Source organism: Novosphingobium sp. 32-60-15 (genome assembly GCF_002280675.1).
Lineage (GTDB): Bacteria > Pseudomonadota > Alphaproteobacteria > Sphingomonadales > Sphingomonadaceae > Novosphingobium.
The window spans coordinates 1-54227 of sequence record NZ_NCEN01000018.1 but is presented as its reverse complement, the minus strand read 5'-3'; the positions used below and the strand labels follow the sequence as shown (position 1 = coordinate 54227).

Genomic DNA, 54227 nt, shown 5'->3' with positions numbered 1-54227 from the left:
ATTTTGGTCTGGGGATGGGCAGGCGCAAAGCTGACATGGCGGGATGAACAGAACGCCTGCGCTTTTGCTGTCAGATCCTTTTTACCTGCGCCGAGATAGCAATTGGCCAGAGTCTCGATCACCAGTTCGTGGCTGCGCAAATCACCCTTGTAAGCGTCATAAACCGTGGGTTTGACCGGTTCAATGCGGCGCTGGTAAGTTGCCGTAAAAGCATTGGACTGCGTACCATCGGACAATTCGAGCAGGAGTTCCTTCAGAACGCAATCTTCATAATGAACGCTTGGCGCAGGCTTCACCGGTGCCGGTTGTTTTGGCTGGTTAGGGGCTGGCGCGCTGTTGGTTGCAGGTTTCGCCGGGCAAGCGGCCACCACCTTTTCCGGTTCGCGGACGTTGCTGATCACCCAGTCTTTTGCGCGCTTGGCCGCTGCTTCAAGAGCGCTGAACATGCCCATTGCATCAAGCCCCGGCAATACGGTGGCCGCGCTCGGCAAGCCAGCCTTCGAGCCACATCAACTTGTTGGGCGCAGTGACATCGGGGATTGTCATCGCTTCGGCCACCTGGGCATGGTCACGAATGTCGCGCCAGTTGCCGCCGGACAGGAACATCAGCAGGGCATAAAGCGCAAAATCGGTCTCGACGCGCATCCCGACCGTGCGACCATCCTGAACGACTGCGTGAAGATCATGCTTGCGCTGCCCGGCGGGAAGCGTTGTCCACGCCGGAAGTTCGGCGGACAGCCAATTGAATATGCGTTGTTCCAGATCATCGAAACAATCGGATTGCATGGCAGAAACAATCGACGGTGAGATCGTGATCATCGGCGTTTTCTCGTGGCCATGCGCCAATACGATCCTGCGGGTTTCGTATCTGCTGAACTGTGGTAATCACCAGTAATGCCGTACTACGCGAAATTATGTGCGGGCCGTCACAGGGCCAAGCTCTGCCGTTAAATCACAAGACCTTCGACCAGCGGAAAATTCTCCGTGGCATGAAAAAAGGGCGTGCGCGTCAATGCGCGCACCGCCCCTGAACTATCCACCATGAATGCTTTGCAGTGTCGGGCGAAGATCAGCCCGACAGCCGCATCCGGTCGCGTAGCACGTCTATCGCGATGCGTTCGATCTCTTCGGCAGGGCGTTCTGCCACCAGCAAAAGCCCCAGCGAGCGTTGTTTTTGGGCGATGAGGTCGATAGCTTGCAATTTGTCCATGTGGCGCATGGCGATATCCATGTCTGTGCACAGCGATGCGCCAAGCGCTTCGACCTCTTCGGCTAGCTCTTCAAGCACGATAGCAATCTGGCGGTGCGTTGCTTGCGCCATAGGGCGTCTCCCTTCTGGCCGTTCAGGCAGCTTCGGCGACTTCGGCCCCGTCGGACAATGCAGCAAGGTTGAGCACCATCACCATGCGGTCTTCGATGGCGGCAAGGCCTTCGAGGAACGGCACAACCGTATCGCCAGCCGATGTTGGTGGCGGTGGCTGCAATGCATCGCTGGCAAGGGTGACGATATCGCTGACCGAATCCACGATCCAGCCGCTGATCTGTGCACCTTGCTGGGTCACGATGATGGCGTGGCGCGGGGTCGGTTCGGTTGCGCGCCAGCCAAGACGGGCCGCCAGATCGATCACCGGCAGAACCGTGCCGCGCAAATTGACGACGCCCGCAACGTAGCTGGGGACGCGCGGCAAACGCGTGGTGGGCGACCATGCGCGGATTTCGCGGATCGCCATGATGTCGAGCCCGAAGACCTGGCCTTCGACTTCAAACGTAATGAGTTCGCGCAGCATGCTGGAAGCTCCTGAAAGACGGGGGGACATCAGTGGGAAACCCGGCGGACGGCTGCCACCAGTTTCTCGGGGTCGAACGGCTTGACGATCCAGCCGGTGGCACCGGCTGCACGCGCACGCGCTTTCTTTTCGTCCGAACTTTCGGTGGTCAGCACAAGGATCGGGCGGTCGCGATGGCGGCTGCCCTCGCGCAAACGCTCAATCAAGCCAAAGCCGTCAAGGCGCGGCATGTTAATGTCGGTAATCACCACATCAACCTCGTTCATCGCCAGCCAATCGAGCGCGGCAATGCCGTCCTCTGCTTGCGATACGTCGAAGCCATGCCCGGCAAGGGCGTGGTTGAGAAGAGCCCGCATGGACGGGCTGTCGTCTACGGTGAGAATTCTGGTGGATTTGCTCATAGTGGAACTCACTTTTCCGATCAGAACAGTTCGACGTCGCCGCGGGTGACGACAGGACTTGGGGTGGGTTTAACAGGGGGCGCGAACCGGTCTTCCACTGTGCGGAGGCGGACCTGGCCCGTTGCCGGACGGAAATCGACGCGGCGGGCCTGGGTGCCGCCGAGATCTTCGCGCACCAGCATAATGCCTTCGCGCCTCAGGAATTCGCGGGCGAAGTCGGCATTCATCGAGCCGATCTTCATCATATTGCGATTAACATTGGCCCCACCGTAAAGGTGTGCTCGCAAATGAAACTTGCGCGCGCCTTTCGAGAGCATTTCGTTGACCAGCAATTCCATCAGATAGACGCCGTAATGTTCGTCAATCTTGGCACCGGGGGTGTTTGCCGGCGGTTCTGACAACAGAAAATGATTCATCCCGCCAACGCGCGTTTCAGGATCATACAGGCACGTGGCTACGCACGATCCCAGCACGGTGGAATATTCAATCGCCTGACCGGCACTGGCCAGCGCCTGGCCTTGCATCACGGTCACGCGCTCAATCGGGGGTGCTGCGGATATGGGTTGATGATAACTCATATCAGGCCGCCTTGCTGAACAAGTGGCGGGCAATTGATCCCAGCGGCGCAACGACATTGGCCGCGCCCAGATTGATCGCAGCGCGCGGCATGCCGAACACGGTGCAGGTGGCCTCGTCCTGGGCGATGGTGTGCGCGCCCTTGCGTGCCATCGCCAACAGGCCTTGCGCGCCATCGGCACCCATGCCCGTCAGCAAGATGCCAACCGCGCGCGCGCCAACCACTTCGGCAACCGAGGCAAACAGAACATCAACGCTTGGTTGATGGCCCGAAACGGGGTCACCGGGCCGCAGCTTGCAATGGAATGTGCTTGATCCGCCAACAGACAAGTGCCGCTCATCGCCCGGTGCCAGATAGACGTGGCCCTGCTTCAACGGCAGATCGGGTTCGGCGATAAGGACTTTTGGCGGGCATGACTGGTCAAGCGTACGTGCAACGGCGGGGGCAAAACGCGCGTTGATGTGCTGGACGATCACGGTTGGCGGGCAATCGGCGGGAAAGCTGCCGAGCACGGTTTGCAAGGCTTCAACCCCGCCGGTGGATGAACCGATGGCGATCAGGGCGGGGCGTTCGATCAGTGATCCGCGCGCTTCCTGCACCACTTTGCGCACGGCTGGTGCGCGCGTGGTGAATTCCACTTTCGATGCCTCGCGGATCATCTTGGCAAGGCGCCCTGCGTCTTCCAGACCAACGCCGCCGCCTGATTTGGCATAGCAATCGACCGCGCCAAGCGCGAGCGCGCGGGCCGACATTTCATTGCCTTCCTGCGTGGATCCTGAAACGATGATGACCGGGGTGGGGCGCAATTCCATGATCTTGGCCAGGAAATCGAGGCCGTTCATACCGGGCATTTCAATGTCGAGCGTGACCACGTCCGGGTCCAGCTCGCGGATCATCTGGCGGCCTTCTGCGGCATTGGCGGCAGCTGCGACTACCTCGATGTCCGGCTCTTTGCTGAGCCGGTTCATCAGAATCGCGCGCATGGTAGGCGAATCCTCGACGATGACGACGCGAATGCTCATGCAGACCTCTTGCGATAAATGGTGGGGCCCATGGTCGACAGATGTTCCATCGCCGGACCGGTCACTCGTTCGGAATGGCCGATGTAAAGCCAGCCGCCGGGGACGAGTTTTTCCGCAAAACGCGCGACAAGGCGCTCTTTTGTCGGATTGTCGAAATAGATCATGACGTTGCGGCAGAAGATGACATCGAACTGGCCCTGCATCGGCCAATCGCCCAGCAGGTTCAGCGTACGGAACCGGGCGATTTGCTGCACTTCGGAGGCGATTGTTGTCTCATCGCCTGCGCTTTGCGTCCAATTGCGGCGCAAGGCGTCGGGGACAGGCTTCAGATCTTCGGTGCGATACGTTGCCGCGCGCGCCTTGGTCAGCGCGTGAGTGGCAATGTCGCTGGCAAGCAGACGCACATCGCGCTTGGCAATATCGATGCCTTCGGACCTGTCCGGCCCCAGCAGCGTCATCAGCAATGACCACGTTTCCTCGCCGCTGGATGACCCTGCGGACCACAGCCGGACTTTGCCGCCGCTGCGCAACCGGTTTACAAAACCAGGGCGCACATCGCTGGCGAAATGTTCGAAGTGATGGGATTCGCGGTAAAAGAAGGTGTGATTGGTGGTCAGCGCACAAATGGTTTTCGACCGTTCCACCGCGTCTTCACGAATGCGCATGACATAGGCGCCAAAGGTGGCGCAGCCGCTGTTGCGGACCAGTGGTGCCAGCCGAGAATAGACCAGCATCGCCTTGCCCGCAGGCAGCACGATGCCCGCCTCGGCATGCGCGATTTCGCTGATCGCGCGAAAATCCTTTTCGTCGTAAATACCGGGGCTGACCCCCGGCATCGACGCGTCGAGAGCTTCCATCAGGCTCATGCTGCTTCTGCCAATGTGCCGGACGCCGCTTGCGCCGAGGCAAGGCTGCGCGAGACCAGACTGTCGACATCGACAATCAGCGCCACCCGGCCATCACCAAGGATCGTCGCCCCCGCCACGCCCTCGACCGAGCGATAATGCGTATCAAGGCTCTTGATCACGACCTGGCGCTGGTCGCAAATCGCATCGACCAGCAGGGCCGCACGGCCCGCGCTTTCTGTTTCGACGACGATCAGCACGCCATCCTGAGGCTGTGTGGCTGCGCCGATTGCACCGACCGAGGCACTGAGCGGGATGACCGGAATGAACCGCCCGCGCACATTGATCATGCAGCGGTTCGCGCCAAGGCCCTGGACTTCGTGCGGTTCGGGACGCAGACTTTCGACCACGTTGGCCAGCGGCACGACCAGCGTCTGGTCACCGACATTGACGACCATGCCATCGGAAATCGCCAGCGTGAGCGGCAAGGTAAGGGTGAAGGTTGTGCCTGAACCCGGTTCGGATTCAATGGTGATCCGCCCGCCCAGATCTTTGACGTTCTGGCGCACCACGTCCATGCCAACGCCGCGCCCGGACACATTGGTAACTTGTGCTGCGGTCGAGAAACCCGGAGCAAAGATCAGCAGGTCGATCTCTTCCTTGGTCATCACCGTATCCGGCGCAATCAGGCCTTTTTCGACAGCCTTGGCGAACACGCGTTCACGATCGATGCCCTTGCCATCATCGCCGATGCGGATGAGGATGCGGCCCGAACGGTGTTCGGCTGAAAGCGTTAACGTGCCTTCGGCGGGTTTGCCCGCTGCAATGCGTTCGTCGGCTGGTTCGATGCCATGATCGACCGCATTGCGAATCAAGTGGGTCAACGGTTCACCCAGCCGCTCGATCACGGTCTTGTCGAGTTCGGTGCTTTCGCCCGATACTTCAAGCCGCACATGTTTGCCGGTGGACGATGCCAGTTCGCGCAAGATACGCGGCACGCGGCTGAAGACAGAGCCGATCGGCTGGGCACGGATCGCCATCGCCGATTCCTGGATGTCGCGCGTCAGGCCTTCGATAAGCGTCATTTCATCCGACGCGCTTAACCCGTCCGATGACAGCCGCTGCGCCATCATGGCCTGGGCAATAACCAGTTCGCCCACGGCGTCGATCAACTTGTCCAGCTTGAACAATTCGATGCGGATCGATTGGCCGGGAGCGGGCGGCGCTGGCGGCGCTTGTTGTGAACGGCTGGCCTGCACATCGTCGGCAAGTTGTACCGGCGCTGCATTTGGCAAATCGGGGGCCACGGCTTTGGGTGCAGTAACGGCTTGCGCTGCGACAACCGGTGCAACCGGCGCTGCTGCGACAACGGCTGCGGGAAAGCGCACGGGCGGCATCGGGGCATCATCACCGAACGCCAGCGTGCAATCATCGCCAACAAAGTCGAAAATGTCGCGGACTGCAGCTTCGCTTACATCAACCGGGAAGCTGAATACCCAGCCCAGATACCCCGTACCCGGATCGAACCCGTCGAGTGGCGGGATCGAGGAAATATCACAGGTGGTGCATACGCCGCCAAGCTCGGCCATTTCGCGCAGCATCAGCAATGGCTCGCTGCCATTGCGCATGGCCGCGCTGTGCGCGCGCACCTTGACGTCCCAGCGCGGCATCACGCCGGGCGTTTCGGGTTCACCAATCTCGCCGGAAATATCGTCAAGCAGGGCATCAAGATCGAAATCGAGATCGAAGTCGTCTTCGTCCGGCTCAATGGTCTTGGCTTCCATTGAGGCAGGCATTGGTGCAGGCGCTGCAACCGGTTCAGGCGCTGCTGCAGGAGCGGCTCCGGCATTGGCAGCCATTGCAGCGGTCAATTCGGCCTGAAGCGCCGCGTCTTCGGGTGGTTCGCTGCTATCGCGCGCAGCGGTCACATGATCGCTTAATGTATCAAGCGCGATCAGCATCAGATCGATCAGCGGCTCGGTAATCGCAACGGTGCCATCGCGAACGTCGGACAGCAGTGTTTCGAACGTATGGGTAAAGGCTTGCAGTGCGCTGTAACCAAATGCGCCCGCGCCACCCTTGATCGAATGGACGCCGCGGAACACCGCGTTAACCGTATCACTGTCCTGCGTGCCCTCTTTGCATGCAGCAAGGCCTTGTTCTGCAGCGGCCAGTGATTCTTCGCATTCGGCAAAGAAGATTGCCTGAATTTCCTCGGCGGTCATGCGTCTGTCCCTGCAAAGAGCTCTTCGGAAAGGCCGGCCAGTGCCGCTGTTTCGCGCAAGGCCGGAGACGCATCAATCACCGCGCCTTCGCCGGTTTGCCGCGCGCTGACGAGCAATTGCAGCATAGCCTGGCCAACTTGCTGGCATTCGCGCGCATCAATGTGCAGCGGCCCCGCACCCAATGCCGCGATCATTTCGGGCAACAAGGCTTCTGTGGCGGCGCGGTCGCACCGGGCTGGCAATGATATCGACGACATCGGACGAGTGCCCTCCGCATGGATGATACCGGCCCGGAACGAATCCGGAATCGGCGTTTGTTATCCATCTGATAGGCCCGGAGGCACGAAGGCCGGCTTTCGGCATAGCTAGGGTGAGATACGTAAGGTGCAGCACATGAATTGCTTGCCCCTTCGCGCGTAAGAGGAGGTCCATAGCCGCGCTAAGGCGTTCGAATCAGGGGTTTTTGTCACAATGCATGAAGCACGAGTTCTGGTCGTCGATGATTCCGCTGCCATGCGGGCATTGTTTTCCGATATTCTCGATCAAGCGAAGAATGTGACCGTCGTTGGTGCTGCTGCAAATGCCGCTGAAGCGCGCGATCAGATCATCGCCCTGCGTCCCAATGTCGTTACGCTCGACGTGGAAATGCCGGGGATGAGCGGGATCGAATTCCTCGAAGAAATCATGGGCACGGCCCCGCTGCCTGTCGTCATGCTGTCCAGCCTTACCCAGGCCGGCACCGAAACATCGCTGCGCGCCTATGAGCTGGGCGCGGTCGAATGTTTCCCCAAGCCGCTGAAGGCAACGCCGGAACAGTTCAGCAAGACCGTGGGCAAGCTTGGCAAGATCGTGCTCGCCGCTGCCAACAGCAACGTCAAAGACCGCAAGGCCCCGCGTGAACACAAGGCGGCAGAAGCAAACTTTGAATGGAACGGCTATATTGTCGCGCTGTCTGCCTCGATGGGCGGGATTGATGCGCTGACCCAGATGCTGACCTATTTCCCGGAAAAGTGCCCGCCCACAGTTATCACGCTGAATGCCGAACCGGCGGTGGTGGAAACTTTCATCAAACGCATGGATGGCGAGCTGAAATGTTCGGTCAAGGCAGCAAAGGACGGCACGGCATTGACGCCGGGCACAATCCACATTGCCTTTGACCCCGAACGTCATGCCGTGATCGAACCGGGCAGCCCTGCCAAGTTGCGCCTGATTGATCGTGATCCGGTGGACGGGATGCGCCCTGCCGCCAACCTCCTGTTCGGCTCCATCGCGCGCGGATCGGTCCCTGCAACGGCTGCGGTGCTGACAGGCATGGGCGCAGACGGTGCCAAGGGCCTGAAGCTGATGCGCGATCAAGGCTGCAAGACGTTTGTGCAAGATCCCGGTACGGCGATGGTTGCCGAAGCGCCCGCTGCGGCGATTGCGATGGGCGCTGCCGAAACCCAGCTTGGCCTTGATGAATTGGGCGCTGCCCTGATCGCCAGCTGCAACAGCGCATAACACGCTGCAATTTTTGTGTTTCCCGCGTCTCCAGTCCCCCAAGGACGCGGGAAAAATGAAGAACCCGGAAGGCCTGTTTCGCAGGTCTTCCGGGTTTTTTGCTGACATTTTCCTTGCCGCACGCGCAAAAACCGCATGGGAGCGGTGCATTCGATCTAGGCTCTCAGATTTCACGCAGAGACGCAGAGAAGAAGTTGAGACGCGAACAGGTCGAGTTTGACGGCGGAGCCGTTTTTCAAGGCTGACCAAGCAGCAATGTGCATGGTCGGACTTTTGGGAGGCCTTGCGGCCGGGACTGCCCCCTCCGCGCCTCTGCGTGAAACCCTTTCACCTACGGCGGAAGGGGCGCGCAACTTGATGAGCCGTATTCCAGCTTTGCAACAAAACGCCAAACCGGTTCAACGCGGCCTGCAGCTTGCCGATTGTCAGGCAGCGATACTGCGTAGCATGGCCTCGCGGACTTCGGTGAAGTCCTGCCGGATTTCCATCAGCTTTGGTCCGTTGAAGCGAGTGACGCAATCAAGGATGGCGCTGCGAGCCGATTGGTACAATTGCACCAAAGCTTGAGCCGTGGGATTGGACATATCAATGCCCATTTGCAACGCGGTAAGCGCAGCCACCGCGCGGGTCAGCGCCGCGCTTTTGGCAGAATTGTCCTGCCGCTCATAAGCGTGAATGGCACGGCCGACAGATCCGATGACCTGTTCAAGGCACAAGTCGACCAGCTGGCGCGAATCCGCGCCACGCACGCGCGCATCAAAATCAACGCGGCGATAAGCTTCCGAAGGGTCGTTGCGGTGGTGCAGCATCAGTTATCGCTCGAATTCCAGGCGTCAATTTGCGCCTTGAGGAAGGAGAGGGTGGATTGCGAACCGGACACCCGGTTGTCCATCACCGCAAAGCGAGAGACGAGGCGCTGGCGCATGTCTTCCTGCTTTTCAGTGAGGGTAGCCGATTTCTCGCTGACCGACTTTTGCAAGGCGGTATAACGCGTGATCGAACTGCCAAGCGAGGCACCGCCCGTGGTCGATGCTGCGGCGCGCGCGATCTTGTCGATCGTGCCAAACACGCCGAACACGCCTGTCGTCCACATGGCACCTGCCGCTTGCGGCTTGTCCTTCAGGGTCTTGGCAAGGCGGTCGGTGTCGAGAATAAACGTGCCGTTGCGTTCAATCTTCAGGCCAAGGTCGCCCAGCGTCGACGGTTCGTCCGAAGCCGCGTTTGGCATGATCTTGGTTCCGGCCAGGGTGATCAGCGCGGTGCGCAATGCGCGGGCGCCGGGATCATTGTTCAGATCGCCGGTGTCCTTGTTCATCGCCGAATTCAACTGCGAGGCAACTTCATTCAGCGCATCGACCAGATCGGTCATCGCGGTTGAAATGTTGCCCGAAGGATCGCTGAAATTGATTGTGGTGGGCGCGCCAATGTTGGTGGCCGTCAGCTTCAGATTTACGCCGGGCACCGCATCGTTGATGGTGTTGCTCTTGCCGGTATAGCTGACGCCGTCGATGGTATAGGCCGAGTCACTGGCGGTGGCCTTCAGACGGGTAAGGTCTGTCGCGGGTGTCCATGCCAGATTGGCAAGGCCGGGATCGCCAACGGTCTCGGTCGCTTCCAGCACGAAGCCGCTGGTTGCGCCTTCCTTGCCCTTCAGCACCAGTTGCGCACCCGCAGTGCCATTGGCGACATAGGCGCTGACGCCTGAGCCCGACGCGTTGATGGCACTGGCCACATCGGCCAGCGTTGCACCGGCGGCAATGGTAATGTCGACCGGGGTCTGAGTGGCGTCAGGGTTGAAGCTGCTGCCCGAAACCGTGCCAAACCGCAGCGTCAGCGTGCCCGACCCCACTGACGATGTTGCCGCCGGGTAGGCAGGCATCAACAACCGTTGCGAATTGGCAAGGCTGGTCACTTCAAGCGAGTACGAACCGCTACCGGTGGCGGTGCCCTTGGTCACACTGGCCACGCCGGCGTTGGTAATCGACGGGTTGACCGCAAGATCACCGGTGCGGATGAGCGAGCCGATGCTGCTCGACAGCGTCGTCATCAGTGATCTGAGATTGGACGCGCTGGAAATTTGCGCGGTCAGCTTTTCCGTCTTGGCGGCAAGCTGGTCCTTGCGGGACGCAAATTGCGCTGCGGCAAGCTGTTCGGCCAATTGCGACGTGTTAATGCCGCTGCCCGCCCCCAGCGACGATATGATCTGGGCGGTTGCCGAGCTCGATGATGTGGCCGAGGTTGTTTCCATGACTATTAGGACGGTTGCGCAAGGCGGGGGTTAAGGCTTGCGACAAGCTCTGGCCGGCCTTCTGCGTCGAACCGCATGTGCATGGGCACATCGATGGCGGGAAGCTCTGGCGTATCGCCGCGTTTCAACGACATGACGAACGCCAGAACGACGGCGACCGCGCTGTACAGGTCTTCGCGGATCACCTGATTTTCGCGCGTGGTGAAATAGACCGAACGCGCAAGCGGCGGGATTTCCAGCGTCGGCACGCCCATTTCTGCGGCAAGCTGGCGCATCGCCAGTGCCTTTTCGCCGCGCCCTTTGGCTAGCACCACCGGCGCAGGCGCAAGTTCGGGGTCATAGATCATGGCCACCGAAAAGTGGCTGGGGTTGGTGATGACGAATTGCGCTTTCAGCATGGCCGACTGGATTGCGCCCATCGCAAATTGCCGTTGCTTCTGGCGGATCGCGCCTTTTTGTTCGGGGGAACCTTCGGATTCCTTGGATTCATCCTTCACTTCTTGCAGCGTCATGCGCAGGCGGAAGAAGCGACGCAGCCACTGGATCGGAAAATCGATCAGCGCGATGATGATCAGGCCATAGGACAGCGCAAAGGCCAGCGACGTGATCGCGTCCCACGCCAGCACCAGTTGCCCGTGAATGTCGCCATGGCCAAAGCTGATCAGCTTCGACAATTCGCCCGACCCCCAGACCCAGGCGATGGTGCCCATCAGCGCCAGTTTGGCCATGCCCTTGCCCAGTTCGATCCAGCCCTGTGCGCCAAACATGCGCTTCAGGCCCGATAGCGGGTTGATCCGCGATGCCTTGGGCGCAAGGTTTGACGGGATCCAGCGCCCGTCCGACATGCCGATTTGCGAGAACACCGACGATGCCAGCACCAGCCCGCCCAGCAGGAACACCGGCGGCAATGCCACGATCATCGCGCCGATCAGAAGCTTGCGCGGGGCAAAATCCTCAATCGATGCGCGGTCGATGATCAATGATGATCGCAGCGTGTCCTGCATCACATCGAACACCCACGGCCCTGCAAACTTCAGCCAGATGGCCCCGACCAGAACGCCAACCGCCGTTGCCAGATCGCGCGAGCGCAAGACGTCGCCATTTTTGGCGGCGTCCTGTTTGCGTTTCTCTGTAGGGGCAAAGGACTTCTCGCCCTCGGTCTCGGCCATGGTTCAAGGCCCCCCTATTGTGCCAGCAGTGCCGCGGCTTGCGCCACGGCAGTTGCGGAAAGGTCGATCATGAAATCGGTCAGCAGCGGGGCTGCGGCTACCATCGCGGTAAGCCCTGCCAGCACACCGGCAGGCAGGCCCAGCGAAAACAGGTTAAGCGCAGGCGCAGAACGGCTGATGATGCCGGTGGTCACCTGGACCAGCAGCAGTATCAGGGTTACCGGCAGCGCAATCAGCAACGCGGTGATGAACATCATGCTGGCAAATTGCGTCATCTGTTCAAACCGTTCGGGCGCAAACCATGCAGAGCCGGGCGGAAATGCGACATAGCTTTCCACCAGCAAGGCAATCCAGTTGAGATGCGCGCCGGTGCCCAGAAAGATGACTGTCAGCACAACCGCAAAGTATTGGCCGAGCGCTGGCGAGCTGGCCCCGCTGACCGGATCGGCCGTGGTTGCCATCGACATGCCCATGCCGCCGCCGATGATTTCGGCAGCCAGCGTCGGCGCGGCAAAGGTCAGTTGCAGCACAAAGCCCAGCGCCAAACCCAGCAACACTTCATTGGCCACGCTCAACATACCGGCCAGAGAGAGCAGGGCAGGCGGCGAGACGACCGGCGTCCATGCGCAGATCAACAGCGCAATCGCGCCTGTCACCACAACGCGCACCTGATAGGGAACAGAAGCCATGCCGAACAACGGGGCAGCAACCATTGCCGCACCAATGCGCGTCATGACAAATACAAAACGCCAAAACTCGGCCTCAAGCGCGCCAAAGCCGAAGTTCATCTGGATCACGGGCTTGCCCTCAGCGGCCGGTCAGCGCGATTTGGTCGAAGATTTCCTTGGTGAAATCGCCAATCAAACCCAGCATTGCGCCGCCAAAGACCACGAACACGACGGCAGTGATCGCCAGCTTGGGCACAAACGTCAGCGTCTGTTCGTTCACCGATGTTGCCGCCTGGATCACGCCGATCACAAGGCCGATGGCCAGCGATGCCAGCAGCACCGGCGCAGCGACCAGCGCGGTAATCCACAACATGCGGTCGGCCAGCGAAAGAAGGGATGCGGTATCTTCCATTGTGGCTATCCAAAGCTCGCGGCGAGGCTGCCCATGAGCAGCGCCCAGCCATCAACCAGCACGAACAGCAACAGCTTGAACGGCAGCGACACGATGGTCGGGCTCATCATCATCATGCCCAAACTCATCAGTACCGATGATACGACAAGGTCGATCACCAGAAACGGCAGGAACAGCATGAAGCCGATCTGGAACGCGGTCTTCAGTTCGCTGGTGACGAACGCAGGCAGCAGGATCGAATAGGGGACATCAGCGGGCGAGGCGAACTTGGGCGCCTTGGCCATGCTGGAAAACATCTGCAGGTCACTTTCGCGCGTCTGGCGGATCATGAAGGTGTGAAATTCACGCCCCCCGTTGATGAACGCCTGCTCTGCGCCAATTTGCCCTGCGGAATAGGGCTGGATGGCATTGGTGTTCACCCGGTCCAGCGTTGGCCCCATGATGAACAGCGAAAGGAACAGCGACAGACCCACCAGCACCTGGTTGGGTGGCGATTGCTGAAGCCCCATGGCCTGACGCAGGATCGAAAGCACGATCAGCACGCGCGTAAAGCTGGTCATCATCAGGACCAGCGATGGCAGGATCGTCAGCAGACCCATGACCAGCAGCAGTTGCAGCGACAGCGACAGCGTACCGCCGCTTTGCGCACCGGCCATTTGCCCGAATGCGCGGTCCAGTGCGCCTGAAAGCGCGGCTGGTTCTGGCGATGGCGGGGTGGCCACCGCAGCCATTGCGTGATGCGGCAACAGCACGATTGCGGTTGTTACAGCGGCGAAAAAGCGCTTCACTGTGCCGCCTCCGCTTCCACCGCGTCCACTACCTCGGGCTTTGGCCGCGCTGGCGCTTCGGCCAGACGGACGATGCCGTTCTTGCCCGCCGAAACGAGGATTTCGCGTCCGTGAAATTCGATTACGGCCAGCCGCATTGTGGGCGAAAGCATCTGGGATTCGATGATCCGGACAGACTTTGGCCCGCTGCCGCCCGAAAACTTGCCTTCCATCCGCTTGGCAAACTTCAAGCTTGCCCATGCCAATCCGCCGATAAGCGGCAGCAAAACCAGCAGCTTAAGGATGTACCAGAACATCAGGCAGCATCCCCTTTGGCGGCCTTTTTGGGCGCAGGCGCAGGGGCTGGACCGGCATCGGGTTCAGTGCCCATCAATTCCACGATGCGCAGGCCAAACCGGTCGCCTTGCGCCACCACTTCGCCGCGTGCGATCAGCTTGCCGTTGACCATTACGTCCAGCAATTCGTCGGTCATCCGGTCCAGCGTGACGATGGACTCTTCGCTGAGCGAGAGCACATCCTTCAGCTTCATCGATGTGCGGCCAAGTTCGACGGTCAGGCGGACGTCGACATCCTTGAGGAAATCAAAACCGCGCGGTTGGAAGGTCATTGGGTCGGGCCTCTCTTGGAATTTGTCAGGAAAGCTGGCTGATCTGGATGGCAACGCGATCATCCAGCGCGCCGATGGAACCATGCGCACAAGGCTTGCCGCCAACGATCAGCGGCACGCTGCGCGCAATCGGCACAGACAGGATTTGGCCCACTTCAAGCGTTGAAATGGTGGCCAGCGGCAAAGCCATGTCCACCAGCACAGCGGTGAGTTCGATGGGCAGTTCGGAAAACGGGGCTTGCGTGGGCAGATTGGGGCCGCGTGAAGGCCGCGCTGGCCGCGTCGTCGCTTCGCCATGGGCAAAGATTTGCGCCAGCGTCTCGATCGGGAAGGCCAGCGATATGCCCCAGGGCATCCTCCCTTGTTCAACCACGTTGAAAGTCAGTCCGGCAACTTGCGTTGAATCCGGCATCGCCTGAAGATTGGCATAAGCCGCCTCACGCCGCACCGCACGGATGGCACCGCCGGTTGATCCGCCCAGCGCCAGCGCCAGACACGTCGCGATGATGTGTTCCACCCGTTCAATCAGCAATTCTGCCGAAAGCGGAAATTCCTTGGGCAATGACGATGGCGTATCGCCGGGGCCGCCAAAGGCGCGGTCCAGCAGGCGCAATACGTTTTCGCCCTCGATCGTCGTCATGAACGGCGCGCTGCCTGCATGGAACAGGCTGTTGGCGGCAAGACGCGGGATCTCCGAACAGAAGTCGGCAAAATCGGTTTGCATCGGCTTCATCGGATTGATCTGTGGTTCTGCCCCGCCCAGCAATGGCGAAAGCGCGCCGCGCAACGTGCGGGCCATGCGCTCGCTCATCCGCGCCAGCGCAGGCACAAGATCGCCTACGCTGGGGCCGGGACGCAGCAGGACCGGGTCATGCCGGGCCAGGGCACGTTCGGCGATGAAGGCGCGCTCGGGTTTCATTGTGGAATGGTGGCTTTCACGGTTTCTGGCACGGTTATTGGACGATGAAGGATTTGAAATAGACGGCATCAACCCCGCCGAACCCTTCGGTGTCGGTCAGGACTTTATTGATGGCCGCTGTCAGGCGCTTTTGCAGGCGGCCTTTGCCGTCGGGAGAATAGACTTCCTCTTCAGGCGTGTCGGCAATCGCAATCAGCACGGCAGAGCGGATCGCCAGTTCGTGCTTTTTCATCCACAGGATCACGCGGTAATCGCGGCGGGTGGATGCAGCGATGTTCACCTGCAACAACCCTTCGGAATCCTTGAGGTTCGATGTGAAATCTTCGGGGAAATTGTAATAGACGGTGCGGAATTCGCTGCCGCCATCGCCTTCGACATCAGCCCCGCCGCCTTCGCCTTCGCCCTCTTTGGCAGCTGGCGCAAAAGGATCGACTTCACCTTTACGGATAAGCTTCGGGTTCTTGTCTTCTTTCACTTCGGCATGACCGCCGCCGCCAATGATGCCGGCAGCAACAAGGCCGAATACGCCGCCGCCACCAACGGCCAGCAAGGCCACCGGAATCATGATTTTCATCATCATGCCGCCGCCCTTCTTCTTTTTGGGCTTTTCTTCCTTGTCGCTCATGCGGGTTCTCTCAAAGTTTGAATGTCACAGATTTCAGGCAAAGACGCCGCTGGACGAGCCGGACTCTTCCTTGCGGCGCAGCGTATCGCGCAATTGCGTTGCGGGGCGTGTCTGCGGGTCAGGGTTCTGGCCCTGATGCTGGCGGCTGCCGTCACGCTGCGCATTGCCACTGGTGTTTGCTTGCGATGACTGGCCGCGCTGGCTGTCTGACGATGTTGCCGTTGATGCCGCTTCGTTCGATGCGGCAACCGCGCGGGCAAAGCCTGGGTCGGCGCTGCTCATGGAAACCTGCATGCCCTTGTCATTCTGGTCAAAGCGCATAGAAACGCGCCCGAAATCTGCATGGGCCAACGAGACGCGCAGCGTGTTGGGCGAGGCATCCTCACGGGCGCGGTTAAGCGTTTCGACCAGCGTTGCAAAATCAACGCGTTCGGCGCGCGGTTCGGCCTTCGCGGTTGGTGCGGCCTCTTGCATGGTTACGGCGTCAGCTGCGCGGGCAATCAACGGCGCGGCAAGATCGGCTGCCATATCGCCCGCCAGATCAGGCAGCGCTGCCTGTTCGCCCGTATCCTTTGCCATCGCGGCTACCTGGGCGGGTGATGTTGGAGCAGTTGCCGCTTCGGTCGCGGTATCGCGCGGTTGTGCAAGATTTTGTGCCAAATTCTGTGCCGGTCCCTGTGCCGGTCCCTGTGTCAACCCTTGGGCCACATCGTGTGTGGTGTTCTGGGCCTGCATAGCAGCAGGCGCTGTGGTGCCAGGACGTGTCTGGAGATCGGCCGCTACGTTCAAGGCGGGAGTGATCTTGTCGACTGGTGCTTGCGGCAGGAGTGGCTTTGCACCCGGCTCCATGTCAATCACTGCGGCTTGCGCAATGGCAACGGCGCCTGCAACCGCGGGCTGATTGCGGCCAGTGTCGGCAATCCGTCCCGGCTTCAGTGAGGCTGCCAGATCTTGCGTATTTTTGGCAGGGTTCGGCACATCAACTTGTACCGTACCTGCGGCTTTGCGTGGGTTGCCGCCATCTGTGCCCTTGGGGGCCAAACGGTCGGGGCTCGCAAAGATGGAGGCGAGGAGCGCCGGGTCTGCCAAGCCTTCCGGGGTGGCTACGGCGCTTTCGGCAACAGGCTCGCCTGGTGTTTCTTCACTCTCGGCGGCAAAAGCGGCAACCGGCATTGCCGCATCCGGCAAAGTTTTGCCGGTTGCCGGTTGCTCTGCCGCCAGACCTGCGGCCTTGGCAAGGATGTTAAGGGCTGCACTTGTGCCCGGTGCAAGGTGTTGTGACTGCGCAGATTGCTGTGCGAGGAGTGCCTCAAAGCCGCCGGTTTGCGGGGCTTCTGCCGGATCGCCGGGGGTTCCGGCGTTTTCCAGCATCACGGCATTGGCCGGAACGGCGGCAGGATTAAGGGCCGATGTGATGGAAAGGCTGGCAGGTTCGAACATCGGTAAGGCTCCGTCGCTTGGGCGTTAACCTTATCTATTCAAGACTCGTGCCAGTTGCCTTGCGCGTGCCTAAGGGTGTTTGCGCATTGGCGATTTTTTGCGCGATGAGGCGGGCCTGCGCATCGGCGCGCTCTTCCACTGCTGCGCGCCGCCGCTCGGCTGCTGCGGCCTCTTGCGCTTTGGCATCGGCAATGACTTTTGCGTTGGCGGCATCGGCGCGGGTGCCGGTGGTGATCCGGTCCAACCCCGCCACAAAGTGCCGCAATTGTTGCAGCGCGTGGGCATCGGGCATGTCTGTGCGGGCGGCATATTCGGCGGCCAGACGCTCGGTCCGGTCCACCAGTCCCTGCAACTGCGTCAGCGTTCCCTCGGCCTTGCCTGCTTCGGCCAATGCCGTGCGCCGCGAAATGTCGCGGATGCGTTCAAGGCGTTTCAATCGCGCCAGCCGCGCGCGTTCGGCTTTCATCAGCCCATCAACCGGATCAGCGCGGCGGTGGCATCATCCATCGGCACGATCTCGCGCTGAGGCTGGCTGATAAAGCCGGTCAGCGCATCGTGCATCACAATCGCCCGGTCCAGCTGCGGATCGGCCCCGGTACGATAGGCACCCATCAGCACAAGATCGCGGTTGGCCTCGTAACTTGCCACCAAGGCGCGGAATGTGCGCGCGGCGGTCTGGTGTTCGGGTGCAGTAATGTCATTCATCACGCGGCTTAGCGATGCGGCAATGTCTATTGCCGGATATTGCCCGCGCTGCGCCAGATCGCGTGACAGCACGATATGCCCGTCCAGGATTGAACGCGCGGTATCCACCACCGGATCGTCCTGATTGTCGCCATCGGCCAGCACGGTGTAAAGCCCCGTCACCGAACCACCACTTTGCGCAGAATTGCCTGCACGCTCCACCAGCTTGGTAATCGTGGCGAGTGACGACGGCGGATAGCCGCGCGCCGCGCCGGGTTCCCCCAGCAACAGCGCAATTTCGCGTCCGGCATGCGCCACGCGGGTCAGGCTGTCCATGATCAGCAGGACGCGCTTTCCCTGTGCGCGGAAATATTCGGCAAGGCTGGTCGCCAGCATCGCGCCTCTGATACGCAAGTTCGGCGCATGGTCGGCAGGGACAGCCACAATCACTGACCGTTCGCGTTTGGAACCGTGCATGTGGCGTTCGACAAAGTCCGAAACTTCACGTGCGCGTTCACCAATCAGGCCCACGATCACCACTTCGGCCTCGGCCCCGTGCGCGATCATGTCCAGCAGAACAGATTTGCCCACGCCTGACCCTGCCATGATGCCGATGCGCTGGCCTATGCCGAACGTGGTCAGCGCATTGAGCGCGCGTACGCCCGTATCAAAGCGTTCACGCACAGGGGACCGGTCCAGCGCGGCAGAGCGGACGCCGCCTGCCGGCCATTCGCGACGGTGATTGATCGGTCCCAAGCCATCGATCGGCTTGCCCTCACCATCAATCGCGCGGCCCAGAAAAGCCTCGCCCACCGGCAACATGCCGGGGCGACCTTCGGGGCGCACTTTGGCACCGGGGCGCAGCAGGACGGGATCGCCCAGCAGCATCATCAGCGTGCGGCCATTGCGAAAGCCGATGGTCTCCGCCGTCAGCGAACCGGACCCGTGCGCGATGCGGCATTGCGTGCCAATCGGCACCGAAAGGCCGGAAACCTCGAGCATTCCGCCATCGCATGCCGCCAAAAGGCCATAGCGTGGCGGGGTGAAATCGGGTTGCGCCAGCGCATAATTGTCCAGCGCCTGTTCAAGCAGGTTCAGCATTGACGTAAAGCCTCGGCAATTGCCAGTCGCCACTGGTCGGGGCCATCCTCAACCCCGCCCGATGCGCCTTCCACCCGCACCGCACCGCGCGTGAGGGTTGCATCGGGGACGAAGTGCCAGTCTTCGGGCAGTCGCGCGGCAACAAGTGCCAGATCTTCAGGGTGCAGGCGGATCACACGTTCATCTTGTGCGCGGGCCAGCATGGCGGCAGCCACTTCTACCCGGCGGACCAATCCATCAGGATCAAGCGCTGCAGGAGCAATGGCGGCCTCGCACAGCGCTTCAACCGTTTCACGCAAGCGGTCTTTCAGATCGGCCTCCATTGCCGCATCCAGCTTGGCAATGGACAATTCAATTTTGGCGCGCGCCATGGCCTCGTCTGCCATCAATTGCGCAGCGGCCTCCTGCGCTTCGCCAAGGCCGCGCGCATAGCCTTCGGCCCAGGCTTCGGCGATGGGATCGTGCGGCTCTGCCTCGTCGGCATCCTCCTCCGGCTCGTGCAGTACGGATGGCGGTGGCGGGCTGGGAGCAGCCACCAGATCCTTGAAAAAGCGGCGATCGTGCGAAAACCCGGCTGATGCACCGCCAAGGTCTGCCAACGATAACGCTCGCAAGGGTTCAGACATAGTCGTCGTCGCCTGCGCCAAATACGATCACGCCTTCTGCCGACAAGCGGCGGGCGGCGGCAACCATGGTCTTTTGCGCCTCGATCACTTCGGCCATCTTCATGCGGCCACGTCCGGCAATTTCATCGCGCACACCATCGGCAGCACGGCTGGACATGGCGCGCAGGAATACTTCGCGCTGGTCTTCGGCAATGCCTTTAAGTGCGGCGATCAAAGCATCGCTGTCCACTTCACGCAGCAGCGCGCCCATCGATTTGTCATCAAGCACATACAAGTGCTCAAACTTGAACATCTCGTTCTCGATGGCCTTGGCCAACTGGCGGTCCTGCTTGGCAATTTCGGGCATGACGCGCTTTTCAACAGTACGCGCCGATGCGTTGATAATATCCGCAGCCTCACGCGGGCCGCCCATGGTGAGCGCCGCTTGCCCATGGCTTTCGCCAATCCGGCGGGTCAGGATTTCTTCCAGCATCGCAATGGCTTCTGCCGCAACCGGCCCCAGCGATGCGATGCGGTGCACGACCTGGCCCTGAATCTCTTCGGGCATCGAATGCAGCACAGCAGCGGCAACTTCGGGATCAAGCTGGACCAGCAGCACGGCAATCGCCTGCGGATGTTCATCACGGATCAGCGGTACGATCACTTGTGGGGTCAGCCAGCGCGCCAGTTCAATCGTCGGCGTTTGTGATTTATCGTCCGGCAAGATGCGCTGCATCATGCTGTCGGCTTTCACTTCGCCCACCGCGCGCGTCATTAACGATCGCACTTGCCCCACGCGGTCATGCGCGATCAGGCCCAGCCGCTCGGTCTTTTCAACAAAGCCTGCAATGGCCTGCGCAATCGCCACCGGGCCAATTTCGCCCAGAGCGCACATCTTTTCGCCCAGCAGGCGCAATTCGGATGGTTCCAGCTGCGCCAGAATTTGCGCGGCCTGATCATCCTCCAGCAGCATCACCATGACGGCGGCGCGCTCGGGATCGGAAATGGTCGGGGCTTCGGCCAGATCGCTCATGCTGCGGCCTCCTCTGCTTCTTCTTCAGGGGTGTTAAGCATCTGCTTCAGCGCGACGAGCGCGTTGTCCGGCTTTTCGACGACCAACCGTTGGGCAAGGCTGACCTGCCGCGCCAGTGCCTCGGGATCGACTTTGCCAGTTTCGGCATTTTGCGCCACTTGTAGTGTTTCAGCCATTTCATCGGCAGAGATCGGCTCGGGCTGTTCCTCGCCTACGCTTTCGCCTTCTACAGCCTCTGCGTCGTCGTCTTCGGCATCATCGCCCTTTTTGTTCTTCTTCTTTTTGTCCTTGCTGTCTTCGGCCACAGCAGGCTCTTTTTTCAGCGCCTTGATCAGCGGGCGTACGCCCAGCAGCAGCACCATCAGTACCGCAATCAGCGCAACGGCATTGCGCAGGATCGTGGCGAACCATGGCGTTTCCCAGAATGGCGCGGCCTCAACTTCGGCAGGCTTGAACGCGCGCACTTGCACGGCTACCTGATCGCCACGCGCGGGGTCGGCCCCCACAGCAGCGCTCACCAGTTGCTTGATCGCCTCGATATCGGCCGGTTTTGCCTTCGCCATCATTTCCTGGCTAAGTGCGACGGCAACAGACAAGCGCTTGATCTTGCCCGGTGTCTGGTTGGAAACCGCCACTTCGCGGCCCAGTTCATAGGTCTTGGTAGAGCTGGATTCGCCATTGCCCCCCGCAGCGGCGGCTGGCGCTGCTGGTGTGCCCACAGGCGCTCCGGCCTGTGCGGTTGTCGCAGGTGGCGGTGTATTGGCAGTAACACCCGGCACGCCTTGTGCGGGGGCAGCCCCTGCTTGTTGTGAAGCGCTGTTCGTTTCCGAACGGACCACGCCCTCTTTCTCATAAGTCTCGCGCGCGGACGTCACTTGATCCATGTCGAGATCGATCTGGATTTCGGACGAGAAGTTGCCATCGCCCAACATTGGCGTCAGCAATTGCGAAACTTGCAGGCGCAGCTTTTCTTCCATGCGCTGTTGCAGTTCCAGCCGGTCGCCATCAACGCCATTGGCCTCTGACAGCAGCCGTCCATGCTGATCGACCACGCGCACCGCATCAATCGAAAGGCCCGGCACCGATCCCGCCACAAGGTTGGTAATCGCGCGTACCTGGCTTTCGGACAATTGCCGCCCGCTCTTCAACTTGACCATGACCGATGCGGTTGGCGCGATATTCTCGCGCACGAACACCGATTTCTCGGGCTCGGCCAGATGGACCCGCACGCCTTCGACGCCGTCAATTTCCATGACGGTCAATTCCAGCTCACGCTCGCGCGCGGCTTTCAGGCGTTGCCCTTCAAGCCCGCGGCTTGCGCCCATCGGCAATTTGTCGAGCATTTGCAGCCCGGTTTCGGGCGTCGCCACCGCGCCATCGGCAGCTGCTGCCATACGCGCGCGATAAAGGTCGTCCTCGCCAACGCTCACCGCGCCGGTGGCATTGTCGATGGTATAGGGGATCGCCGCCTTTTCAAGGCTGGCAACAACTTCGCCGCGCTCGCTATCGGAAAGCTGGCTATAGAGCATGCGTTGCGGGGCAGGGGCCATGGTCATCCACAGCACCGCTGTCAGGCCCGCGGCAGAAACGCCTGCAAACCACGGCAACGTGCGGCGGACGGCCGGTTGGCCCAGAAAAGTCTTCGCGCGGTTGCCGATGCTGCCGCCTGCGGGATCGGTCAGCGCGCCAAAACCAGTAGGTCCGGAAGGATCGGTGTCAGCCATTTAATCAGACTCCCATCCGCATGATGTCTTGATAGGCATTCAGCAGCTTGTTGCGCACTTGCAGCGTGGCTTCGAACGCGACGCTCGATTCCTGACGGGCCAACATGACCTTTGCCACGTCCACCACTTCGCCCTTTTCATAGGCTTCGGTGATTGCGCTGGCTTTTTGCTGCGTGGCGTTGACGCTTTCCAGCGCGCCCTTCAGCGTATCGGTAAAGCTGCCGCCTGCGGTGCCGCTGGTTGGTGCTGCAGCTCCGGCGGCGTCTGGAGTCTTGACCTGCTGGAGCAGTTGCGACCGCTCCATGATCTGCTGGCGCAAGGCCATGATGTCCTGAATGCCGGAAGCCCCCTTACCGAAGCCTGGGCCGCCGATGCCAGATACGCCGCTCATCGCCGGCCACCTACGGCCCGGCCGTTCACTTCAATCCCGGCCTCACGCAGACTGGCAAGGCGATAGCGCAGCGTACGCTCGGATATGCCAAGTTGGCGGGCGGCGGCAACGCGGCTGCCGTTGCAGGCATCCAGCGTCGCCAAAATCGCGCGTGATTCCGAAATCTGGACAATGTTCGAAAGCTTGCCGTCCGCGCTCGCCGCGCTTGTCTGGACAGGTTCGGTGATCAGGCGGGCAGGGCGGTCAAACGCGATGTGCTCTGGCCCGATGACAGGCGCATTGCCTGCAATCACCAAAGCGCGGCGGATGACGTTTTCCAACTCGCGCACATTGCCCGGCCACGAATGGGTGGCCAGCAGGGCCAGCGTCTCGTCGGCAATCCACGGTGTATGCGCACTGTGTCGCAGCACCATGGCAAAGGCGAGCGGGGCAATATCATCAGGCCGTTCACACAAAGCCCGCAGCGCCAGTGGGAATACGTTAAGGCGATAGAACAAGTCGGCGCGGAACCGGCCCTCTTCCACTTCCAGCGGCAAATCGCGGTTGGCACAGGCAATAACGCGGACGTTCACCTTGATCGGCTGGGTTGCACCCAATGGCACCACTTCGCCTTCCTGCAGCGCACGCAGCAGTTTGGCCTGAAGCGTCAGCGGCATTTCGGCAATTTCGTCCAGCAACAGCGTGCCGCCATCGGCCGCACGAAAGAAGCCTTCGCTGGCAGCATTGGCGCCGGTGAAGGCACCCTTCTGGTGGCCGAACAGCAGCGCTTCGAGCATTGCTTCGGGCATGGCCGCGCAATTGATCGCCACGAACGGCTTGTTCTTGCGCGATGAACGGTCGTGAATGAAGCGGCTCAGCACTTCCTTGCCGGTGCCGGTGGGGCCGTTGATCAGTACAGGGATGTCGCTGGCGGCAATGCGTTCGGCAAGCGCCAGGATGGAAAGGCTTTCAGGATCTGCGGCAATCGGCGCACCGGGGCGGGCAGATGATGCCAGCAACGCGGCCAGTGCCCCTTCGCCTGCACCATCAGTATACCGCAGCACCGTCTGGTTGCTGCCAGTGGTGCGCACCATTGCCGGGTTGGATGACCTCTCCAGCAGGACGTTAATCCGCCGGGGATCGGTGGCAGCGCCTTCGAAAGCGTCCGCCAGCATCACCTCTCCGTCTGCGCCATAGCTTGAAAGCACTGCTGCTGCGCGCTGAACCAGCGCCGCATGTGCCTTTGCCGCCGCATCTGTGAAGCGAAGTGCCCCGCAATCGCGAATCATTTCCAAACCCCTGTTAACCATCAAAACCGAGGCGTATCTTTCGCGCGTAACCGACAAACAGGTTGAAACTTTAAGGGTATGAGAAACCCCTAGTGCCAATACGTACATGCGGCAGTTCTTTGCCGGGGGAGGGCTTAAAAGCGGCGCGCCTTTGCCGGTCTTTGTCTCGACAGCCGCGTTCATCCATTGGCCCGGCAGTCCATTCGGGAAACATACCACCCCAACCGGAGACTGGAATCATGGCGGTAATCAACACCAATATCAGCGCGATCAAGGCGACCAATTCGTCGAACTCGGCTGCAAAAATGCTCGGCACGGCGATGGAACGCCTGTCAACCGGCAAGCGCATCAACGGCGCCAAGGACGACGCTGCAGGCCTTGCCATTGCTACGACGATGACGTCGCAGATCAAAGGCATGAGCCAAGGCGTTCGTAACGCAAACGACGGTATTTCGCTGGCGCAGACCGCTGAAGGCGCGCTTAACGAAGTGACCAACATGCTGCAGCGCGTTCGTGAACTGGCCGTTCAGTCCGCTTCGGGCACGTATCAATCAACAGACCGTACCGCGATGCAGTCGGAAGTTACCGCACTGACCGAACAAATCGACGATGTTCTGACCAACTCGGAATTCAACGGCAACGCGCTGTTTTCGAAGACGGCTGGCACGGACGTTGACGTTGTCATCCAGACCGGTGCCAAGTCAGGCGAAACGATCACGATCACTTCGACTGCAATCAGCGGCACCAACATCAGCGCTACCGCGCTTGACGTTACAACCAGCGCTCTTGCTGGCACCACCATCGACAACGTCGATCTGGCGCTTGCAGACGTTAACGCATCACGCGCTTCGCTTGGTGCTGGCCAGAACCGTCTGGAATCGGCCGTCAACAACCTGAACGACAACATCACCAACCTGTCTGACGCACGTTCGCGTATTCAGGATACGGATTACTCGTCAGAAACAACGGCAATGGCCAAGGCCCAGATCCTTTCGCAGGCTTCAACCGCGATGATCGCACAGGCCAACCAGAGCCAGCAGAACGTTCTGTCGCTGCTGCGTTAATTGTAAAACGACACACGCCTGCCTCCACCAGGCGTGCGTCACCAGCCCGGCGGCCCTTATGGGTCGCCGGGTTTTTCTGCGTCTGGGGCGCACGTCTCTCTATCTCGACGCGCAATGTGCAGACCTGTCCTAAGGTATTGCTTATCCCGGGGAACCTCGTGGGGTTGGCTCTGTTTCATGAACATGACTAGCGTGACAACTACAGAGGTTACATTGCGTAAACCAACCGTGCTCATCGTAGAAGATGAGGTTTTCGTGGCCATGGATATCGAGCGGATCCTGATCGATGCAGGGTTCAAGGTGCAGGCCATCGCCGCCGACCGGGGCGAGGCGCTGGCGAATGCAGACGGTGCCGATGTCGCTTTTGTCGACCTTAATCTTCGCGATGGTCCGACCGGAGTGTTGATCGCCGAGGAACTGGCACGCAAATATGCGGTTAAGGTGGTTTACGTGACCGCAAACCCGGCGCAAATTGTGCAACCGGCCGAAAATGCGGTCGGTTTCATTCGCAAGCCATTCTACGACAAGGCAATTGTTGCCGCAGCGGCAATCGCTGTAAACCGCGAAGTGTCGCCAGAGGACGCTGCGGAAATTACGTTTTTCAACCCGCCAACATTGTAAACATCCCGGCGGTCAAGTGCTGTCGGGCCGGGACATGGCGGGACAGGGAATGGTGATCGTCGCGGCAAGGCCTTGCGGCTCCCACTTGCGCTCGATTGTCCCACCAAGCTGACGTACGATGCTCAGCTCGATCAACCTTGTGCCGAATCCTGAAAGATCCGGAGCCGTTACGCCGCCTGCCCCATGTTCGCGCCATTCGATCACGACATTGTCGCTGTCAGATGTGACTTGCACCGTGACCAACCCGTCGTCATGACTCAATGCACCGTATTTCGTCGCATTGGTCGCCAGTTCATGGAACGTGAGCGCCAATGGCGTGGCAGACCTGTCATCAATCAGCGGATCATCGCCATCAATCTTGATGCGGGGCGCGTCGGTTCTCTGATAGGGAGCAACCAGTTCGTCCAACATTGTCCGCAACGTTGGCGGCATGCCGGTTGGGTTTGACTGCGAGCTGTGGGGCCGCACATAATCGTGCGCGCGGCCCAATGCCAAAACGCGCTCGCGCAGTTCATCGGTAATCACGCGATGTTCGGGATGTTGCCGCGCTGACAAGCCGATCAGTCCGACGATCACTGCAAATATGTTCTTGATGCGGTGGCTCAGCTCGTGGGTAATGATCTCGCGCTGGTCCATCGCAAGTTTGTGCTCGTGAATGTCTGTGCAAGTGCCGAACCACCGCACGATTGATCCATCGGCATCACGCATCGGCAGCGCACGGCCCAGCACCCAGCGGTATTCACCTTCTGCGGTCCGCAACCGGTATTCAATCTCGTAAAGTACGCCGGTTTCAAGGCTATGCCTCCACACCGTCCATGCCCGCTCCTGATCATCGGGGTGAAACATGCCATTCCAGGATTCGCCATTCGTTGATCCATAATCGGCACCGGTAAATTCATACCAGCGGGCATTGTAATAATCGTGAAAGCCATCGGGCAGGGTTGACCAGACCATCTGCGGCATCGTGTCAGCAAGCAGTTCAAACCGCTGCCGCTGATCATCGCGTTCCAGTTCTGCCAAGGTTGACCGGGCGGCTTCCTCAATCTGCTTCTCATAAGCGGCCAGATAACTGCTAACCGATGTGGCCAGAACGTGCAGTCCTGCGCGTTGTACCTCGGTCAGACCTGCGCGTGGCGCGTGATCGATAACGCACAGTGCGCCCCACGCTTTCCCATCTGGTCCTTTAAGTGGTGCGCCTGCATAGAACCGGATGTTGGGCGCGCCGGTAACCAGTGGATTTGCGGCAAACCTTGGATCGTCAAAGGCGTCTGGCACCGTCATGATGTCAGGCAGTTGCATTGCGTGGGCACAAAACGAATGTTCGAGCGCCGTTTCTGCAACTTCAAGCCCGGTGCTGGCCGGAAACCATTGGCGGTCCGGTTCAACCAAACTGACCAGCGCTATTGGGACATCGCACAGCTTGGCTGCGAAATCGGTGATTGCGGTCAAACGGGGATCGCTTTTGAAAGTGGCAAAGCGCATCTGGTCTGGCAAAGGTGTTTGCTGGATGTTGCAGTCAGGCTCAGTTTGCACGTTGGTCCCCAACCGCTTATGATACTGCGACCCAACGCTTTATGCTTGGTTTTGTTTCCGGGCGCCAATCCGCCGCTGCCGCTTTTGTGCGGTTACCCCGTCATCAGGATCGACATGCGCCGGTTGCGCGGATCTGCGGGGTCTTTCTGGATCAGCGGTTCGCGGTCGGCCACGCCTTCGATGCGGCGGAAGCGGCTTTCGGCGATGCCTTGGCGCATCAGTGCCTGACGGGTGGATTCAGCCCGGCCCGCCGATAGCGACCAGTTATTGGCGACGCCTGATTTCCATGGCAGGGAATCGGTGTGTCCGCGCACGGTGAACTGTCCACCGCCTGGTGCCACGACTTGGCCGACGGCGCGCAGCAATTCTGCCGCATCGGGCGTCAGCACCGTAGTGCCCAGCCGGAACATCGAAAATTCAGCGTCGTCTACCAGATCGATGCGAATGCCTTCGCTGGTTTCCACCATGCGCACTTGCCGTGCCAGTTTGCGCAGCTTTTCCGAAGCCGCCAGCTTTTGCGCCAGCTTTTCCTTCATCACTTGCGTACGCTTGACCTTGCTGCCGCCTTCCTTCGCGCCGCCGGTGGCATCGCGCGGGATTGTCAGTGTCTTGTTGCCGGTCTGGCCTGCGCGGTGCGGGTAGTCATCGGCATCGGTCAGCGATGATCCGCCCAGCACGCCATAGCCGCCCGCGCTGCCCTGCCGCACTTTTACCAATGTTGGCGTGAAATAATCGGCAATGCCCTTGCGTTGCTTTTCGGTGGTCGCGCCCAGCAACCACATCAGCAGGAAGAACGCCATCATCGCGGTCACAAAGTCGGCATAGGCCACTTTCCACGCGCCGCCGTGATGGCCCGCAGCCACCACCGTGATCTTCTTGACGATGATCGGGCGCGGTGGCTCGTTCTTGCCTTTGGTGGGTGCTTTGGCCATTGCTTAACGCCCGCGTAGCGCGTCGAGCAGTTCCGACAAGCCGGGGCGGAACGAATGGCCAAGGCCAGAGCGCGCGCTTTCCACGACCAGCGGCTGCGGCCAGCCGTGCAAGCTGGCGATGATCACCTGCTTGACCGCCTGGAAAATCATCTCATCCTGATCAAGCACTTGCTTCAGGCGGCCCGCGATAGGCGCAACGATGCCATAGGCCAGCAAAATGCCAAGGAACGTACCGACCAGCGCCGAACCGATCATCCCGCCAAGGATTGCCGGCGGTTTGTCAATGGAGCCCATGGTTTTCACCACGCCAAGCACGGCGGCCACAATCCCCAGCGCGGGAAGCGCATCGGCAAGGCCCTGGATCGCGTGCTGCGCTTCGGTTTCTTCATGGAAATGCGTTTTCATCGCATGATCCATGACGTCTTCCACCGCATGCACTTCAAGCGTACCCGAAGACACCACGATCAGCGTCAGCGTATCGCAGATCAGCGCGACGAGCGCCTTGTTGCCCAGCAGCCGGGGATATTCCGCAAAGATCGGCGAATTTTTGGGGTCGGTCACATGGCTTTCAAGCGCCACCGGGCCGTCGCTGCGCAGGATCTTCATCAGCTTCGTGCACAGCACAATCGCATCGACGTGGTCCTGCTTGTTGTGCTTCGGGCCTTTGAAAGTCTTCGCAAATCCGCCGCCGATGCCCTTCAATTCGTGCATCGAATTGCCCGTGACCAACGCGCCCACGGCTGCGCCGCCGATGATCAGCATTTCGTGCGGCAGCGCATGCAGCACCGGGCCAAGATCGCCGCCGGTAATCGCAAAGCCGCCGAACACCATGGCAAGGAGGATGACGAGGCCAATGATCACGAACATGCTAATTTATCCCGGTCTGGCGACGTGTTGATCAGCGGAGCTGATTGAACAATGAAAGGTTGGCGAGCTTCGAAAAACTTGCTTGGCTGGCTTCAAGCACGAGCATCGTGTTTTGCAGCCGCGCGATGGATTCCGTCAGATCGCTCCCGCCAACGGCGTTCTGTTCTTCCGTCCGTAATTCAGAAAGCGAGATACGTCGCTCAGTGTTAAGATCGATCCAATTCAGGCGTGAGCCGACTACGGTCTGCGCGGTGGTGATTGCCTGGAGGCCATCGCTCAGAACGCTCAGCGCCGTACCGGCCGCAGCTGCTCCGCCTGCGCCGGATTGAAGCGCATCGGCCAGATCTTTGGCAACCGCCAGCAAATCGCGCGGGGTTCCACCCGATGTGAATTGCAGGAATTCCGGCCCTGTCACGCCGCGCGCAACGGTCTGCCCGTCGCCCAGCGATACGGTGCCCGCTGTTGCGGTACCATCGTACTGGGCAACGCCTGCGCCATTCAAGGAATAGGCAGCGCCCGACGCTTCACCACCAAACAGCGCCCGGCCCGATCCATCCCGGGTATTGGCCAGTGATACCAGATTTTCGCGGATCTGCTCCACTTCCTGCCCGATCCCTGCGCGCTGGGTATCATTCACCGTGCCCGAAGCGGCCTGTGTTGCCAATTCCTGCAACCGGGTAACAAAGCTGGCGAACTGGCCCAAAGCGCCGTCCGTCAGCGTCAGATCGGACGTTGCCCGGTCAGCCGCAGCGGTATCGATCTGGTCAATCGTTTCGGCACGGGCCAACCGGCGCAGGCGCGAAGCCGCCACCGGATCATCGGACGAACGCTGCAATCGCTCCCCGCTCGACATCTCGGCCTGGGTCTCCTCAGCCTGCTTGCGCAAGGCGGTGAGATCCATCAGCGAGCGTTCATAGAATGCGCTGGTCGATGTGCCGTAGATCGTGCTCATGGCGGTTTACCCAATTCCCAAGAGGGTGTCGAAAATGTCCGAGGCGACTTGCATGACTTTGCCCGAAGCCTGAAAAGCTTGCTGATAGCGCACCAGATTGACCGCTTCTGCGTCCAGATCGACACCGGATTGCGCCGAAAGTGCCACTTGCGCCGTATCTGCGATTGTCTGCAAAGCGCCCAGCGTTACGTTGCGGCCCGCCAGTGTGCCCGAAATATCGAACAGGATCTGGTCCATGCCGTCGGCGGGATTAAGCCCGCTGATGGCAGAGCGGATTGCCGTAAGATTGCCGGCGTTGCGGCTGCCAATCGGGTCATTAAGCGGCGCGGTTGCCAGCTTGCGCACATCCGATACCGCCAGCGTCATGGTCGCAGCAGTGGTGCCGGAAAAGATCGCGGCGCCGGGATCACCGTTCAGATCGTCGCCCGTCAATTGCGCAGCGTTGAACGTAGTGACGATGTCTTCAGCCAGCCCGTCAACGTCCAGCTTCAATTGCGCCAGCTTATCCAGCGCCAACTGCTGCCCGGCCAGCGAACCACCTGAAAGCGCTACACTATTGCCGTCCACATCGAAGCTTAATGTGCCGTTGGCAGCGGTGGTCATGCCCACAGTCCCGGCAGTGCCGCCAACCACAAGATCGCGTCCCGTGGTTCCGCCCAGCTTGACCGCCACCGTGCCGTCGACTGCAAAAGTCGCGCCGATGTTGCCAAATTGGCTCAACTGTTGAAGCAGCTTATCGCGCTGGTCGAGCAGCGAGGTCTTGTCGCTGGTGGCGTCCGATGCGCGTGATAGCCGCGTGTTGGTGCGCGCCAGTTCCGTGGCAATGCGGTTGATTTGCGTCACCCCGTCGCTCGCCAGGAATTGCAGCCCTTCGCCCGCTGCATCCAATTCCTGCGAAGCAATTTGGAACGTGCCCACCATCGTGCGCGCTTTTTCGATCACTGCGGCGCGCAGCGAGGTATCGACAGGGTCTTGCGTCAATTGCTGGAGCGAGGATTCAAAGCCGACAATCGCATCATAAACGCCCGATTGTTCGATGGCGGATTCAATGTTGGAAAGGCCTGCTGCCTCTGCCGTGCCGCGCGCCACGTCTGATCCGGTACGGCGCACTTCGGCCTGCCGGAAAGCATCGGCGTTGCGCGTGATCGAATCCAGCCGCACGCCCGAAAGCGACAAGTCGCCAATGCGATAGGCTCCGCCGGTAGACGCCACTTCTGCCATCTGGGCAGAGCGCCGGACATAGCCCTCGGTCGATGCGTTGGCGATGTTTTGCGCCGTAACATCAAGCCCGATACGGGCGGCCAGCGCGCCGCTGCGGCCAATCGAGAGCAAGTCGGAAGCCATGGCTTATTTGGCCCCTTTCGCTGTGGCAACTTCAGGTGGAAGCATTGCCGCAAGATGATTTTCGATCTGCTTGGCAAGGCCTAACGTGCCGTTGTTCGATGCGATTTCGGCAAAGCGTTCGTCGCGCATCTGCACGAATGTCTGGTCCATCTGGCCAAACAGGCCATCGCTATCAAGGCTGGCCGCGCGCGCGCTGGCCAGCATCTGCCGCAAGAAGATCGCCTCAAATTGCTTGGCAGCGCCTGCCAGCTTTTCGCGGTCGGTCGGCACTTTGGGGCCAAGCGTCAGGCCAGAAGTGGCGGCGGTGGTTGTGGCTGCAACGCTCATCAGATCACCACCATTTCGGCTTTGAGTGCGCCTGCCTGTTTCAAGGCTTCAAGGATCGCGACAAGGTCTGACGGGCTGGTGCCCAGCTTGTTCAGCGCATCGACCAGCGATGCCAGCGAAGCGCCGGGCTTGAACAAGGTAACCTTGTTGCCTTCTTCTTTCACATCGATCTGGCTGGCAGGCGTCACCACAGTCTGCCCGCGGCCAAGCGCGTTGGGCTGGGACACCTGGCTTTTTTCGTCAATTTTCACCACCAGCCTGCCGTGGCTGATCGCTGCGGGCGACAAGCGCACCGCGTTGTTGATCACCACTGTGCCGGTGCGGCTGTTGACGATGACCCGCGCTGCCGTTTCCGCAGGCGTAATTTCCAGCATTTCGATTGATGCCATGGCCGTTGCACGTGAATCAGCGCCCGCAGGCAGGCGCAGGGCAAGGGTGATGCCGTCTTCGATGGTGGCCGCTTGCGGGAAGCGTGAATTGATTGCATCGCGCACACGCTGAACGGTCATGAAGTCTGCTTCGAACAGGTTCCAGCGCAGCACTTCGCCGCTATCGAAGCCTGAAGACACCGCGCGTTCAACGCTGGCACCTTCGGCAATGCGGCCCACGGTGGGGACATTGACGGTCAGCTGTGAACCATCGCGTGCGGTTATGCCAAGGCCGCCGACGGCAAGGTTGCCCTGCGCCATCGCATAGATCTGGCCATCTGCGCCGTAAAGCGGGGCCATGATCAATGCACCGCCGCGCAAGGACTTGGCCTTGCCCAGCGTGGATACGGTGATGTCGATGCGCTGGCCGGGTTTGGCAAAGGCGGGCAAGTCTGCTGTGATCACCACGGCGGCTGCGTTTTTCAGCCCCGGCGAAATGCCCGGCGGCAGCTGGAGGCCAAGCCGTCCGGCAGTGCCTTTCATGGCCTGCGTCAGATATTCAAGGTTATCATCGCCTGTACCGGCAAGGCCAACGACGATGCCATAGCCCGTCAACTGGTTGGCGCGCACGCCCTGGAACTCGCCCAGATCGCGCACGCGTTCAGCCAGGGCGGGCGTTGGCAGCAGCGCGGCCAGGCCAAGGGTCAGGGAAAGGATGAAGCGAACCAACATTTTCATAAGGCCTTAGAAGGGCGAAATCGCATTGAAGAACTTGCTCAACCAGCCTTCACGGCTTGCGCGTCCGACCGAGCCATTCCCGGTGTATTCGACGCGCGCATCCGCGATCTGGGTGGAAAGAATGCGGTTTTCCTGATCAATGTCGCCAAGGCGCACGATCCCTGAAAACTGTACCCATTCCTGACCCTGGCTTAGCATCATGCGCTTTTCCCCACGGACAAGTGCGGTGCCGTTCGCCCGGACTTCTGCGATGGTCACAGCCACTTCACCGGCGAGTGTGCTCGTCTGCAAAGCATTACCCTGACCATTGAACGACGATCCGCCCGATGCATTAAGGGCGTTGGGGTTGAGAAACGACAATGGCCCAGCGGTCGGGGGCGTGATCGAGAACTGCCCGGACTTCTGGGTTTTGGCCCCTGCGGTCTTGGCAGAATTGAAGTTTTCCAGCAGCACGACGGTTACCAGATCGCCCACCAGATGGGCGCGGCGGCCTTCGATAAAGCCGGTGTAACCTGTGCTGGCGTTGAATATTGATCCGGCAGACGGCGGGGCAGTCGGGGCCACAGCTACGCTTGGCGGCAGTGTCGGCTCGAAGCCGGGCTTGGGCCGGGCGGCGTTTGCCGGATCGATCAGGAACATGACCGCAGCTGTTGCCAGTGTGCCTGCAACCATCGCCCGCAGCGCGCTTTTGCGGCGGCGGGGAGGCAGCGATGCGTAGCCGGAGAAGTGGTGTTCGAAGGGCGTGTTCATGTCTATCACAGTGTCTGGTTGGCGTTCTGGAGCATTTCATCGACCGCCGAGATCATCTTGGAATTGATCTCGTAAGCGCGCTGCGCCTCGATCATGTCGACCAGCTCTTCGACCACGTTGACGTTCGAGGCTTCAAGGTAGCCTTGCTGGATATGGCCGCGCCCTTGTTCGCCTGCGATGCCGATCTGCGCTGCACCCGATGCGGCGGTTTCCTGCAGAAAGTTATCGCCCATCGAACGCAACCCGCCGGAATTGGCAAAGCTGGCAATGGTGATCTGGCCCAGTGCGGTCGGCTCGGCTGCCCCTGCGACGGTGGCTGAAACCGTGCCGTCCTGCGCAACCGTAATCGCGCTGGCGCCTTCGGGAATGGTGATCGCAGGGTTCAGCGCATATCCTTGTGCGGTCACCAGCGTACCTTCGGCTGAACGGCTGAAATTCCCGGCGCGGGTATAGCCAAGCTGGCCGCCCGGCATCGTCACCTGGAAAAAACCATCGCCGTCCAGCGCCATGTCCAGCGCGTTGCCGGTGGTTTGCAGCGACCCTTGCGTATCAATCCGCGTCGTCGCCTGAAGCGCCACACCTGTGCCAAGGTTGAGGCCGGTGGCATAGGCGGTTTCGTTGGATGACTGCTGTCCCGCAATCCGCGCATCCTGATAGGCCAGCGTTGCAAAGTTGGCGCGGTCGCGCTTGAACCCGGTGGTGCCGATGTTGGCAAGGTTATTGGCGATCACGCGCATCCGCGTGTCTTGTGCCTCAAGCCCGGTGCGGGCGACGTGAAGGGCTGAACTTGGCATGGGGGTTTACCTTCCTAAAATCAGGAAATGCGCATCAGCGCTGAGCTGGATTCATCAACCTCGCGGGCCTGGCTGACGACTTTGGTGCGGATTTCGAACAAGCGTTGCGCTTCGACCATTTCCACCAGCACCCGTGTGGGATCGACGTTGGATTGTTCCAGACTGCCGACCATCAATCGGGCCTCTTCATCCTGTGGCAGAACGCCGCCGCCATTGACACGGAACAGCCCATCGAGACCTTTGTCGATGTTGCTTCCGGTCGTGGACGCGATCTTGATCCGGCCGACGTTTTGCGGCGGCTGGTCCGGGGTTTCCGGGTTGGCCACGTTGACCCCGCCATCGGGCGAGATCGTGACCTTCGATCCCAGTGGCACCGTGATGGGGCCACCTTCGCCGATGACCGGGCGGTTATCGCCGTTTTGCAAAACGCCGCCTGCGCTGACCGAAAGATCGCCGCGCCGGGTATAGACTTCGCTACCATCCTCGGCCTGCACCGACAGCATCGTTTCGCCCGAAAGCGCAACGTCCATCGGCTTGCCGGTTTCGATGATCGAACCTTGCGCCATCGATGCACCGCGCACTTCACCGCTGGTCATCGCCCGCGCTTCAAGGCTGGGGCCTTTCAGCGTCATGGGTGTGGCCGTCAGCATTTCTGCGCGAAAGCCGATGGTCTGGGCGTTGGCCATGTTGCTGGCGATCACGCGCTGGCGCACGGTCGATCCGGTCATCCCGGAATAGGCAGTGTAGATCAGGCGGTCCATCGGGCAGCTTTCAGGTTAAGGGAATGGCAGGCTCAGGACTTAGGTCCGGAGCTGGATCACGGTTTGCGAGATCTGCGTGGCGGTATCGATCGCTTTGGCGTTCGCCTGGAAGTTGCGCTGTGCGGTGATCAGACCGACCAGTTCTTCGGCAATATCCACGTTCGATCGTTCAAGCGCACCTGACAGCAACGAGCCATATTGGCCGGTGCTGGGCTGACCATATGTTGCCGCGCCCGAAAGGCCGCTGGCGATCCAGTTCGATGACCCGATCTGCTTCAGTCCCTGTGGTGCGATGAAGCTGGCCAGTGCGACTTTGCCGATGATCAGGTTCGATCCATCTGCATAAGATGCGGTCACGGCGCCATCATCACCGACCGTAATCCCTGCAAATTCGATAGGATTGCCATTGGCGTCGATGCCATTGCTGCCGGGGATTTGCGCATCGACAGGGGTTTGTGACGTGATCGCGCCTGCAGCATCAGTCGGGAACACCTGCAAGCGGTTGTTTGATCCATCACCGATGAAGCCGCCGCCATCAACCGTCAGGCTGCCGTTGCGGGTGTAGAGTGTTTCCTGCGTCACCACGTTCTTGGTGGTGAAAAAGCCATCGCCGTTAATCGCCAGATCCAGCGCCGAACCGGTCTGTTCAATCGGCCCAAGCGCAAAGTTCTGGCTGATCGATTCCACCGCAGCGCCAATGCCGACAACCAGCTTGGGGTTTGTAAAGGCGCTGCCCACCACGATGTCGGCAAACTCGGTCCGGCTCTTTTTGAAGCCCGTTGTTTCAGCATTGGCGATGTTTTGGCTGATGACGCCAAGATCGGTCTGGGCATTCTTGAGGCCGTTAAGCGAGGTGTAAAAGGACATTTGCGTCTCCCGGGATGGGTGGGGGTTAGGCCGTGGTCGTGGGGTTGTTCGCGGTCAGCTTGGCGACGGTGCTGTTCAGCGTGTCGAGCTTGGCCGAAATCTGCGAAAGAGTGTCGTTCTGTCCCGCGATGGTCTGAAGGGAATCCTTCATCTCGCTGGTGTTTGACAGGTTGGTAAACTGGGCGAGCTGCGCGAGCATCTGGGTGTTGTCGACGGGCTCGGTCGGGTCTTGATTGTTCAGCTGCGTGGTCAGCAGCTTGATGAAATCATCGGCACCCATATCCCCCCAGCCCTTGGCGGTGGTGGTGTTTGCATTTGCGCCATTGACGCCAGTGGTTGCGGTAACAGAAGCGATTGACATTATTTCATCCTCATCGTTTCAAGCATGAGCTGCTTTGCGGTTTGCATCGCCTCGACCACGTTCTGGTACTGGCGCGAACTTTCGAGCATCTCGACCATCTCGGCGTTTTCATCGACCGGTGCGGTCCACACATCACCATTGGCATCGGCCAGCGGATGGCCGGGATCGTGCTGGCGAATGGGCGTGGCGTCCGAACGCTTGACGCCCGCAACGCGAACCGTTGACAGCCCGTTGGCCTGATCCAGCTGTTCGGCAAAGACCGGGCGCAGCGGGCGATAGGCCTCTGCCTCTGACGTGGTCACGGTGCCCGCGTTGGCAAGGTTCGATGCCGCAGCGTTCATGCGCACAAGCTGTGCTGACATCGCGCGGCCGGTGACTTGAAACAGGTTGAGCGGGGCGTTGTTTGGCATGGCTTATTCGCCCTTGATCGCGCGGGTGATCGTTTCGATCCGTCCGCGGAGGAAATTGAGAACGCGATAGCGCGTGGCCGTGGTCATTGCCTGATCGTTGCTGGCGCCATTGGTGCGGGCCTTCAGCGCCGTGGCAAAATCGATGTCCTTGGCTTTGAAGCCCGGCGTTGCCGCGTTTGCGATATTGGACGTCAGCAGGCCCATGCGCTGTGAGCGCAGTTCCAGTGCCTTGCCATGAATGCCGAATAAAGACTCAGCCATCGTATCGTACCTTGGGTTTTGCCAGAGGGATTACCGGCAAAGGGAGTGCTGCCGGTGTTTCAGCAAGCCCTGTGCCAATTGCGCAAATGCGGGGACTTTGGCGTTGAGGAGGGGGGCAAACGGCAAATGCTTGCCGGATGGCGGCAAATTGCAGGCACGGGCTGAAATTTGCCTGCCGCCTGCCGTTCTTTGCCCTGAGGAGACCACCGGTCCATGCAACTTCCGCTGCTGATTGACGGCATCTCAGCCACTATTGTGCTGGGCGGCACTGCGCTTGCCACGGTCTTGCGCTCGGGCTGGCACGAACTTGCGGTGACCGGTCAGGCGCTGGGCGGATTGTGGCGTCCGCGCTTTACCGCAGAACAAGCCAAAGCCGATCTTGCACCGCAAGTCACTGCAATCGTGCGTGATGGCGTCCTGCGGGTAAACCCGCGCACGACCGGTGATCGCGAATTTGACGAAGGCACCGACGCGCTGATCCGCGAACGCTCGCTCGATCCGCTGATCGCCCGCCATCACACCTTTCGCAAGCAACGCATGGCCACGGCCAATACGGCGGTGCGCACCTTGGCGCAGGCTGCTGAACTGGGGCCGGTGTTCGGCATGGTCGGCACGCTGGTATCGCTCAGCCAATTGCCGACCGGCGGGCTGGATGGCAGCGCGCTCAACGCCGCAATATCCACCGCCGTGATGACCACGCTTTACGGGCTGCTTCTGGCCAATCTTGTGCTGGCCCCGCTTGCGCGCATGGTGGAACGCCATGCCCAGGCCGAAGAGCACGCGCGGCAAGATGTCATCGATTGGCTGACCGCGCAGCTTGAACCCGTCATGCCGCACCGCGTCCAGCAGCTGCGTCCACACGTGGTGTCGCGTGAAAGACAGTACGTATGATCGTGCGTGCGGGCACGGGCTGGCAATATGCGCTGGCCGATCTATCTCTGATACTGTTTCTGGTGACCGCCTCGGCGCTTGCCCAGGCCAATAGCGCGCCAAAAGCCCCACCGTCAGCCCCCCCTCCGGCACCTATTGCCGCTGCATTCACCACTGAACCGGTGGCCGTGTGGAGCGCCGGTGAAGGCGCGCCGCCATTGGCGCAATGGCTGGCCCAGGTTGCGGCTGATCCCCGGCTTGAAGTTCAGATCATCGTCCGCTTTGCCGATAAAAAGCGCGATGTTGCAATGGCACAGGCGATAGAGCTTGCGACAGAAGGCGGCCCAAGGGCCAGCGCCGCGCGCATTCTGGTTGAACCCGGTGAACGTGCGGGTGCCAGCGTATCGCTGAATTATGCCAGCGAAGGGTTCGCGGTTCCCGTATCCGGGCCAGCTCCAGCCCTTGCCACAGTGTCTTTGGCACGATGATTGCGAAGATGGTTGCATTCTGAAGCTATTGCCGGACATGCACCATGAAGATTGCACCCCGAATTCTTGCCACAGTTGGCACAGCGCTGGCTGCCATCGCCATGGCTCCCGCAGCGTCAGCACAGGCCCGAGGCTTTCACGATCTTGTGGCGATAGACGCCGCAGTTGCTGCATTTACGGGCGCGGGCATCGGCGTTCCGGGTGGCGCAAACCTGCCGGTCGACCGGCGGATGCGTCTGGCTCCGTGTTATTCGCCGCTGGCGCTTTCATGGTACGGCAACCGTCAAGACAACGTGCTGGTGCAGTGCCCCGATGTGGGCGGCTGGCGGCTGTTCGTTGCCGTTTCCGGCAATTCCCGGCAAGGCGCTGCCCCCATGGCGCCGCCTGCCGTGGCGCGCGGCGAGGCGATTACCATTGCCGTTTCGGGTCAGGGTTTTTCGGTCTCCCAATCGGGCGAGGCCATGGAAGCAGGCGCAGTTGGCGCGTGGATCCGTGTGCGCACCAGCGCCAAAGCCACGCCCATTCGCGCACAAGTTTCCCGCCCCGGACTGGTCGTTGTGCCGGTGGATTGACGGGTTTGCCGGAACTTTTTCGCAAACCGGCAAAAATTTTCCGCATTTCCCCTTAAAGCTTCCTTTAGACTGCCGTTCTTGGATGCATGAAACGCTAGGAGCGTCGCCATGTCATCTATTGAAATCGGTGCACCGCGCCCGGTTGGGCCGGTGCAGGTCAAAACTGCCACCAACGCCAAGGCGGCTCCCGCAGCTGCCGCAACCGTCGCTGTCGAGCCACAAACCCCATCGGTTGTTGATGCCGGACCTGCTGCCAACGTCCAGCGCTCTTCAGCGCTTGATGCAGGAAGCGCGGCCCCTGTCGACGTCGAACGGGTGAAGGACATCCGTCAGGCCATCGAAAAGGGCAATTATCCGCTGGTACCGGCACGTATTGCCGATGCCATGATTGCTGCCGGAATGCTGCTGAGGACCGCCTCCTGATGACCAAGAACACCACAGCCCGTCCTGTCGCCGGCACCACCGCAGAAGTCACGTCACCGCTGCGCGATACGCTTCGGCAGATGCTTGCCGTGCTGCAGGAAGAACGGCATGCGCTTGCCGGACTGGACCTTGATCTGATCATGGGCTGTGCTTCGAACAAGGCAGAGCTTTGCGGCACTTTGGCCGATGTAGGCGATGCCATGGTGGACGAGGAATGCCGCGCTTTGCTGGATTCCGCGCGCCGCCTGAACGAGGCAAACCGCCGGGTCCGCAACCTTATTGCAGCCAATGTGTCGGCGCGGCTTGATGCGCTGACCGGCAACACGCCGCTCTATCGTGCAGGTGCGCAAGTCCACCGTTTGCGCACAGCCTGAGCCATTTGGCACGGCTTTTGCTCAACACCTTCCGTGATGCCGCTGTGATGCGGCCGGAAGGGACCAAGCGTGAGTTCATACGATCTGACGAAATTGCCAGCTGCCCCGGCCACCACGAGTGGTTCCGGGGCAAACGTGCGTTCGGCCATCGCCGGGGCGGCACAGGCAACCGGCGTCGACTTCGGCTTTCTGATGGCGCAAGCCAAGCTTGAATCAAGCCTTGATCCCACCGCCCGCGCGCGCACATCCAGCGCCAGCGGACTTTACCAGTTCACCGGCGATACCTGGCTGCGCACGCTGGACAAGCACGGCGCCAATCATGGCCTTGGCTGGGCAAGCGAACTGATCCAGGGCGGATCGGTCAGCGATCCTGCGGCCCGTGCGCAATTGCTGGCCATGCGGTTTGATCCGCAAGTCGCCTCGCTGATGGCGGGCGAACTGGCCAACGATAACAGCGCTTATCTGCAAGGAACGCTGGGCCGCAAGCCCGACCATGCCGAACTGTATCTCGCACACTTTTTTGGTGCAGAGGGCGCATCCAAATTTCTGAACGCGCTGAACAGCAATCCTGCACAACGCGCCGCCGATATTCTGCCAGCTGCTGCTGCTGCCAACCGTTCGACATTCTATGGCGCAGGCGGGGTTGCCCGTTCCGTCAGCGAAGTGATGAACGTGATCCGCACGCGCATGGCGGGCGCATCATCCGGCGATAGCGCGGATGAGGCGCTGCAATGGGCGGCATCGATGGGCATAACGCCCGCTACAGCGCAGGCACAGTTCACTGGCGGACCGCTGGCGCGCGAATTCCAGGGCGCGGCGGCAAGTTCCGGCAATCCGCTGCCTCCTCCTGCCGCTTCGATGGCCGATACATTGCGGCAAACCTTTTCGTTGAACGATGGCGGATCGGCTCCGGCCCATGTCCGTCAGGCCTATGGCCGCCTTTCGGCACTGGGCCTCTAAACGATGTTCAAACGCTTTGGTTCTCCTGCCGCATTTGCTTTGCCGTCCGGTGTCCTGACCCTCATCGTCCTGATGGTCGTGCCGATCCCGGCGTTCATGCTCGATGTGTTTTTCGTGCTGAACATCGCGCTTTCGGTGGCCATTCTGATGGCGGCGATGAATGCCGAAAAGCCGCTCGATTTCTCCTCGTTCCCGTCTGTTCTGCTGTTCGCTACGTTGTTGCGCCTCGCGCTCAACGTCGCGTCCACGCGCATCGTGCTGGTCAACGGCCACGAAGGGGGCGCGGCGGCAGGCCATGTGATCGAGGCGTTCGGCGAGTTTCTGATTGGCGGCAATTTTGCCGTCGGCCTGTTCGTGTTCATGATCCTGATGATCATCAACATGATCGTGGTCACCAAGGGTGCGGGCCGTGTTTCGGAAGTGTCCGCCCGCTTCACCCTTGATGCCTTGCCCGGCAAGCAGATGGCCATCGACGCCGATCTTGCCGCCGGGATCATGACCGCAGACGAGGCCAAGGCACGCCGCCGCGAAGTGGCGACCGAGGCCGATTTCTACGGTTCGATGGATGGTTCGTCCAAGTTCGTCAAAGGCGATGCGATTGCCGCGCTGCTGATCCTTGGCGTGAACATCATCGCCGGCTTCTGCCTTGGCATGATCACCCACGGCCTCAGTGCTGCTGAAGCCGCGCAATTCTATATCACGCTGGCGGTGGGCGATGCGCTGGTGGCGCAAGTTCCGTCGCTGTTGCTGTCAATTGCCGCTGCCGTGATCGTCACCCGTGTTTCCGATAGCCGCGATCTGGCCGGGCAGATTGGCGGACAATTCGCCAATCCTGCCATCTGGTTGCCGGTCACGGTCGTCATGACGGCGGTCGGGCTGATCCCCGCCATGCCGCAAACCATTTTCCTGCCCGCTGCCGGAATCTCCGGCTGGCTGTGGTGGACGCTGAAAAAGCGCGCTGACCGGCCTGTGCCGGTGGTGATTCCAGAACCGCCGGTTATCGATCCGGGCCGGATCACGCTGGACGAGGTCAGCGATCATACCCTTGTCACCATCGAGATGGGCTATGGCCTGATCCATCTGGTTGATGAACGGCGCGGGTCGCCTCTGGTCGCGCGGATTACGGGCGTTCGCAAGCAGCTCAGCCAGACCTTCGGCTTTATCGTGCCGCAGTTTCGTGTGCGGGATTCCCTGGAGCTTGGCCCCAATGCTTACCGCATTCTGCTGGGCGGTGTGCCGATTGGCGTGGCCGAAATGCGTCCCGAAAAAGTGCTGGCGATCGATGCGGGCGAGGCCAATGCCGATCACGGGTTGCGCGGTGAAAAGACCCGCGATCCCAGCTTTGGCTGTCCTGCCATCTGGATCGATCCGGCACAGCGCGATCTGGCAATTGCCGAAGGCTTCCTGACGGTTGATGCCAGCACGGTCATCGCCACGCATCTCAATCAGGTGCTGGGTGACCGGCCATCGGCACTGCTTGGGCCTGATGAGGTCAAGGCGATCCTTGAAGGCGTCAAGGAGCGCGCGGCAGGGCTGGTCGAGACGATCCATCCCGCGCCGATGTCGCTTGGCGCGCTTACCCGCCTGTTCCACGCGCTGCTCGAAGATGGGCTGTCCATCGGCCACCCGATCCCGATCCTGTCGGCGCTCAGCCAGGCGTTGCAGCAAACAACAGACCACGACCGGCTGGTTGACCTGCTGCGCGCATCACTGGGCGAAATGGTGATCGGACGGATTTGCGCGCCCGATGAACGACTGCCGGTGGTCACGCTTGAAGCGGGCCTTGAACAGATGATCGTATCGGGCATGCACGATCCTGCCACGGGCCAGCCGGTGATCGAACCCGATCTGGCGCGCGGTATTGGCGAGCGGATCTCTGCCATCATTTCCGACCGTGGCCCTGGCGCCGCGCCGATTGCGCTGATCGTCCAGCCGCGCGCGCGCCGTCCGCTGGCCGCGCTGCTGCGCCTGCGCGCGCCGCAATGCCTTGTCCTGTCCATATCCGAACTTCCGCCTTCGCAGCCGATCGAGGTCATCTCGGTCATCGGCGGCGAAGCGCCCCAACAAGAGAGCGCAGCGATGCCGATCCCTGAGGGAATTGCCGCATGAAACACGATCCACGCGGATTTGCCGCCGCACAGGCCTATAAAAAGGATGAAGTGTCTGATCGCATCAGGCGGTTCCTGCCGATGGTCAAACGGCTGGCATGGCACGTCCACGGCTCTGGCCGCGCCGGGATAGAGCTGGAAGACCTGATTCAGGCAGGGCTGGTTGCTCTGACCGAATGTTCGCAAAAGCATTCCGGCCCCACCGAGGACGGCTTTGCCGCTTATGCCAAACTGCGTGTGCGCGGGGCCATGGTTGATCTGGTGCGCCGATCAACCCCGCTGTCGCGCTCTGCCACCGAACGCAGGCGGGCCTTGCGCGAAAAGACAGCTGCACTGTCCACCGAACTTGGCCATCCGCCAAGCGAGGCCGAACTGGCGGCATCAATGGGAATGACTGAAAACCAGCTGGCCGATCAGCGCGCGGCGGATGAACCCTTGCGGTTCGAGCATATCGACGATGCCTATACCGACAGCAATTCAGCCTTTGCCGATGACCGCCCCGATAGCTTTGAAATGCTGGCCGATCAGGAAATGCGCGGTGCCGTGGCCTCGGCCATCGGCGATCTGCCCGAACGCTTGCAGATGATCATCCAGCTCTATTTCGTCGAGGAATTGAACCTTGCCGAAATCGCCGAAGTCCTCACCGTCAGCATCCCGCGCGTACACCAGTTGAAGGCGCAAGCGCTGGACAAGCTGAAAGAGGCGTTAGGCGAAGGGTACGAGGTTCTTTAGAACCCCACATGTATCGTCATTGCTTCGCTGCGCTCGCAATGACGAATGGTTTGCGCCGTTGCCGAGACCGAGCGCATTACGCCTTAAAGCGCGTGTTCACCGGCGAGGATCGGATCGCCGACCGACATTTTCTTGCCGTCAGTGATGATCACTTTGTCGCCCAGAGAGGCGACCTTGAAAAGTTTGGCGGCGAAATCATCGGGCACGCCGACGCAGCCGTTGGTGGCATAGCCCAGTTGCACTTTGCTGCCGTGAATCGCCACGCCATCGTTGGTCAGCCGCATCATGTGCGGCATGGGCGCATCATAGATGTTCGAGATGTGATCGGCGTCTTTTTCCGTGATCGGGAACACGCCAGTAGGCGTCGGCTTGTCACCATAGCCTTTGAGGATGGCTGCTGCGCCGATTTCGTGGCCATCGCGGAATACGCTGATCACACGGGCGGTAAGATCGACCGTCACCACCAGCGGGCCGGTGGCAGGCGCGCGGGTTTCATCCCAATAGAACTTGCCGAACTTGATCGGCTCGTTGATCGGCAGGATGGATTTGACGACAAACGGGCTGTCAGCAGGCGGAGCAACCGCTGCGGCTGTGGGCGTTGCAGCCTGTGCAGGGTTGGCGGGATTTGGCGCAGCGACAATTTCAAACGGCGCATCAGCCGTAACCGCAGATGCTTCTGCGGTGCTTTTGCCAAACGCCATTTCGGCAATATCGTGGCCTGCATAAAACGCCAGCAGCGACGCAAGAGACGTTGCGGCAAAACCCAGCGGCAGGCGTACCCAGCGGTTGCTCCACAGGCTTGGTTGCGTCGTCATCTTGGCATCACTCCTTTCGTTGTATCCTGATAGGGGTTCGCCCCCGGCCTTGCGAGTCTGCAAAAAGCGCCGTCCCGTGCCGGGACGCGGGCGCGCGCATCCGTTTCAAAACGTGGTTTATATCCATTAACCATGACGGTCAGGCGCGCTTGGGCAGGGCAAGATTGCGCCACAGACCTTCCAGCGGACCTTGGGCAAAGCGCGCCAGCCACCATTGCGGCCATACCAGCATCGCTGCCCAGCCCAGCAGGACAAAGCCGGGCAAGTACCCGCGCGAAACCTCTGGCCCCAAACCCAATCCCCACCCGCAAAAGATCGCGCCCATCAACACACTGGTGCCAAGGTAGTTGGTAAATGCACAACGCCCTGCCGCCACCAGCGCGCGGCCAAGCCCGCTATCCTTGACCCATGGAAACACCAGCACCAATGCCGCGGCATAGCCTGCTGCCATCAGCAAATGCGGCACGGCCATGCCATGTTCAATCGCGGCAAACATCGCGCGCGGCGGCCAGTCATGTGCCGCCAGCCATTGCAGCGCCAGCACCGAAAGCACGCCGCCTGATGCGATCCCGCCCACCGCCAGCCAAGCCAGCCTGCGCCGCGACCATGTGGTGAAAAAGCCGCCGCGTAGCGCTGCCATGCCGATGATCATGAGCGGCATGGTTTCAGTGAAGGTGGAAAACGCCACATTAAAAGGATGCAACGCTGAATGCGACAGTTTCAGCCCGATTGCCCGGATGAAGCCTGCTTGCAAAATGGCGATATCTTCGCTGACGGATTGGCCGATGCGTGTCATCATGCCCGCTTGTTCGGCAACATCCTGGGGCGATGCGATACCGGCCAGCACGGCTTGTTCAGCGAAAATACCCGGCAACGCGACAAACGCTGACATGGTCTGCGTCACAACATAGAACGGCAGCGCAATCGTCAACTGCTGAACCGGGGGAAGCCGTCGCAGCGCCAGTGCGCCCATCCCGCACAGCGCATATGTGAACAGGATATCGCCCCACCACACCAGGGCAAAGTGCAGATAACCGAATACCGCCAGCCACATCAGGCGGCGCAATTGTGCCCTATCAGGATTGGCACCTGAACGTTCAGCCGCTTCGGCAAACAGCACCATGCTGGCCCCGAACAGCAGGCTGAACAGGGCGCGCATCTTGCCTTCGAACACGACGAAGGCCACACCGAACCATGCTTCTCCGCCCGGATCCATCCGGGGAATGGCGGGTGAAAACGTGGCGAGCGACGGTCCCCAAAAGCCCGTTATGTTGATCGCAAGTATGCCCAGCACGGCAACGCCACGCAGGAAATCAATCGCTTCTATGCGGAAATGGGAAGTCTGTGTTGCCAAGCCGTCAGGGTTGTACCGGCAAACACGTAAATCCGCCAGACTTGAGCGCGCCGCAAGCCTTGTTGGCATCACCTTGCGAGGCATAGCCGCCGGCCAGCAACCGGGTGACGCTGCCTGTCGGCAAATCGATCCGACTGTGACCTGCGATTTCAGGGCGATTGCGCACTTTTGCCCACAGCCCGTCAGCGTTGCTTTTTACGCCAAATGCGCCGAGCTGGATGCGCCAGTTGCCCTTGGCCGCAGATACTGGCGCGGCGGGCTTTGGCGCCGGTTTAGAGGCTGGTTTGGCAATCGCAACTGCAGTGGGCTTTGCCGGTACCGGCGTGGGCATGGCAATGCGCCTTGGCGGCGCCATGACCACAGGATTGGCAAAGTCGGCACCGGCAGTAACCGGACCGGATGCAGCGCTTGCCACGGGCGTGGTTGATGGCGGCAGCTCAGCGCTTTCAATGGCGCTTGCTGCTTGTGCTGTGCGCATTGGCGCGGTGGGTGTGGCATTGACGCCAAGGTCAGCTGCGGCAAATTGCTGGGCCTGCGCCGCCTTTGCGCGTTGTTCCAGTTCGCCCGCCAGCGAAATGCCAAGCTGGCGTTGTTCCAGCGGAATGGCACTATCCATTGTGGCAAGGCCGCGCGTTGCCTGTTCCAGCCCTGCGGCAGAGGCACGGCTCATCAAAGCGTAAGCCCGTATCCAGTCCTTGCCGACAATATCGCCGTTAAAGTGTGCAATGCCCATGATGTATTGCGCGCGCGGATCACCGCGTTCAGCCGATGCCTGAAGGAATGGCACGGCATCTGTTTTGCGGCCATCCTGAAACAGCAACAGCCCCAGCGTATCAGCGGCTTTGATGTGGCCGTTTGTCGCAGCTTTGCGATACCAGGCTTCGGCACGTTTGATATCTTGCGGGACGCCCCGGCCGAGCTTGTGTGCCTGGCCCAGGTTGAATTGCGCATCAGGATCGCCGCTGGCGGCAGGGCCCATCCATTCTTTCACGGCCAGCGCATGGTCCCCGCGCGACCAGGCATCGACGCCCGTCTTCACATCGGCCAGTGCAGGTGCGGCGGCCAGCATCAGGCCCGATGCCATAAGAGTCACCTTCAAACCTGCTGCGAATGTCGTGCGTGCCATGATTTGAAAGTCCGTCCCTGATTGCGTGCGCTGATCGCGTGTCCCGATAGCGGGTATCGAATGCGGTCGATTACCAGTTCTTACAAGCCCGGTTTATAGTCAACGAGGCGTTAGCAAAGTATTAGCGCCAAAACCTTAACCTTCAAGACGGCGCGCAAGTACAAAGCGCATGGCGCAATAGGGCTGCGTATCAAGACGCAGGCCGTGCGTTGCGATTGTGCCAACATCTTAACTAAAATTTTAGCTCGATCTGCGAATCCTTACGCACGAATTTGCGATTTGAGCAGGGGTTTAGGTTTTGCGGGTACTAGCATTGGCATCGCAAAAGGGCGGATCGGGCAAGACCACCTTGTCCGGGCACCTCGCCGTCCAGGCCCAACGGGCCGGCGCAGGACCCGTGGTTCTAATCGATATCGATCCGCAGGGCTCACTGTCAGATTGGTGGAACGAGCGCGAAGCCGAATTCCCCGCCTTTGCCCAGACTACCGTGGCACGCCTCGCCAGCGATTTGGCGATTCTGCGCCAACAGGGCTTCAAGCTGGCAGTCATCGATACGCCGCCTGCAATTACCATGGCCATTCAATCGGTTATTGCGGTGGCGGAATTGATTGTCGTGCCAACGCGGCCCAGCCCGCACGATTTGCGTGCAGTAGGGGCCACGGTCGATTTGTGCGATCGCGCAGGCAAGCCGCTGATTTTCGTGGTCAACGCAGCCACGCCCAAAGCGCGCATCACGTCAGAAGCTGCCGTCGCCTTGTCGCAACACGGCACGGTCGCGCCGGTCACTTTGCACCAGCGCACCGATTTTGCCGCGTCGATGATTGACGGACGCACGGTCATGGAATGTGATCCGGGCAGTAAATCCGCCGCTGAAGTGGCCGCGCTGTGGACATATGTGTCCGAGCGTCTGGAAAAGAATTTCCGTCGCACCGTATTTGCTGTGCCGCAGCAGGCCTCGTCAATGCAAATGGCAGGCAACGGGCAGCGTCCGACCGGGGGCTTCGGCCGCCGGATCGCCGGTTCGTGAAGGGAGGCGGTTTGATGAGCGCAGCCAAACCTCTCGCTTCATTGTCGTCAGGGCTGCTGGCGCGCAAAGGTGCTGCGCGCCCCGCCATGCGCCCGCAACTGGCGCTCAGCGCTGATGAACAGCGCCGCGTTTTGATCAGCATGGGGGCAGATGTGCCCGCCGTTGAACCAGATGATCTGGGCTGGAATGATATGGGTGAAGATGCGCCGCCTGTCGCAGATGTGCAGCCTGTTGCAAGCCAGCCTGTTGCCGCGCCGGTCATCGTCCAGCAAATCGAAGCTTTGGCTGCTGCGGTTGTCGATATGCCAGCAGTGGTTCCGACACGCCGGACCAAAGCGGGCAAGGAAGTGCGTACCGCACTGGCCGAAGGTCGCAAGGCTGCGTTTACGTTGCGGATCGACCAATATCGCCATTTGCGCCTCCGTCTGGCCTGCACATTGCAATCGCGCAGTGCCCAGTCGGTCTTGATCGAGGCGCTCGACCGATTTCTCGCAGATCAACCCGGGATCGATGACATCGCCCGGCGCGCTACGCGCAACTGATTGCCTGAAGGAAACCCGAAAATGAGCAAGCGTTTCGTCCCCTTCATCCCAAGCCGCCACGTGCGGTTGATCCTGACCACGGTGCTTGCCGCAGGCGTGCTGGCCGGTTGTGCCACCGGCGCGATCAAGCCCGGCAAATTCGTGGCTTCAGCCGAAGGGGCGATGGCCAAGGGCAATACCAAGGTGGCAATCGAGAATGCCGAAAAGGCCGTTCTTGCCGATCCCCGCAACGCAGCGTACCGGGTGCTTCTGGGCAATGCCTATCTGAAAGCGGGCCGTTTTGAATCGGCGCGTCAGGCCTATGATGAAGCGATGGAACTGGGCGAGGACGGCAGCCGTACCGCGCTAAGCCTTGCGCTGTCCGATGTCGCGCTGGGCCGCTATCCCGAAGCCATCGATACGCTCAATTCCTACCGCGATAGCCTTGCGCCTGCTGATTACGGCTTGGCTGTGGCGCTTGCCGGACAGCCGGGACAGGGCGTTGCCGTGTTGTCAGATGCCATTCGCGGCGGTGAAAACACCGTGAAAATCCGCCAGAATCTGGCCTTGGCCTATGCGCTTTCAGGCCAGTGGCGTGAAGCGCGGGCAATGGTTTCACAAGATTTGCCCGCTTCAGAAGTTGGGCCACGTCTGGAAACATGGGCGATGATGGGCCAACGCGAACTGACGCGCGAACGCGTGGCAGAATTGCTTTCCGTGCCATTGCGCGCCGACAGCGGCCAGCCGACCGCACTGGCGCTGGCGAATTTCCCGTCAACGATGCAACTTTCCGCCGAAGCGGCAACCCGCGCCGAACCTTTGGCACAAGCGGTTGTTGAAGAGCTTGCCCCGCTGGATGAGCCTGCAAGTGCTGAACCATCGCTTGCTGATGCATCATCGCAGTCTGCGCAAGGACAGTTGGCGCTGATTGATCTGCCAGCGTCGCAAACAACGACCATGGAATATCCGACGCCGGCCTATACGCCACAGACGCCAAAAGCCCCGGCATACAAGCCAGCCCCGCACAAGGCAGCAGCCTATCCGGCCAAGATCAAGCTGCAACCGGCAAGGCCCGCTGCTCCAGTTGCCAAACCTGTTTCTGCATCCGCCAAGCCAGTTCCAGCCGCTGTCGGCAAAAGCCCGCATGGCGTTCAGCTTGGTGCTTTTGCCACGGCTGAAGGCGCACGTCGCGCCTGGCGCCATTTCGCCGCGCGCAATCCGGCACTGGCCAGCTATCGCAATGTCACGACCAAAGTGACCGTCAATGGCAAGACGCTGTGGCGTGTACGCGCCGCCGGTTTCTCTGGCCTTGCCGCCGCCACATCCCTGTGCGGATCGGTTAAAGCGCGCGGAGGGCCATGCATGGTGCTGCGCGATATTGGTAGCTTGAACCAGCCCGGCCAGCCTGCGGTAAACACGCGCATGGCCAAACGCTGATCAACTTATTTTCAGTTTGAGAGGGAAAGGGCGCGGGCTTCGATAAGGAGCCTGCGCCCGATCTGTTTCAGTCGACCCGGTTTCCGCCCTTGAACAGGGCGGTGACGCGGCCTTCCACCGGGCGGCGATCAAACGGAGTGTTGCCCGCAGCGGCCGCCATCTTGTCGGAACTGACCACCCAGGGACGGACGGGATCTACAATGGCGAAGTCTGCTTCGGTGCCCACCTCCAGTTTGCCCGCTGCCACGCCCAAAAGCTTTGCCGGATTGGTGGCAAGCAATTCAAACGCCCGGGCCATCGTTATCTCACCATCGCGCACCAGCGTCAGCGTGAGCGGCAAGAGTGTTTCTGCACCCGCCATGCCGGGTTCGGCATCGGCAAAGGGCAGACGTTTGTCTTCCGGCCCGCGCGGGTCATGGCCTGATGCGATCACATCGATCGTACCATCGGCAATCGCAGCAATCACGGCCTTGCGATCAGAATCGCGGCGCAAGGGTGGCGACAGGCGGCAGAAGGTACGGAAGCCGACCAGTTCAAGGTCTGACAGGATGAAGTGCGCAGGCGTAACCCCTGCTGTAATGCGCACCCCGCGCGCTTTGGCGGCGCGCACCAGATCGAGCGCGCGCGCGGTTGTCACCTGCCGGAAGTGGACATGCGCGCCCGACAATTCGGCCAGTGCAATGTCGCGCGATACGGCCAGTGCTTCGGCCTCGGCAGGGGCAGAAGGCAGGCCCAGCCGCGTGGCAACCTCTCCAGCGGTGGCCACCGCCTTGCCGGTAATCGCCGCGTCCTCGGCATGGGTGACGACCACCAGCCCCAGCATCGCGCAATAACGGAGCAGACGCAGCATCACGCCCGAATCGGCAATCCAAGCGCGGCCTGTTGCAACGGCCTTCGCGCCTGCATCGCGCATCAGCGCCAGTTCGGCCAATTCAGTGCCTTCAAGCCCGCGCGTTGCGGCGGCCAGCGGGTGAACCCACAAGTCCGGCTTGCCCGATTGCGCGGCGAACCGCACGCGGGCAGGGTGGTCCAGCGGCGGGCCGACGTCTGGCATCAATGCCGCGCGCGTGATCCCGCCAAAGTGGAACGCGGGCTTATCAATCGCAAACACGCCCAGATCGACAAGACCGGGTGCAACCAACGCACCCTTAGCATCGAACACGGTGTCACCGTCTTGCGGCGCAACATCGCCCAGCGCCACGATCCGGCCATTTTCGCTGCGGATTGCGCCTGCCTGCGGCTCGCCCGTGGGAAGGACCAGCTTGCCGCCGATGATGGTAAGGGGCTGTGCGATCATGCTGCTGCTCCCACGGCATCCCAACCGGGCACTTGCCGCGTCCGGCGCGTCAGCACTTCAAGGCAGGCCATGCGGATGGCGACGCCCATTTCCACCTGATTGGTGATCAGGCTGCGGGTGGGGTGATCGGCCACGGTGGAATCGATCTCTACCCCCCGGTTCATCGGGCCGGGGTGCATGATGAAGGCATCGGGTTCTGCCTTGGCCAACCGTTCGGGCGTCAGGCCATACAAATGCCGGTATTCGCGCGGCGAGGGGATGAATTGTCCGCTCATCCTCTCCTGCTGCAAGCGCAGCATCATCACCACGTTTGCGCCCTTAAGGGCGGCATCAAAATCATAAAACGGCGTTACGCCCATGACGTCCACTTCCTCGGGCATCAGCGCGGGCGGGGCGCAAACGCGCACATCGGCACCCAGCGCGGTCAGGCTCAGGATATTGGACCGCGCCACGCGGCTGTGCAGAATGTCGCCGCAGATCGTAACTTTCAGCCCGTTGAGATCACTGCCAATCGGCAGTTTCAGCGCATGGCGCATCGCCAGCGCGTCCAGCAGCGCCTGCGTCGGGTGTTCATGCTGGCCATCGCCTGCGTTCAACACCGGACAATCGACCTTTTCCGCGATCAGCCGCACCGCGCCCGAACTGGCGTGGCGGATGACGATGGCATCAGCGCGCATGGCGTTGATCGTCATCGCCGTATCGATCAGCGTTTCGCCCTTCTTCACGCTGCTTTGGGCGGCGTGCATGTTCACCACATCAGCGCCCAGCCGCTTGCCCGCAATTTCAAACGAAAGCAGCGTGCGCGTCGAGTTTTCGAAGAAGGCGTTGATGATGGTCAACCCGCGCAGAAGATCGGTTTTCTTCTTGCTCTGCCGGTTCAGATCAACCCATTGTTCTGCTTCATCAAGCAGATAGAGGATCTCATGCCGGGCAAGCTGGCCGATGCCGGTCAGGTCGCGGTGCGGAAAGGCAAGACCGCCCGCTGGGTAGCGGCCTGCCGATGGTTGGTTCGGGCTTTGCATTAAACCAAGTTCCCTAGAGGTCAGGTCGTCTGCGCTCAAGCGGTTTCCCGCTGGCATTGTGCACTCGTCCACAATAGAGTTGCCGCCATGAGCTTTGCCCGTTCGGTCTGGAAGATCCTCGTCGCCATCAAAGATGGCCTCGTCCTGTTGTTTCTGCTGCTGTTCTTTGCAGCGATTTATGCTGCGTTATCATCACGCCCAAGCCCCGGCATGGTGCGCGAAGGGGCGCTGTATCTGGCGCTGGATGGCGCAATCGTTGAAGAAGCCGCGCAGCTTTCACCCACATCGCTGTTGCTATCGGGGGATGCGCCCGCGCCCGAATATGTCGAACGCGATCTTGTGCGGGCCATCGAAACGGCGGCTGCGGACAAACGTATCAAAGCCGTCGTGCTTGATCTGGAACAGTTTTCTGGCGGATCGGCGGTGCAAATCGCCAATGTCGGTGCGGCGCTGGATAAAGTGCGCGCTGCCAAAAAGCCGGTTTTGGTCCGCTCGCTGATTTATACCGACGATGCGATTCAACTGGCCGCGCATTCCACGGAGGCGTGGATTGATCCACTGGGCGGCGTAGCGATCAGCGGCCCGGGCGGCACGATACTGTTTTACAAAGGCCTGCTTGATAAGCTGAAGGTCAAGGCCAACGTCTTCAAGGTTGGCACCTATAAAAGCGCGGTTGAACCCTACATTCGCAGCGATGCCTCGCCCGAATCGCGCGATGCGTTGAACGCGGTGCTGCAAGCGGTCTGGCAAAACTGGCAGGACGATGTAAAGCGCGCGCGGCCCAAGGCCGATTACACGCTGGCCATTACCGATCCTGCCAAGTGGGTGTCCGATGCCGGTGGCGATGCTGCGCAAGCGGCGCTGAAATCCGGCATGGTTGACCGCGTTGGGGATCGTATCGCCTTTGGCCAGCGCGTGGCCGAACTGGTCGGCGCTGACAAAGACGGGTCGCTGGGTGCGTTCAAAGCCACGGAACTTGGCGTTTATCTGGCCGATAAGCCTGCGCCCAAAGCGGGCAAGGCTGTGGCCGTCGTCACCGTCGCGGGGGAAATCGTCGATGGCGATGCAGGCCCCGGCACCGCTGGCGGAGACCGGATTGCCGACCTGATCGATGGCGTAACCAAAAGCGATGAATACGCAGCGTTGGTCTTGCGGGTGGATTCGCCCGGCGGGTCGGTGCTGGCATCCGAACGCATTCGCGCGGCGGTGGAGCGGGTCAAGGCCAAAGGCCTGCCGATTGCCGTATCGATGGGCAGTACGGCGGCCAGCGGTGGCTATTGGGTATCAACGCCCGCACAGCGCATCTTTGCCGAACCCTCCACGATCACCGGCTCCATTGGCGTGTTCGCGGTGTTCCCAAGCTTTGAGGAAACCTTGCCCGAATACGGCGTGACTACTGAACAAGTGGCCACCACCCCGCTATCGGGCCAGCCGGATTTGCTGGGCGGTATCACACCGCAAGTGGCCGCCGTGATGCAGAGCCAGGTTGAACAGACTTATGCCCGATTCCTCGGCTTTGTCGCCAAATCGCGCGGCAAGACGACGGCGGATATCGACAAGGTGGGGCAGGGCCGCATCTGGGACGGCGGTACCGCACGGCAACTGGGCCTTGTCGATGAATTTGGCGGCGTGGAAGATGCCGTGGCATGGGCCGCCAAAAAGGCTGGCGCAAAGGAATGGCATGCGGCCTATATCCAAAGCGATGCCAGCCCGTTTGCGCAATTCCTGCAACAGATGGAAACCGGCAAAGCGCGTCACACCGGCGCGCAAGACCTTGCCGGAGTGCTGGCCGCGCGCCAACACGGCCTGATCGCGCGGATCGAGGCAGACGTCACCCGCCTGATCAGCGGCGGCGGAATGCGCGCCTATTGCATTGAATGCATGAGCGATGATCGCACTGCTGCGCAAAGCGGGGCGCGCGAGAAACTTGGGCTGATGCAGATGCTGGCGCGGTGGCTGGCGTAGGCAGGTTTTGCCGGGTTGTGGATAAAACCTGCCTGTCAGGAAGCGACGCCATTGCGGACATTCAACGGCAGGGCGGATTCCGCCTAAGAATGTCGTTCCGGCCAAGACGGGATTGCGAACATGGCACTACGGTATGCCGAAGCTGAT

General features: G+C 60.8%; 62 protein-coding genes (1 of these 62 running past the window's edge). 15 read left to right on the top strand and 47 right to left on the bottom strand.

Features of this window, described 5'->3' with window-relative positions:
• The 10 genes from B7Y89_RS12860 to B7Y89_RS12815 form a co-directional block, all read right to left on the bottom strand.
• On the bottom strand, positions 1-452 hold the start of the coding sequence (locus B7Y89_RS12860; protein ID WP_292938904.1) for a hypothetical protein. The gene continues 1363 nt to the left of window position 1, outside the view; 452 of the gene's 1815 nt are visible here — the first part of the coding sequence; its start codon is at positions 450-452; the stop codon falls past the left edge of the window.
• A gap of 4 nt (positions 453-456) precedes the next feature.
• The gene (locus B7Y89_RS12855; protein ID WP_292938903.1) at positions 457-819 is read right to left on the bottom strand and encodes a hypothetical protein; all 363 of its coding nucleotides are present in this window, start codon (positions 817-819) and stop codon (positions 457-459) included.
• 250 nt (positions 820-1069) lie between these two features.
• Positions 1070-1321: a hypothetical protein gene (locus tag B7Y89_RS12850; protein WP_292938902.1), complete on the bottom strand. Its 252-nt coding sequence runs from the start codon at positions 1319-1321 to the stop codon at positions 1070-1072.
• Positions 1322-1343: 22 nt separating this feature from the next.
• Entirely contained in the window at positions 1344-1787 is a 444-nt protein-coding gene (locus B7Y89_RS12845) for a chemotaxis protein CheW (protein ID WP_292938901.1), read from the bottom strand.
• A 29-nt stretch (positions 1788-1816) separates the two neighbouring features.
• The gene (locus B7Y89_RS12840; RefSeq protein WP_292938900.1) at positions 1817-2188 is read right to left on the bottom strand and encodes a response regulator; all 372 of its coding nucleotides are present in this window, start codon (positions 2186-2188) and stop codon (positions 1817-1819) included.
• Between the two features lie 20 nt (positions 2189-2208).
• On the bottom strand, positions 2209-2766 hold the full coding sequence (locus B7Y89_RS12835; RefSeq protein ID WP_292938899.1) for a chemotaxis protein CheD: 558 nt from the start codon (positions 2764-2766) through the stop codon (positions 2209-2211).
• 1 nt (position 2767) lies between these two features.
• Positions 2768-3787, bottom strand: coding sequence for a chemotaxis response regulator protein-glutamate methylesterase (locus tag B7Y89_RS12830; protein ID WP_292938898.1), 1020 nt, complete (start codon positions 3785-3787; stop codon positions 2768-2770).
• Entirely contained in the window at positions 3784-4653 is an 870-nt protein-coding gene (locus tag B7Y89_RS12825) for a protein-glutamate O-methyltransferase CheR (protein WP_292938897.1), read from the bottom strand. Before B7Y89_RS12825 ends, B7Y89_RS12830 begins: the two co-directional genes overlap by 4 nt.
• Positions 4650-6857, bottom strand: coding sequence for a chemotaxis protein CheA (locus tag B7Y89_RS12820; RefSeq protein WP_292938896.1), 2208 nt, complete (start codon positions 6855-6857; stop codon positions 4650-4652). The genes B7Y89_RS12825 and B7Y89_RS12820 overlap by 4 nt, the downstream gene beginning before the upstream one ends.
• Positions 6854-7114: an STAS domain-containing protein gene (locus tag B7Y89_RS12815; RefSeq protein ID WP_292938895.1), complete on the bottom strand. Its 261-nt coding sequence runs from the start codon at positions 7112-7114 to the stop codon at positions 6854-6856. The genes B7Y89_RS12820 and B7Y89_RS12815 overlap by 4 nt, the downstream gene beginning before the upstream one ends.
• A 214-nt stretch (positions 7115-7328) precedes the next feature.
• Here B7Y89_RS12815 and B7Y89_RS12810 point away from each other — a divergent pair, with 214 nt between their 5' ends.
• Complete coding sequence (locus B7Y89_RS12810; RefSeq protein WP_292938894.1) at positions 7329-8357, top strand: chemotaxis protein CheB; 1029 nt, start codon at positions 7329-7331, stop codon at positions 8355-8357.
• A gap of 425 nt (positions 8358-8782) precedes the next feature.
• Here B7Y89_RS12810 and B7Y89_RS12805 read toward each other — a convergent pair whose 3' ends face one another.
• The 18 genes from B7Y89_RS12805 to B7Y89_RS12720 are packed head-to-tail and all read right to left on the bottom strand — an operon-like array spanning position 8783 to position 24039.
• Positions 8783-9166, bottom strand: coding sequence for a flagellar protein FliS (locus tag B7Y89_RS12805; RefSeq protein ID WP_292938893.1), 384 nt, complete (start codon positions 9164-9166; stop codon positions 8783-8785).
• Positions 9166-10605 carry a flagellar filament capping protein FliD gene (fliD, locus tag B7Y89_RS12800; protein WP_292938892.1) on the bottom strand — a complete coding sequence of 480 codons (1440 nt, stop codon included), beginning with the start codon at positions 10603-10605 and terminating at the stop codon, positions 9166-9168. The genes B7Y89_RS12805 and fliD overlap by 1 nt, the downstream gene beginning before the upstream one ends.
• Before the next feature lie 5 nt (positions 10606-10610).
• A complete protein-coding gene (locus tag B7Y89_RS12795) occupies positions 10611-11774 on the bottom strand; it encodes an EscU/YscU/HrcU family type III secretion system export apparatus switch protein (protein ID WP_292938891.1) in 1164 nt (387 codons plus the stop codon).
• Between the two features lie 14 nt (positions 11775-11788).
• Positions 11789-12562 (bottom strand): flagellar biosynthetic protein FliR, encoded by a 774-nt coding sequence (gene fliR / locus B7Y89_RS12790; protein WP_366416171.1) that lies wholly within the window; start codon positions 12560-12562, stop codon positions 11789-11791.
• Positions 12563-12581: 19 nt separating this feature from the next.
• Complete coding sequence (locus B7Y89_RS12785) at positions 12582-12854, bottom strand: flagellar biosynthetic protein FliQ (RefSeq protein ID WP_292938889.1); 273 nt, start codon at positions 12852-12854, stop codon at positions 12582-12584.
• Positions 12855-12859: 5 nt separating this feature from the next.
• A complete protein-coding gene (fliP, locus tag B7Y89_RS12780; RefSeq protein WP_292938955.1) occupies positions 12860-13585 on the bottom strand; it encodes a flagellar type III secretion system pore protein FliP in 726 nt (241 codons plus the stop codon).
• A gap of 53 nt (positions 13586-13638) precedes the next feature.
• Entirely contained in the window at positions 13639-13938 is a 300-nt protein-coding gene (locus B7Y89_RS12775; RefSeq protein WP_292938888.1) for a flagellar biosynthetic protein FliO, read from the bottom strand.
• Entirely contained in the window at positions 13938-14249 is a 312-nt protein-coding gene (gene fliN / locus B7Y89_RS12770; protein WP_292938887.1) for a flagellar motor switch protein FliN, read from the bottom strand. Before fliN ends, B7Y89_RS12775 begins: the two co-directional genes overlap by 1 nt.
• Positions 14250-14274: 25 nt before the next feature.
• Positions 14275-15168: a FliM/FliN family flagellar motor switch protein gene (locus B7Y89_RS12765; protein WP_292938886.1), complete on the bottom strand. Its 894-nt coding sequence runs from the start codon at positions 15166-15168 to the stop codon at positions 14275-14277.
• Positions 15169-15202: 34 nt separating this feature from the next.
• Positions 15203-15793: a flagellar basal body-associated FliL family protein gene (locus B7Y89_RS12760; protein WP_292938885.1), complete on the bottom strand. Its 591-nt coding sequence runs from the start codon at positions 15791-15793 to the stop codon at positions 15203-15205.
• A gap of 33 nt (positions 15794-15826) precedes the next feature.
• Positions 15827-17233: a hypothetical protein gene (locus B7Y89_RS12755; RefSeq protein WP_292938884.1), complete on the bottom strand. Its 1407-nt coding sequence runs from the start codon at positions 17231-17233 to the stop codon at positions 15827-15829.
• Between the two features lie 34 nt (positions 17234-17267).
• Complete coding sequence (locus B7Y89_RS12750; protein ID WP_292938883.1) at positions 17268-17699, bottom strand: hypothetical protein; 432 nt, start codon at positions 17697-17699, stop codon at positions 17268-17270.
• Entirely contained in the window at positions 17699-19018 is a 1320-nt protein-coding gene (locus B7Y89_RS12745) for a FliI/YscN family ATPase (protein ID WP_292938882.1), read from the bottom strand. Before B7Y89_RS12745 ends, B7Y89_RS12750 begins: the two co-directional genes overlap by 1 nt.
• Positions 19012-19644 carry a FliH/SctL family protein gene (locus tag B7Y89_RS12740; RefSeq protein WP_292938881.1) on the bottom strand — a complete coding sequence of 211 codons (633 nt, stop codon included), beginning with the start codon at positions 19642-19644 and terminating at the stop codon, positions 19012-19014. Before B7Y89_RS12740 ends, B7Y89_RS12745 begins: the two co-directional genes overlap by 7 nt.
• A complete protein-coding gene (gene fliG / locus B7Y89_RS12735; RefSeq protein WP_292938880.1) occupies positions 19637-20656 on the bottom strand; it encodes a flagellar motor switch protein FliG in 1020 nt (339 codons plus the stop codon). Before fliG ends, B7Y89_RS12740 begins: the two co-directional genes overlap by 8 nt.
• Entirely contained in the window at positions 20653-22380 is a 1728-nt protein-coding gene (fliF, locus tag B7Y89_RS12730; RefSeq protein WP_292938879.1) for a flagellar basal-body MS-ring/collar protein FliF, read from the bottom strand. Before fliF ends, fliG begins: the two co-directional genes overlap by 4 nt.
• Before the next feature lie 4 nt (positions 22381-22384).
• A complete protein-coding gene (gene fliE / locus B7Y89_RS12725) occupies positions 22385-22771 on the bottom strand; it encodes a flagellar hook-basal body complex protein FliE (protein ID WP_292938878.1) in 387 nt (128 codons plus the stop codon).
• Positions 22768-24039: a sigma 54-interacting transcriptional regulator gene (locus B7Y89_RS12720; RefSeq protein WP_292938877.1), complete on the bottom strand. Its 1272-nt coding sequence runs from the start codon at positions 24037-24039 to the stop codon at positions 22768-22770. The genes fliE and B7Y89_RS12720 overlap by 4 nt, the downstream gene beginning before the upstream one ends.
• Positions 24040-24278: 239 nt before the next feature.
• On the opposite strand from B7Y89_RS12720, the gene B7Y89_RS12715 reads away from it, so the two are divergent.
• Both B7Y89_RS12715 and B7Y89_RS12710 read left to right on the top strand, forming a co-directional pair.
• Positions 24279-25103 carry a flagellin gene (locus B7Y89_RS12715; RefSeq protein ID WP_292938876.1) on the top strand — a complete coding sequence of 275 codons (825 nt, stop codon included), beginning with the start codon at positions 24279-24281 and terminating at the stop codon, positions 25101-25103.
• Positions 25104-25286: 183 nt separating this feature from the next.
• Positions 25287-25724 carry a response regulator gene (locus B7Y89_RS12710; RefSeq protein WP_292938954.1) on the top strand — a complete coding sequence of 146 codons (438 nt, stop codon included), beginning with the start codon at positions 25287-25289 and terminating at the stop codon, positions 25722-25724.
• 12 nt (positions 25725-25736) lie between these two features.
• On the opposite strand, the gene B7Y89_RS12705 is transcribed toward B7Y89_RS12710, so the two are convergent.
• From B7Y89_RS12705 to B7Y89_RS12640, 14 genes are all read right to left on the bottom strand, one after another.
• A complete protein-coding gene (locus B7Y89_RS12705) occupies positions 25737-27206 on the bottom strand; it encodes a PAS domain-containing protein (RefSeq protein WP_292938953.1) in 1470 nt (489 codons plus the stop codon).
• Positions 27207-27349: 143 nt separating this feature from the next.
• Entirely contained in the window at positions 27350-28189 is an 840-nt protein-coding gene (locus B7Y89_RS12700) for a flagellar motor protein MotB (RefSeq protein ID WP_292938875.1), read from the bottom strand.
• A 3-nt stretch (positions 28190-28192) separates the two neighbouring features.
• The gene (motA, locus tag B7Y89_RS12695) at positions 28193-29056 is read right to left on the bottom strand and encodes a flagellar motor stator protein MotA (protein ID WP_292938874.1); all 864 of its coding nucleotides are present in this window, start codon (positions 29054-29056) and stop codon (positions 28193-28195) included.
• Positions 29057-29087: 31 nt separating this feature from the next.
• Entirely contained in the window at positions 29088-30008 is a 921-nt protein-coding gene (locus B7Y89_RS12690) for a flagellar biosynthesis protein FlgL (RefSeq protein WP_292938873.1), read from the bottom strand.
• A gap of 6 nt (positions 30009-30014) precedes the next feature.
• Positions 30015-31352, bottom strand: coding sequence for a flagellar hook-associated protein FlgK (gene flgK / locus B7Y89_RS12685; protein WP_292938872.1), 1338 nt, complete (start codon positions 31350-31352; stop codon positions 30015-30017).
• A gap of 3 nt (positions 31353-31355) precedes the next feature.
• Positions 31356-31679, bottom strand: a complete 324-nt coding sequence (locus tag B7Y89_RS12680; RefSeq protein ID WP_292938871.1) for a rod-binding protein — start codon at positions 31677-31679, stop codon at positions 31356-31358.
• Positions 31679-32779 carry a flagellar basal body P-ring protein FlgI gene (locus B7Y89_RS12675; protein ID WP_292938870.1) on the bottom strand — a complete coding sequence of 367 codons (1101 nt, stop codon included), beginning with the start codon at positions 32777-32779 and terminating at the stop codon, positions 31679-31681. Before B7Y89_RS12675 ends, B7Y89_RS12680 begins: the two co-directional genes overlap by 1 nt.
• Positions 32780-32791: 12 nt before the next feature.
• Entirely contained in the window at positions 32792-33535 is a 744-nt protein-coding gene (locus B7Y89_RS12670) for a flagellar basal body L-ring protein FlgH (protein WP_292938869.1), read from the bottom strand.
• 5 nt (positions 33536-33540) lie between these two features.
• Positions 33541-34329, bottom strand: a complete 789-nt coding sequence (gene flgG, locus B7Y89_RS12665) for a flagellar basal-body rod protein FlgG (protein WP_292938868.1) — start codon at positions 34327-34329, stop codon at positions 33541-33543.
• A gap of 20 nt (positions 34330-34349) precedes the next feature.
• Positions 34350-35090: a flagellar basal body rod protein FlgF gene (gene flgF / locus B7Y89_RS12660; RefSeq protein ID WP_292938867.1), complete on the bottom strand. Its 741-nt coding sequence runs from the start codon at positions 35088-35090 to the stop codon at positions 34350-34352.
• A 39-nt stretch (positions 35091-35129) separates the two neighbouring features.
• Positions 35130-35957 carry a flagellar hook-basal body complex protein gene (locus tag B7Y89_RS12655; protein ID WP_292938866.1) on the bottom strand — a complete coding sequence of 276 codons (828 nt, stop codon included), beginning with the start codon at positions 35955-35957 and terminating at the stop codon, positions 35130-35132.
• Between the two features lie 25 nt (positions 35958-35982).
• On the bottom strand, positions 35983-36318 hold the full coding sequence (locus tag B7Y89_RS12650) for a flagellar hook capping FlgD N-terminal domain-containing protein (RefSeq protein WP_292938865.1): 336 nt from the start codon (positions 36316-36318) through the stop codon (positions 35983-35985).
• Positions 36318-36728, bottom strand: a complete 411-nt coding sequence (flgC, locus tag B7Y89_RS12645) for a flagellar basal body rod protein FlgC (protein ID WP_054108899.1) — start codon at positions 36726-36728, stop codon at positions 36318-36320. The genes B7Y89_RS12650 and flgC overlap by 1 nt, the downstream gene beginning before the upstream one ends.
• Positions 36729-36731: 3 nt before the next feature.
• Positions 36732-36989, bottom strand: a complete 258-nt coding sequence (locus tag B7Y89_RS12640) for a flagellar basal body protein (RefSeq protein WP_292938864.1) — start codon at positions 36987-36989, stop codon at positions 36732-36734.
• A 213-nt stretch (positions 36990-37202) separates the two neighbouring features.
• On the opposite strand from B7Y89_RS12640, the gene B7Y89_RS12635 reads away from it, so the two are divergent.
• The 8 genes from B7Y89_RS12635 (at position 37203) to B7Y89_RS12600 (ending at position 43516) form a co-directional block, all read left to right on the top strand.
• Positions 37203-37880: a MotA/TolQ/ExbB proton channel family protein gene (locus tag B7Y89_RS12635; protein WP_292938863.1), complete on the top strand. Its 678-nt coding sequence runs from the start codon at positions 37203-37205 to the stop codon at positions 37878-37880.
• The gene (locus tag B7Y89_RS12630) at positions 37877-38347 is read left to right on the top strand and encodes a hypothetical protein (RefSeq protein ID WP_292938862.1); all 471 of its coding nucleotides are present in this window, start codon (positions 37877-37879) and stop codon (positions 38345-38347) included. Before B7Y89_RS12635 ends, B7Y89_RS12630 begins: the two co-directional genes overlap by 4 nt.
• A gap of 44 nt (positions 38348-38391) precedes the next feature.
• Positions 38392-38919, top strand: a complete 528-nt coding sequence (locus B7Y89_RS12625) for a flagella basal body P-ring formation protein FlgA (RefSeq protein ID WP_292938861.1) — start codon at positions 38392-38394, stop codon at positions 38917-38919.
• Between the two features lie 108 nt (positions 38920-39027).
• Positions 39028-39342, top strand: coding sequence for a flagellar biosynthesis anti-sigma factor FlgM (gene flgM / locus B7Y89_RS12620; RefSeq protein ID WP_292938860.1), 315 nt, complete (start codon positions 39028-39030; stop codon positions 39340-39342).
• The gene (locus B7Y89_RS12615; RefSeq protein WP_366416138.1) at positions 39342-39716 is read left to right on the top strand and encodes a flagellar protein FlgN; all 375 of its coding nucleotides are present in this window, start codon (positions 39342-39344) and stop codon (positions 39714-39716) included. The genes flgM and B7Y89_RS12615 overlap by 1 nt, the downstream gene beginning before the upstream one ends.
• Before the next feature lie 69 nt (positions 39717-39785).
• Entirely contained in the window at positions 39786-40676 is an 891-nt protein-coding gene (locus tag B7Y89_RS12610; protein WP_292938859.1) for a lytic transglycosylase domain-containing protein, read from the top strand.
• Positions 40677-40679: 3 nt separating this feature from the next.
• On the top strand, positions 40680-42785 hold the full coding sequence (locus tag B7Y89_RS12605) for a flagellar biosynthesis protein FlhA (RefSeq protein WP_292938858.1): 2106 nt from the start codon (positions 40680-40682) through the stop codon (positions 42783-42785).
• Positions 42782-43516 (top strand): sigma-70 family RNA polymerase sigma factor, encoded by a 735-nt coding sequence (locus B7Y89_RS12600; RefSeq protein ID WP_292938857.1) that lies wholly within the window; start codon positions 42782-42784, stop codon positions 43514-43516. Before B7Y89_RS12605 ends, B7Y89_RS12600 begins: the two co-directional genes overlap by 4 nt.
• An 83-nt stretch (positions 43517-43599) precedes the next feature.
• Here the strand turns inward: B7Y89_RS12600 and B7Y89_RS12595 are convergent, their stop codons facing one another.
• The 3 genes from B7Y89_RS12595 to B7Y89_RS12585 all read right to left on the bottom strand — a co-directional run bounded on the left by B7Y89_RS12595 (position 43600) and on the right by B7Y89_RS12585 (position 46811).
• On the bottom strand, positions 43600-44331 hold the full coding sequence (locus B7Y89_RS12595; protein ID WP_292938856.1) for a L,D-transpeptidase family protein: 732 nt from the start codon (positions 44329-44331) through the stop codon (positions 43600-43602).
• A 139-nt stretch (positions 44332-44470) separates the two neighbouring features.
• Entirely contained in the window at positions 44471-45685 is a 1215-nt protein-coding gene (locus B7Y89_RS12590) for a DUF418 domain-containing protein (protein WP_292938855.1), read from the bottom strand.
• 4 nt (positions 45686-45689) lie between these two features.
• A complete protein-coding gene (locus tag B7Y89_RS12585) occupies positions 45690-46811 on the bottom strand; it encodes an SPOR domain-containing protein (protein ID WP_292938854.1) in 1122 nt (373 codons plus the stop codon).
• A gap of 298 nt (positions 46812-47109) precedes the next feature.
• Between B7Y89_RS12585 and B7Y89_RS12580 the strand changes: the two genes are divergently transcribed.
• From B7Y89_RS12580 to B7Y89_RS12570, 3 genes are read left to right on the top strand one after another with little or no spacing between them, the layout of a single operon-like run.
• Entirely contained in the window at positions 47110-47838 is a 729-nt protein-coding gene (locus B7Y89_RS12580) for a ParA family protein (RefSeq protein WP_292938853.1), read from the top strand.
• 14 nt (positions 47839-47852) lie between these two features.
• Positions 47853-48380, top strand: a complete 528-nt coding sequence (locus tag B7Y89_RS12575; RefSeq protein WP_292938852.1) for a hypothetical protein — start codon at positions 47853-47855, stop codon at positions 48378-48380.
• 21 nt (positions 48381-48401) lie between these two features.
• Positions 48402-49796 carry an SPOR domain-containing protein gene (locus B7Y89_RS12570; RefSeq protein WP_292938851.1) on the top strand — a complete coding sequence of 465 codons (1395 nt, stop codon included), beginning with the start codon at positions 48402-48404 and terminating at the stop codon, positions 49794-49796.
• A 67-nt stretch (positions 49797-49863) separates the two neighbouring features.
• On the opposite strand, the gene B7Y89_RS12565 is transcribed toward B7Y89_RS12570, so the two are convergent.
• Positions 49864-51093, bottom strand: coding sequence for a dihydroorotase (locus B7Y89_RS12565; protein ID WP_292938850.1), 1230 nt, complete (start codon positions 51091-51093; stop codon positions 49864-49866).
• Positions 51090-52115 (bottom strand): aspartate carbamoyltransferase catalytic subunit, encoded by a 1026-nt coding sequence (locus B7Y89_RS12560; protein ID WP_292938849.1) that lies wholly within the window; start codon positions 52113-52115, stop codon positions 51090-51092. The genes B7Y89_RS12565 and B7Y89_RS12560 overlap by 4 nt, the downstream gene beginning before the upstream one ends.
• A gap of 87 nt (positions 52116-52202) precedes the next feature.
• Here B7Y89_RS12560 and sppA point away from each other — a divergent pair, with 87 nt between their 5' ends.
• Complete coding sequence (gene sppA / locus B7Y89_RS12555; protein ID WP_292938848.1) at positions 52203-54080, top strand: signal peptide peptidase SppA; 1878 nt, start codon at positions 52203-52205, stop codon at positions 54078-54080.
• The last annotated feature ends 147 nt before the right edge of the window (positions 54081-54227 follow it).

Excerpts from the sequence above, each read along its gene's own strand:
- B7Y89_RS12855 (WP_292938903.1), bottom strand. The coding sequence starts at position 819 with ATGATCACGATCTCACCGTCGATTGTTTCTGCCATGCAATCCGATTGT.
- B7Y89_RS12850 (WP_292938902.1), bottom strand. The coding sequence starts at position 1,321 with ATGGCGCAAGCAACGCACCGCCAGATTGCTATCGTGCTTGAAGAGCTA.
- B7Y89_RS12845 (WP_292938901.1), bottom strand. The coding sequence starts at position 1,787 with ATGCTGCGCGAACTCATTACGTTTGAAGTCGAAGGCCAGGTCTTCGGG.
- B7Y89_RS12840 (WP_292938900.1), bottom strand. The coding sequence starts at position 2,188 with ATGAGCAAATCCACCAGAATTCTCACCGTAGACGACAGCCCGTCCATG.
- B7Y89_RS12835 (WP_292938899.1), bottom strand. The coding sequence starts at position 2,766 with ATGAGTTATCATCAACCCATATCCGCAGCACCCCCGATTGAGCGCGTG.
- B7Y89_RS12830 (WP_292938898.1), bottom strand. The coding sequence starts at position 3,787 with ATGAGCATTCGCGTCGTCATCGTCGAGGATTCGCCTACCATGCGCGCG.
- B7Y89_RS12825 (WP_292938897.1), bottom strand. The coding sequence starts at position 4,653 with ATGAGCCTGATGGAAGCTCTCGACGCGTCGATGCCGGGGGTCAGCCCC.
- B7Y89_RS12820 (WP_292938896.1), bottom strand. The coding sequence starts at position 6,857 with ATGACCGCCGAGGAAATTCAGGCAATCTTCTTTGCCGAATGCGAAGAA.
- B7Y89_RS12815 (WP_292938895.1), bottom strand. The coding sequence starts at position 7,114 with ATGTCGTCGATATCATTGCCAGCCCGGTGCGACCGCGCCGCCACAGAA.
- B7Y89_RS12810 (WP_292938894.1), top strand. The coding sequence starts at position 7,329 with ATGCATGAAGCACGAGTTCTGGTCGTCGATGATTCCGCTGCCATGCGG.
- B7Y89_RS12805 (WP_292938893.1), bottom strand. The coding sequence starts at position 9,166 with ATGCTGCACCACCGCAACGACCCTTCGGAAGCTTATCGCCGCGTTGAT.
- fliD (WP_292938892.1), bottom strand. The coding sequence starts at position 10,605 with ATGGAAACAACCTCGGCCACATCATCGAGCTCGGCAACCGCCCAGATC.
- B7Y89_RS12795 (WP_292938891.1), bottom strand. The coding sequence starts at position 11,774 with ATGGCCGAGACCGAGGGCGAGAAGTCCTTTGCCCCTACAGAGAAACGC.
- fliR (WP_366416171.1), bottom strand. The coding sequence starts at position 12,562 with ATGAACTTCGGCTTTGGCGCGCTTGAGGCCGAGTTTTGGCGTTTTGTA.
- B7Y89_RS12785 (WP_292938889.1), bottom strand. The coding sequence starts at position 12,854 with ATGGAAGATACCGCATCCCTTCTTTCGCTGGCCGACCGCATGTTGTGG.
- fliP (WP_292938955.1), bottom strand. The coding sequence starts at position 13,585 with ATGGCTGCGGTGGCCACCCCGCCATCGCCAGAACCAGCCGCGCTTTCA.
- B7Y89_RS12775 (WP_292938888.1), bottom strand. The coding sequence starts at position 13,938 with ATGTTCTGGTACATCCTTAAGCTGCTGGTTTTGCTGCCGCTTATCGGC.
- fliN (WP_292938887.1), bottom strand. The coding sequence starts at position 14,249 with ATGACCTTCCAACCGCGCGGTTTTGATTTCCTCAAGGATGTCGACGTC.
- B7Y89_RS12765 (WP_292938886.1), bottom strand. The coding sequence starts at position 15,168 with ATGAAACCCGAGCGCGCCTTCATCGCCGAACGTGCCCTGGCCCGGCAT.
- B7Y89_RS12760 (WP_292938885.1), bottom strand. The coding sequence starts at position 15,793 with ATGAGCGACAAGGAAGAAAAGCCCAAAAAGAAGAAGGGCGGCGGCATG.
- B7Y89_RS12755 (WP_292938884.1), bottom strand. The coding sequence starts at position 17,233 with ATGTTCGAACCTGCCAGCCTTTCCATCACATCGGCCCTTAATCCTGCC.
- B7Y89_RS12750 (WP_292938883.1), bottom strand. The coding sequence starts at position 17,699 with ATGAAAGCCGAACGCGCGCGGCTGGCGCGATTGAAACGCCTTGAACGC.
- B7Y89_RS12745 (WP_292938882.1), bottom strand. The coding sequence starts at position 19,018 with ATGCTGAACCTGCTTGAACAGGCGCTGGACAATTATGCGCTGGCGCAA.
- B7Y89_RS12740 (WP_292938881.1), bottom strand. The coding sequence starts at position 19,644 with ATGTCTGAACCCTTGCGAGCGTTATCGTTGGCAGACCTTGGCGGTGCA.
- fliG (WP_292938880.1), bottom strand. The coding sequence starts at position 20,656 with ATGAGCGATCTGGCCGAAGCCCCGACCATTTCCGATCCCGAGCGCGCC.
- fliF (WP_292938879.1), bottom strand. The coding sequence starts at position 22,380 with ATGGCTGACACCGATCCTTCCGGACCTACTGGTTTTGGCGCGCTGACC.
- fliE (WP_292938878.1), bottom strand. The coding sequence starts at position 22,771 with ATGAGCGGCGTATCTGGCATCGGCGGCCCAGGCTTCGGTAAGGGGGCT.
- B7Y89_RS12720 (WP_292938877.1), bottom strand. The coding sequence starts at position 24,039 with ATGATTCGCGATTGCGGGGCACTTCGCTTCACAGATGCGGCGGCAAAG.
- B7Y89_RS12715 (WP_292938876.1), top strand. The coding sequence starts at position 24,279 with ATGGCGGTAATCAACACCAATATCAGCGCGATCAAGGCGACCAATTCG.
- B7Y89_RS12710 (WP_292938954.1), top strand. The coding sequence starts at position 25,287 with ATGACTAGCGTGACAACTACAGAGGTTACATTGCGTAAACCAACCGTG.
- B7Y89_RS12705 (WP_292938953.1), bottom strand. The coding sequence starts at position 27,206 with ATGCGCTTTGCCACTTTCAAAAGCGATCCCCGTTTGACCGCAATCACC.
- B7Y89_RS12700 (WP_292938875.1), bottom strand. The coding sequence starts at position 28,189 with ATGGCCAAAGCACCCACCAAAGGCAAGAACGAGCCACCGCGCCCGATC.
- motA (WP_292938874.1), bottom strand. The coding sequence starts at position 29,056 with ATGTTCGTGATCATTGGCCTCGTCATCCTCCTTGCCATGGTGTTCGGC.
- B7Y89_RS12690 (WP_292938873.1), bottom strand. The coding sequence starts at position 30,008 with ATGAGCACGATCTACGGCACATCGACCAGCGCATTCTATGAACGCTCG.
- flgK (WP_292938872.1), bottom strand. The coding sequence starts at position 31,352 with ATGGCTTCCGACTTGCTCTCGATTGGCCGCAGCGGCGCGCTGGCCGCC.
- B7Y89_RS12680 (WP_292938871.1), bottom strand. The coding sequence starts at position 31,679 with ATGAGCGTTGCAGCCACAACCACCGCCGCCACTTCTGGCCTGACGCTT.
- B7Y89_RS12675 (WP_292938870.1), bottom strand. The coding sequence starts at position 32,779 with ATGTTGGTTCGCTTCATCCTTTCCCTGACCCTTGGCCTGGCCGCGCTG.
- B7Y89_RS12670 (WP_292938869.1), bottom strand. The coding sequence starts at position 33,535 with ATGAACACGCCCTTCGAACACCACTTCTCCGGCTACGCATCGCTGCCT.
- flgG (WP_292938868.1), bottom strand. The coding sequence starts at position 34,329 with ATGCCAAGTTCAGCCCTTCACGTCGCCCGCACCGGGCTTGAGGCACAA.
- flgF (WP_292938867.1), bottom strand. The coding sequence starts at position 35,090 with ATGGACCGCCTGATCTACACTGCCTATTCCGGGATGACCGGATCGACC.
- B7Y89_RS12655 (WP_292938866.1), bottom strand. The coding sequence starts at position 35,957 with ATGTCCTTTTACACCTCGCTTAACGGCCTCAAGAATGCCCAGACCGAT.
- B7Y89_RS12650 (WP_292938865.1), bottom strand. The coding sequence starts at position 36,318 with ATGTCAATCGCTTCTGTTACCGCAACCACTGGCGTCAATGGCGCAAAT.
- flgC (WP_054108899.1), bottom strand. The coding sequence starts at position 36,728 with ATGCCAAACAACGCCCCGCTCAACCTGTTTCAAGTCACCGGCCGCGCG.
- B7Y89_RS12640 (WP_292938864.1), bottom strand. The coding sequence starts at position 36,989 with ATGGCTGAGTCTTTATTCGGCATTCATGGCAAGGCACTGGAACTGCGC.
- B7Y89_RS12635 (WP_292938863.1), top strand. The coding sequence starts at position 37,203 with ATGCAACTTCCGCTGCTGATTGACGGCATCTCAGCCACTATTGTGCTG.
- B7Y89_RS12630 (WP_292938862.1), top strand. The coding sequence starts at position 37,877 with ATGATCGTGCGTGCGGGCACGGGCTGGCAATATGCGCTGGCCGATCTA.
- B7Y89_RS12625 (WP_292938861.1), top strand. The coding sequence starts at position 38,392 with ATGAAGATTGCACCCCGAATTCTTGCCACAGTTGGCACAGCGCTGGCT.
- flgM (WP_292938860.1), top strand. The coding sequence starts at position 39,028 with ATGTCATCTATTGAAATCGGTGCACCGCGCCCGGTTGGGCCGGTGCAG.
- B7Y89_RS12615 (WP_366416138.1), top strand. The coding sequence starts at position 39,342 with ATGACCAAGAACACCACAGCCCGTCCTGTCGCCGGCACCACCGCAGAA.
- B7Y89_RS12605 (WP_292938858.1), top strand. The coding sequence starts at position 40,680 with ATGTTCAAACGCTTTGGTTCTCCTGCCGCATTTGCTTTGCCGTCCGGT.
- B7Y89_RS12600 (WP_292938857.1), top strand. The coding sequence starts at position 42,782 with ATGAAACACGATCCACGCGGATTTGCCGCCGCACAGGCCTATAAAAAG.
- B7Y89_RS12595 (WP_292938856.1), bottom strand. The coding sequence starts at position 44,331 with ATGACGACGCAACCAAGCCTGTGGAGCAACCGCTGGGTACGCCTGCCG.
- B7Y89_RS12585 (WP_292938854.1), bottom strand. The coding sequence starts at position 46,811 with ATGGCACGCACGACATTCGCAGCAGGTTTGAAGGTGACTCTTATGGCA.
- B7Y89_RS12575 (WP_292938852.1), top strand. The coding sequence starts at position 47,853 with ATGAGCGCAGCCAAACCTCTCGCTTCATTGTCGTCAGGGCTGCTGGCG.
- B7Y89_RS12570 (WP_292938851.1), top strand. The coding sequence starts at position 48,402 with ATGAGCAAGCGTTTCGTCCCCTTCATCCCAAGCCGCCACGTGCGGTTG.
- B7Y89_RS12565 (WP_292938850.1), bottom strand. The coding sequence starts at position 51,093 with ATGATCGCACAGCCCCTTACCATCATCGGCGGCAAGCTGGTCCTTCCC.
- B7Y89_RS12560 (WP_292938849.1), bottom strand. The coding sequence starts at position 52,115 with ATGCAAAGCCCGAACCAACCATCGGCAGGCCGCTACCCAGCGGGCGGT.
- sppA (WP_292938848.1), top strand. The coding sequence starts at position 52,203 with ATGAGCTTTGCCCGTTCGGTCTGGAAGATCCTCGTCGCCATCAAAGAT.